This is a genomic window from Nocardioides sp. B-3, assembly GCF_024703895.1.
Lineage (GTDB): Bacteria > Actinomycetota > Actinomycetes > Propionibacteriales > Nocardioidaceae > Nocardioides.
Genome location: NZ_CP087968.1, coordinates 2,464,259 through 2,517,971 on the forward strand (window position 1 = coordinate 2,464,259; position 53,713 = coordinate 2,517,971).

A 53,713-nucleotide genomic window follows, 5' to 3' on the forward strand; every position below is an offset into this window, starting at 1 on the left:
GGCGCAATTGGTCCGCCAGCGTCCGTGGGGGCGCCTGCTCCCGGGTAGACATCCCTTCTACGCTACTCGCCGAGCCCATGCTGCGGCTCATCGTCGACGAGGGTGAGGCTGGGGCATGAAGCCGGTTGATCTGCACCACGGTGCCGCCTCCGAGGTCGGGCACGTGCGCAAGGTCAACGAGGACTCGTTCTCGGTCGCCCCGCCCGTCTTCGTCGTCGCCGACGGCATGGGCGGACACTCCGGTGGCGACGTCGCCAGCCGCATCGTGGTCGAGGAGTTCACCCGTCTCGCCGAGGAGGGCTACGACCCGCTGCGCGGCGCCGAGTTCGTCGCCGAGACGCTGTCTCGGGCGCAGGTCCGGATCCTGCAGTACGGCGAAGCGCAGCGCGACACGCAACCGCGCTGGCATGCCGGCACGACGTGCGTGGCGGCCGTCCTCGTCGAGGACCACGAGGGCACCAAGTGGATGCTGGTCAACCTCGGCGACTCCCGCATCTACCGCTTCAACGACGGCGTGCTCGACCGGGTCAGCGTCGACCACTCGGTGGTCCAGGGGCTGATCGACGCCGGTGAGATCACCGCCGCAGAGGCCGCGACCCACCCCGAGAAGCACGTCATCACCCGCGCTGGGCAGCCCCGAGGGCGTGGCACCCGACTTCTTCCTGCTGCCGCTCTCCGCGGCCGAACGACTCCTGCTCTGCAGCGACGGCATCAGCGGCATGATCGAGGACCGCGAGATCGAGGACATCCTCGAGCGCATCCACGACCCGCGCGACGCCGCCGACGCGCTGGTGCAGGCCGCCCTCGACGCAGGGGGCCGCGACAACGCGACGGCCGTCGTCGTCGATGTGGTGGGATTGGTGCACGACGATTCCTATGACTCCGAGCGCCAGCGCGCGAGTCTCGAAGACAAACTGGGGGCCCGACCGTGACCGAGGACGCCGCACACAAGAGGACCTTCGCCGCCGGCGACTGGTATGCCGTCGTGGGAGAGCACGTCACCGCCCTCGTCCCGGCCGACGCACGCGCTCGGGTCGCCGGGCTCTGGGACCTCGCCGACAGCGGTGGTTCCTTCGAGGCCGTGCTCGACGGCCTGCTCGTTGACGGGCTGAGCACCCTGTCCGGCTTCGCCCTCGTCGGGCACGGCGACCGCACCCGGGTCCCGGTCCGCGGCGACGTCACCGCCTCCTTCCGTACGCCGAACGGTGTCGTCGACATTGCCGACGAGCCTGATGCTCTGTGGGTCGAGCGCACCATCGATGCAGTCACGGGCGGCCGACTCGTCGTCGGCGGCGCAGTCGACGGCTCCGACCTCGCGCTGGTCACCGGCGTGGCCCGGGCATCGGTCGTGCAGTTCGGAGAGACGGCATCGGCCGAGAATGCTCCGGTCGAGACGGCCCCCGACGTGGCGCCGGTCGAGGCGCCCGTCGCCGCCGAGCCGACGCCCGAGCCCGAGCCCGAGCCCGCCGTCAGCGAGCCGATGACCTTCGGTGACCCCGACAGCGACGACCCGACGCCGACCGGCGAGCAGCCTGCGGTGAGCGACGATGCGGCGTACGCACCGGACGACCACGACGGCCAGACATCGATCGGCGCCCCGCTCGACGAGTTCGTGCGCCCCTCCATCGGCATCCCGGGCCGGGAGCTGGCACCGGCCGTCGTCGCGCACCCCGTCGCCAAGCTGATCTTCTCCACCGGGGACGTGGTCGACGTCGACCGCGTCATCTCGGTCGGCCGGGCCCCCGAGGCGCGGCGGTTCGCCTCCAGCGACCAGCCGCACCCGGTGACGGTGTCCAGCCCCAACCACGAGATCTCGTCCACGCACCTCGAGATCCGCCCCGGTGCGGGCGCCGACCACGGCATGGCCGTCGTCACCGACATGGGCTCCACCAACGGCACCGTTCTCGTGCAGCCCGGCCTGCCGCCCGAAGACCTGCAGGCCGGCATCGCGGTCTCGCTGATCCCGGGTGCCATCCTCGATCTCGGTGACGGCGTCACCATCCAGACGACCAACCCGTGAGTGCAGCAGGACCGACCGTGACCGAGCAGGCCGAACCCATCCCTCTGGCAGAGACGTATCCGATCGCCGAGCTCGAGCGACGGTTCTACGCCTTCTTCATCGACCGGCTGATCGGGTGGACGCTGGTCGCGGTCGTCGGCCTCGGGGCCCGGCTCGTCCTCGACGACGTGTGGGCGGCAGTGGCGGTCGGCGCGGGCGTGATGGCGCTCAGCTGGCTGGTCATCGCCGTCGTGGTCGGTGTCAGCGGCAACACGCCCGGCAAGGCCATGGTCGGCCTGCGCGTGGTCCACCACGGCACCGGCACGCCCATCGGCGTCGGCCGTTCGCTGCTGCGATCACTCGTGCTCGCCCCGGCCTCCGCCCCGACGTTCGCGCTGGGGCTCGCGACCACGGCGTGGACCGCCGTCGAGGACCGCGGCCGGCAGCGACGCGGGATGGCACGACCACGTCGCGCACTCCGTCGTCGTCGACGTCCGGCCCATGGATGCCTACGTCGACGAGGTGGATGAGGGCCCCCGCCACGTCGTCAACCTGACCGCCATGCGATTGATCCCGGCGCCGCCGGTCGAGCCCCCGGCCCCGCCGCGCCGGGTCAACCCGGAGCACTCGACGCGGCGCCCGCCCACCCCGCAGCAGGTGCAGCAGATGCAGCCGGTGCAGCCGCCGCCCACGGGCGTCCAGCAGGCACCCCCGATGCCGGTCCAGCAGCCGCCCGCCCCCGTCCAGCGCGTTCGCCAGCCGCCGCCTCCCGCCGTGCCGCCGCCGGTCCAGCCGCCCGCGCAGCCATCCGTGCAGCCATCCGTGCAGCGGCCCCCGAGCTTCCCTCCGCCCGACGACGACGGCCGCACGGCCGTGCGGGTCGTGCCCGGCGCCGTACCCGCCGGTCCGCGCTGGCGGGTCACCTTCGACAACGGCGAGTCGTTCGTGGTCGAGGGCCCGGCCCCCGGTCGGTCGTCGCCCCGAACCCCGCTCCGGCGAGCAGGTGCACCACCTCGTGCCGCTCAGCTCCGCCGACATGTCGGTCTCCAAGACGCACGCCCAGTTCGGCCCGGCCTCCGACGGCGTCCCGGTCGTCATGGACCGCGGCTCGACCAACGGTTCCGTGTTGATCCGTCAGGGCGTCTCGCGCCCGCTGACGGCCGGCAAGCCCGCCACCCCGGTCGACGGCGACACCGTCTCCTTCGGCGACCGGCAGATGTCCGTACGCCGCGAGGCCTGATCCGCCTCGACGCACCGGTCGACCCGGTATCCACTCGTTACCGAATCGGGCGATTCGGACGCCTGCCGCGGCGCGGTAGGTAACCGGTTACCTACCTACCCGGCGAAGACCCCCGGAACCCGGGGAATCGGTAACCACCTGGATACCTGAGATCGAGCGAGGATCAGCGCGTGATCGCGACCGGGACCCGGGTCTCGGAGCCGCGGGCACCGCGCCAGACGAGCCAGCCGTCATCGAGCCGGGTGGGCCCGCCGGGGCCGGTGATGGTGATGCGCACGGTGGCGGTCTCGCCCGGGGCGAGCCGCAGCGCCACCGGCGTCATCCGGACGCGGTGCTGCTGGAAGCCGATCGCGCGGACCGAGAAGTACTCCGCACGCGAGCCGAGGTTGGTCAGTCGACGCGTCGCCGTACCCCCGCCGCGCATCACGATGGACGAGGAATTCAGGTCGTCCCACGACAGGTCGTCGAGGGCGCGGCGATAGCTCGAGGTCGCGACGTCGAGGGCGAGCCCGGCCTTGCGCTGCGAGCTCACCCGGCCGGCGCCCTGCGTGAGTGTGGGGGCTCCGTCCACCGGCCGTGCCGTGGTGGTGAGCACGGACCGGACCACCGGGGCCGACCAGTCGTGCTCGGCGCGGAGCAGCGCGGCCGGGGCCGCTGACGCGGGCGGTGGCCGCCGAGGTGCCGGAGAACAGCGCCCACGAGCCGGGCGTGGCGCCGAGCACGCCTTCACCCGGGGCGACGATGTCGGGCTTGAGCAGCGCGGAGCGCGAGTCACCCGACGCCGACCACCCGGCAGCGCGAGCCGCCGAGCGCTGGGGCGCGACGCCGGACAGACGCACGACGGTACGGCGATGGGTCCGCGCCCAGCGCATGAGGCGTCGCCCGTCGCGCTGGGTCAGCTGGACCGTCGGGACACTGTGGAAGTCGTCGATGACACCGCCGGGCCGGTCGTTGACCAGCACCATGGCGACACCGTCGGCCAGCGCCACGGCCTCGGACTTGTCGGCGCGACCGATGGCGCCGCGCACGCAGAGGACGGCGCGGTCGGCGACCTTGTGGGCGTCGAGCGAGCCGGGGACGCACTCGCGGGCGTCACGACGGCGAGCACCGGAGGCGGCGACGTCGGAGCCGAGCACGAGCCTGACCGGACCGAGGGCGCGGCGCGAGCGACTGGCGCCGGCCGGGCTCGGGCCGCGGACGACCGAGACCCGGCCGCGCAGGATGCTGCCGCGGGTGGCGCCGACCGTCGTGACCCACGGTGAGGTGTGACCGGCAAAGGCGGTGCGCCCGGCGTTGCCGGCGGCGCCGACCACCACGATGTCCGCCTCGGCGGCACCGAGCAGGGCGCGCTCGACCGTGTCGATCGAGGTGGGGCCGGCGACGGCGACGTTGAGGACGTCCACCCGGTCAGCAGTCGCGCGGTCGATCGCGGAGACGAGATCGGCGGTGGCGCAGCCGTCGTCGGCAGGATCGGGGGCGGCCCAGCAGGCCTTGTAGGGCGCGACGCGGGCGCGCGGGGCGACACCGCCGAAGTTGCCCATCGTGCGACCGTTCACGCGCACGGACACGTCGGAGTTGCCGGCCGCGACGGAGGCGACCCGGGTGCCGTGGCCGATGGCGTCGAGCGGGGAGAGGCTCTCCGAGGACCGGATGCGCTCCTCGCCGAAGCCGGCCACCCACCAGCCGGAGCCGACCACCTTGCGGTTGCAGGAGTCGGCGGTCCAGTCGGCTCCGGTCGTGCACTCTCCGGCGTACGTCGAGGTGCGGGCACCGAGGCCGGGGACGTCGGCGAAGAGGGGGGAGTCGGGGGCGAGCCCCGAGTCGACGAACCCGATGACGACGCCCGATCCGGCGCGGCCGCGAGCAGGGACGGTGCGCGACGCCAGCGCTCCGGTGGAGGTGACGCGGCCAGCCATCGGCAGCACCGTGTTGGCCTCGACCGACTCGACCTCGGTGTTGGTCTCGAGCGCCGTCACCTGCTCGGGCGTGAGCTCGGCAGCGAACCCGTTGAGGGCGGTCGTCCAGCGGTACGTCGTCTCGCTGGCGTCGACGGCAGCCGGGACGGCGTCCCGGCGGGCGAGCAGCGCGTGGCCGCGTCCTCGCTCGAGCCGGAGGTGCCTGCGCCGGTCAATGTCACGAGCTGCAGGCTCGGCACGTCCGCGTCGACGGCGTGGCTGGGCGCGGCGACCGGGGAGCCACCGAGGGTGAGTGCCGCGACGAGGCCCGGCAGCAGCACGCGGGCTGCTCGGCTCCGATGCGCTCGTCACGGTCGGTGTCACGTCGTTCCCCGGGGTCTGTCGAAGAGGCGTTGTCGCAGGTCAGAACGCGCCATTGTGGCGCGGAACCCTCCATGGTGTCAGCCAGATGGTGGGGAATCAAAGCCGCATGCCTACGCTGGCCACATGTCCGTCTCGCCTCCGTCGCTCGTGGTGGGCTTCGACCCGGACATGACCCTGATCAACACGGTGCCCGGCTTCGCGGCCACGCTCGAGGTGCTCGGGGCAGAGCTCGGCGTCGAGTTCCCCATCGCGGAGCTGACCCAGAGCCTCGGCCCGCCCCTCGACCTGATCCCGGCCCCGCACCTCGCCCCGGACGCGATCGGTCCCGCGGGCGACCGCTTCCCGCGAGCTCTACGTCGACCACTCGATCCTCCCGGTGCCCGTGCTGCCCGGTGCGCACGAGGCGCTGGCTGCCGTCCGTCGCCACGGCGGCCGGACCGTGGTCGTCACCGGCAAGTTCGCCCCCAACGCCCAGCGTCACCTCGACCACCCGGCCCTCGACGTCGACCACCTCGAGGGATGGGTGTGGGGTGTCGGCAAGGCCGACGCACTCCGCCGTGAAGGGGCCTCGGTGTACGTCGGCGACCACGTCCACGACGTGGAGGGCGCCCTCGCGGCCGGCGTCATCAGCGTCTCCGTGCTCACCGGCGGCAGCACCCGCGACGAGCTGCTCGCGGCCGGCACCCACGTCGTGCTCGACAGCCTCGCCGACTTCCCGGCCCGGCTCGACGAGCACGTCCTCGACCTGCGCCTCGCCGCCCTCGAGGAGCGCCTGCGCGAGCTCGGCTCCCTGCTGGTCGCCTTCAGTGGGGGAGCGGACAGTGCGCTGCTGCTCGCCGCCGCCGTACGCACCCTCGGGGCCGACCACGTCGTCGCCGGCACCGGCTACTCCGACTCATTGCCGGCCGTCGAGCGCGACCCGGCCCGCGACTTCGCCGAGTCGCTCGGCGTCGAGGTGCTCACCCCGCGCACCCACGAGATGGACCGCGAGGGCTACCGCGAGAACACCGGCCAGCGCTGCTACTTCTGCAAGGCCGAGCTGATCGAGACCCTCGGCCCCGCTCGCGGCCGAGCGCGGCATCGCCCACGTCGCCACCGGCACCAACGCCGACGACGCGGTCGCCGGCTTCCGCCCCGGCATCCGCGCGGCCTCCGAGCGGGGGGCGGTGACCCCGCTCCTCGACGCCGGCCTCACCAAGGACGACGTCCGTAGAGCCTCCCGCCGCTGGGGTCTGCCGACATGGGACAAGCCCGCGGCGGCGTGCCTCTCCTCCCGCGTCGCCTACGGCGTCGAGGTGACACCGCACCGGCTCGCGCGGGTGGAGCGCGCCGAGGCCGGAGTCCGATCTGCCCTCGCCGCTGCCGGGCTCACGGCCCCCAACCTGCGCGTGCGCGACCCGGGGGAGCGGGCCTCGATCGAGGTCGATGCCGTGCTCCTCGCCGGCCCCCTCGCCGATGACGTCGTACGGCGAACGGTGCTCGCCGCCGTACACGAAGCCGGCTTCACCGAGGCCGACCTCGACCCCCGTGGCTTCCGGTCGGGCTCGCTCAACGAGGCCCCGGCGAAGGACTGACCCGAATCGGTTGGCGGGCGATTGTCGCCTCCGCCTAGGCTTTGCACCGCGATCGCGAACGCCGGTCGTGTCATGTCGCTTGTAGAAGAAGAGGTCCAGCCGTGCCCAGTGGCAAGGTGAAGTGGTTCGACGCCGACAAGGGATTCGGGTTCCTGTCCCAGGGACGGCGGCCCGGACGTCTACCTGCACGCCGAGGCGCTGCCCGACGGCATGACCACGATCAAGAACGGCACCCGGGTCGAGTTCGGCATCGCCCGGGGTCGGCGCGGCGACCGGGCGCTCCAGGTCCGCATCATCGACGAGCCGGTGTCGGTCGCGCGCAACAAGCGCAACTCGCAGCGCAAGGACCCCGAGCTGATGGTCACGATCGTCGAGGACACCATCCGGCTGCTCGACAGCGTCGGCGAGACCTACCGCCACGGCCGGGCGCCCGAGGCCAAGACTGCCAAGCCGACCGCCAAGCTGCTGCGCGCTCGCCGACGAGCTCGAGCTCTGAGGCTCACGCTCCGCCGGGTGACTTCCCCATCCGGCTCGGGCGGCTGACGAACACGAAGATCGCCCACGCGGCGAGCACGCCACAGGCGATGCCGAGCCCGAGGCGTGGCATCAGCGGCATCGCGATCCCGACGAAGCCGCCGATCACCCACGCCAGCTGGAGGGTGGTGTCGGAGCGCGCGAAGGCGCTCGCCCGGATGCGTTCGGGCACGTCGCGCTGGATCGTCGAGTCGAGCGACAGCTTCGCCAGCGACTGGGCGAGCCCGGCGGTGAGGCCGATCGCGATCAGCGGCACCAGTCCGTAGAACAGCGCCGCCACCAGCACGACGACGGCGTCGGCGACCAGTGCGAGCACCACGGTCATCGCCGGGTCGATCCGCTTGAGCAGCGACCCGAGGGTGATGCCCAGCGTGTTGCCGAGGCCGGCCGCGCCGATCACGAGCCCGAGCAGGACCTCCGGCTTCCAGTCGCCGATCGGGTTGTCGCGCAGCAGGAACGCCATGAACATCGTCAGGAAGCCCGAGAGCCAGCGCGGTCCGCAGTTGGCGCGCAGCGCGAAGCGACCGCCGCCGGGATCCGGGTCTTCGGGCGCTTGCCCGGGGTCTCCGGCTGGCGGTCCCGCGCGGCCGGCATCAGCACCAGCGTGCCCTCGCCGACGCTGGAGTCGACGCGCGTGGGCAGCCGGATCGCCCAGACCGTCGCGAGCACGAACACCACGAACCCGTAGCGCAGCGACCACTCCGGCCCCGCCGTGGACGCGAGGATCGCCAGCGGCGCCGACAGTGCGGCGCCGATGATGCCGGCCATCGACACGCGGGCGTTGGCCTTCACCAGCGTCAGGCTGGGCGGGACGAGCCGGGGTACGGCGGCGGCCCGCGTCACGCCGTACGCCTTGGACGCCACCGGGCAACCGAGAGCGGCGGGGAACAACCAGCGCGAGTCCGTCGCGACGGCCGTGGCCGGGACCCAGCACAGGAACGCGCGGATGGCCATCGTGGAGCCGATCGCCCAGCGGCGACCATGGCTGAAGCGGTCGAGGAACGGGCCGATCAGCGGCGCGACGATCGCGAAGGGCAGCATCGTGAGCGCCGGGAACAGCGCGACCCGGCCGCGTGCCTCGCCGGTCGGGACTCGGAAGAAGAGCGTGCCCGCGAGCGAGATCGCGACGGCCGCGTCGCCGGCGGCGTTGAAGGCGTGCAGCCCGATCAGCTGGGAGAGGCCGGACTCGCCGGCGCCCTCGGCGCGGGCCGCGCGGCGAGCCTGCCGGGCGGTGTACTTCCCGGCGCGCGTGGTGACCCGGGTGGCGCCCGCGACCCCGCGCCCGACCCCCGACCGGCGGCGCGCACACCCCGGCCGGCGCCGGCGATCCGGCTCGATGCCGTGGCGGCGGTCGGCGGCGGCTCGTGCTCGGAGGTCATGGGGCAATCCTGCCGTGTGGGTGGGTCCCGACCGTGCAGCAGCGTCCGGAAGTCAGGGGCGAACTGACAGACCACCGTCGGGTTTGCGATGATGCGCCGGTGATCACCCTCGACGAGACCTCGCCCGACGCCATCCCGGCCGCGGCCGTCGAGGACGCGCGAGCCGTCCTTCTCGACCTCGCCGACCCCTCCGACGTCGGTGAGCACCTCGACGTGCACCGCGAGGACGACCTCGTCGTCACCCACACCTTCGCCTGCACGCGACCCGGCTACATCGGCTGGCACTGGTCGGTGACGCTGACCCGCGACGCCGATTCCAGCAAGCCGACGGTCAACGAGACCGTGCTGTTGCCCGGCGCCGACGCGATCGTCGCGCCGTCATGGGTGCCCTACAAGGAGCGCCTGCAGCCCGGCGACCTGTCCCCGGGCGACCTGCTGCCCGTCGAGGACGAGGACGTGCGCCCGGTCCCCACCTACTCCTTCGGCGACGACCCGCTCGATGCCGACGCCAAGGCGCAGGTGCGCCGTCGCCAAGGACCTCGGCCCGGGCCGCGTGCGCACCCTGTCGCCCGAGGGCACCGACATGGCCGCCGAGCGGTGGTATGCCGGTGACGGCGGCCCCGAGGCGCCGATCGCCAAGAGCGCACCCGACACCTGCTGGTCCTGCGGCTTCCCGGTCCGGCTCGCCGGCCCGCTGTCGGACACGTTCGGTGTCTGCGCCAACGGCAACGCCAACGACGACGGCAAGGTCGTCACCGTCAACCACGGCTGCGGCGCCCACTCCGAGGTCAAGCTCGCCCGCAAGCAGCAGCCGATCCCGGTGCCCGACCACGTCTTCGACACCCTGACCGACGACGAGTTCGTCTCGCTCTAGGCGGCGCTCAGCACCCACACGGCGTAGTCGTCGTTGGGCGCGTGCAGCTCGTAGCTGCCGAACCGCCAGTCGACGCTGAGGCCAGCGACGGTCACATCGGCGACGAACTCGTCCGCCGGATAGACACGGCTGCCGTTCTTGGTGCCGGTCAGGTGGAAGCCGACCGGGATCCGGCCGCCCGGCGCGAGCAACGAGCGCAGGTGCGCCAGCACGGCGCGCTCGGTGTCCTCGGCGACGTAGACCATCACGTTGCCCACCACGACGATGAGGTCGAACGGCTCGAGCTGCGGGATCGCGAGCGCCTCGTGGGGCAGCACCGGCACGTCGCCGTACGTCGACTGCGACTGCTCGCGCAGTGCGGGGTCCGGCTCCGTGGCGACCACGTCGTGACCACGGGCAGTCAGGGCCGCGCTGATCCGGCCCATGCCGGACCCGACGTCGAGGATCCGCGCGTGCCGGCCGACGAGGGCATCGGCCGGGCGGGCCTCGCCCGCGACGTCAGCGCCCTCGGCGAGCAGGGCGGCGAAGTGCTGGCCGTAGCCGCGGTTGCCCTCGCCGGCGAGCTCCCAGCGGGTGGGAGGGAGGGTCATCCGTCGGCCAGCTCGGCGCGCGCCTTGCGGCGCCGGCGGCAGTACTCGAGGCCGAACAGGCCGATCCCGAAGCCGGCCATGCAGGTCCACAGCCACCACGTGCGGCCGCTGTCCTCGAGCGCGCCGTAGAACGGCAGCAGCGCGATGAAGGCGACCAGCCAGATGGCCGTGCCGACCTCGGCGGTGCGCACGCCGTCGACATCGAGCGGCTCGACACCGGGCAACGATGTAGGTGCGGTTGCCGATCTCGTGCTGCGTCGTCTCGTCGTCCCTCAGCTCCACGTCCCCCACGCTACTCCCGGGTTCTGCCAGACTCGCGACCGTGACGGACAAGACGACCACCCGGACCCCTACGCCCGCCGGCGGCATCGACGGCTTCTTCCGCATCAGTGAGCGGGGCTCGACTGTCCCGCGCGAGATCCGCGGTGGCGTCGTGACGTTCCTGACGATGGCCTACATCATCGTGCTCAACCCGATCATCCTGCTCGCGGGCAAGGACATGAACGGCGACTCGATCGGCACGTTCCCACAGGTCGCGGCTGCCACCGCGCTGGCCGCGGGCGTGCTGACGATCCTGATGGGGGTCGTGGCCAACTACCCGCTCGCGCTCGCGACCGGGCTCGGCCTCAACGCCTTCGTCACGTTCTCGGTCGCGAGCCAGATGACCCGGTCGGACGCGATGGGCCCGGTCGTGATCGAGGGCCTGATCATCCCGGCGCTGGTGCTCACCGGCTTCCGTGAAGCGGTCTTCCACGCCGTACCCGCCCAGCTCAAGATCGCCATCTCGGTCGGCATCGGCCTCTTCATCGCGCTCATCGGCCTCGTCGACGCTGGATTCGTACGCCGCACCGGAGCCGGACCCGTCCCCGTAGAGCTCGGCATCGCCGGTCAGCTCGCCGGCTGGCCGGTCCTCGTCTTCGTGATCGGGCTGGTGCTGGTCATCGCGCTCTACGTCCGCAAGGTCAAGGGCGCGATCCTGATCTCGATCGCCGTCACCACCGTCATCGCGATCATCGTGGAGAAGGTGGCGAAGGTCGGCCCGACGTTCACGGCCGACGGCGTCAACCCCAAGGGCTGGAACCTCAACGTCCCCGCGCTCCCGGACAAGGTCGTCGACGTCCCCGACTTCGGCCTGCTCGGCAACTTCAACCTGCTCGGCTCCCGGGAGAACGCCGGCGTCGTCACCGTCGTGCTGCTCGTCTTCACGCTGCTGCTGGCTGACTTCTTCGACACGATGGGCACGATGACCGCGATCGGTGCCGAGGCCGGCCTGCTCGACGACCGGGGCAACCCGCCGAACACCAAGCGCATCCTGATCGTCGACTCGATCGCCGCGGCGGCGGGTGGCGCGGCGAGCGTCTCCAGCAACACGTCGTACATCGAGAGCGCCGCCGGTGTCGGTGAAGGTGCCCGCACCGGCCCTGGCCTCGGTGGTGACCGGCGTGCTGTTCCTGCTGGCCACCCTGTTCGCGCCGCTCGTCGTGGTCATCCCCAACGAGGCCGCCGTCCCGGCGCTGGTCCCGGTCGGCTTCCTGATGATGCAGCAGGTGCGCGGCATCGACTGGGACGACCTCGAGATCGCCATCCCGGCGTTCCTGACGATCGTGCTGATGCCCTTCACCTACTCCATCTCCGCAGGCATCGGCGCCGGCTTCCCCGGCCTACGTGCTGATCAAGGTCGTGCGCGGCAAGGCCGCCGACATCCACCCGCTCATGTGGGTCGTCGCGGCGATGTTCGTCCTCTACTTCTCGATCAGCCCGATCTCCGCCCGGGTCGGCTGACACTCTCCTCGCAGCGCCGGGTCAGGACCTGACCCGGCGTTGTCTTGCCGGAATAGTTAGCACGACTAATGAGTTACGCTAACGACATGCCCACAGTTGAAGCCGTCTCCCGCACCGACGCCGGTCTTGCCGCCGAGCTCCGGACGTCGGTCATGCGCCTGCGCCGTCGGCTCAGCGTCGAGCGGCACCCCGACAACCAGCTGAGCATCGGCTCGATGGTCGTCCCGGGGCTGTTGCACCGCAACGACGCACAGACCGTGGGGGAGCTCGCCCGTGCGGAGAAGGTCCAGCCGCCGTCGATGACCCGGACGGTGACCTCCCCGGAGGACGGCGGCTTCGTCACCCGGCGCCCACACGAGACCGACGGCCGCCGGGTCGTCGTCGAGATCACTGACTGGGGCGCGCGACGCTGCTGGCCGACCGCAAGCGCCGGGACGCGTGGCTCGCCGTGCAGCTGAGCCACCTGACCACTGACGAGCGCGACGTCCTGCGTCGCGCCGCGCCCATCCTCGATCGCCTGTCGCAGGCCGACTGACACAAGGAGCACGAACACAGATTTGAGTCCCACCTTCCGCTCGCTGCGCAATCCCAACTATCGCCTGTACGCCGCCGGCGGAGTCGTGTCCAACACGGGCACTGGATGCAACGCGTCGCGCAGGACTGGCTCGTGCTCCAGCTCACCGCCAACTCGGGTGCCGCCCTCGGCATCACGACGGGACTGCAGTTCCTGCCGTTCCTGCTCCTCGGGCCCTTCTCCGGGCTGGTCGCCGACCGGATGCCGAAGAGGCTGCTGTTGCAGATCACCAACGTCGGGATGGCGATCCCGGCCCCGGTCCCGGGCCTGCTGGCCGTCACCGGCACCGCCCAGATCTGGCACGTCTACGTCCCGGCCTTCGTGCTCGGCCTCGCCTCGGCCTTCGACGCGCCCGCGCGGCAGTCCTTCGTCTCCGAGATCGTCGATCCCGAGGACCTCACCAACGCGGTCGGCCTCAACTCCGCCAGCTTCAATGCCGCTCGCCTCGTCGGGCCGGGTGCGGCAGGTCTGCTGATCGCCGCGTTCGGCGGGGGAGTCGTGGCGACCGGCTGGGTGATCCTGATCAACGCGGTGTCCTACATCGCGCCGGTCCTGACGCTGCGCAGGATGGACCCGAGCCGGCTGGACTCGCCGGCGCTCACCCACCGCGGCCCGGGGGCGATCAGGGAGGGCTTCGCCTACGTCCGCGCCCGCTCCGACCTCTTGCTGATCCTCGCGATCGTCTTCAGCGCGGGCACCTTCGGCCTCAACTTCCAGATGACCAGCGCCCTGATGGCCACCGAGGTCTTCCACAAGGGCCCGACGCAGTACGGCCTCCTCGGCACCTTCCCGGCGGTCGGCTCACTGAGCGGCGCCCTGCTGGCTGCCGGGCGCGAGCGGGTGCGCCAACGACTGGTGATCGTGGCCGGGCTGGTCTTCGGCGGTGTCGTCACCCTGTCCGGCCTGATGCCGTCCTACCTCACCTTCGCCCTGCTGACCCCGTTGATCGGGCTCTCCGCGCTGACGCTGATCACCAGTGCCAACGCCTACATGCAGCTGCACACGGAGCCGGGCGTACGCGGTCGGGTGATGGCGCTCTACATGATGATCTTCATGGGCGGCACGCCCGTGGGGGCGCCGATGATCGGCTGGATCGGAGAGGCGTTCGGCGCCCGCTGGACGCTCATCCCGGGCGGGCTCCTGACCATCGCCGGGATCTCGTTGGCGAGCCTGCTGTTCGCCGGGTCGAAGGGCGTGACCCTCGCTCAGCTGCACCCGCAGCAGGTCCCACAGGAATCGGCTGCCTGAGCCCGGTGCCGGAGCGTCTTGCGGCGTTTTGACCGGCCGTGGACCCCCCGGTAGATTGACTCCTCGTGTTTGGCCTGCCCTCAGGCCTGCCCTGATCGGCCCAGACACGCATCACCTTCGCCGGCTCAACACCGGCGCAGCCGGGCACCTTCCGCCTCAGGGCGGCTGTTCCCGACACGACCCGCCTCGGCAGAGCGCCGTTGCGAGAGATCAAACCAAGAAAGGGAACCACTCGGTGCCCACCATTCAGCAGTTGGTCCGCAAGGGCCGTCAGGACAAGGTGTCGAAGTCCAAGACGCCTGCCCTCAAGGGATCCCCGCAGCGCCGTGGCGTCTGCACCCGCGTCTACACGACCACCCCGAAGAAGCCCAACTCCGCCCTCCGCAAGGTCGCCCGCGTGCGTCTGAGCTCCGGCGTCGAGGTCACGGCCTACATCCCGGGCGTCGGTCACAACCTGCAGGAGCACTCGATCGTGCTCGTGCGCGGCGGCCGTGTGAAGGACCTTCCCGGTGTCCGCTACAAGATCATCCGCGGCACGCTCGACACCCGTGGTGTCAAGAACCGCAAGCAGGCCCGCAGCCGCTACGGCGCGAAGAAGGAGAAGTAATGCCTCGCAAGGGTCCCGCGCCGAAGCGCCCCCTCGTCGTCGACCCGGTCTACGGTTCGCAGGTCGTCACCCAGCTCGTGAGCAAGGTCCTCCAGGGACGGCAAGAAGGCTGTTGCCCAGCGCATCGTCTACACCGCCCTCGAAGGCTGTCGCGAGAAGACCGGCTCCGACCCGGTCGTCACCCTCAAGCGCGCGTCGACAACGTCAAGCCCGCCATCGAGGTCAAGTCCCGCCGCGTCGGCGGCGCGACCTACCAGGTCCCCGTCGAGGTCAAGACCAACCGTCAGACCACGCTGGCCCTGCGCTGGCTCGTCGGCTACGCCGCCGACCGTCGTGAGAAGACGATGGCCGAGCGCCTCATGAACGAGATCCTCGACGCCTCCAACGGTCTCGGTGCCGCTGTGAAGAAGCGCGAGGACACGCACAAGATGGCCGAGTCCAACAAGGCCTTCGCCCACTACCGCTGGTGATCTCGATGGAGTACGCCGATGCGTCGGCGTACTCCATCACCCACCGCACCCATCTACTTTCGAGGGACTGAGACACAGACGTGGCTGTCGAAATCACCACCGACCTGAACAAGGTCCGCAACATCGGCATCATGGCGCACATCGACGCCGGCAAGACCACCACCACCGAGCGCATCCTGTTCTACACCGGCATCAGCTACAAGATCGGTGAGGTCCACGACGGCGCAGCCACGATGGACTGGATGGAGCAGGAGCAGGAGCGTGGCATCACGATCACCTCTGCTGCGACGACGTGCTGGTGGAAGGACCACCAGATCAACATCATCGACACCCCCGGTCACGTGGACTTCACCGCCGAGGTCGAGCGCTCGCTGCGCGTCCTCGACGGCGCCGTGGCCGTGTTCGACGGTGTCGCCGGTGTCGAGCCGCAGACGATGACGGTGTGGCGCCGGGCCAACAAGTACTCCGTCCCCCGCATGTGCTTCGTCAACAAGCTCGACCGCACCGGTGCCGACTTCTTCCGCTGCGTCGACATGATGGTCGAGCGCCTCAACTCCACCCCGCTCGTGCTCCAGCTGCCGATCGGCGCTGAGTCCGAGTTCCTCGGTGTGATCGACCTCGTCGGCATGCGTGCCCTGACTCGGCGTGGCGAGACCACGATGGGTGAGGACTACGACGTCGAGGAGATCCCGGCCGAGCTGGCCGAGCAGGCCGCGGAGTACCGCGAGAAGCTGCTCGAGACGCTGGCCGAGGCCGACGACGACATCATGGAGAAGTTCCTCGAGGAGGGTGAGTTCACCGTCGAGGAGCTGGAGGCCGCGATCCGTCGCGCCACCCTCGCCGACAAGCTCAACCCGGTCCTGTGCGGCACCGCGTTCAAGAACAAGGGCGTCCAGCCCCTGCTCGACGCCGTCGTGAAGTTCCTGCCCTCGCCGCTCGACATCGACGGCATCCGGGGTCACTCGGTCAAGGACGAGAACGAGGTCATCGTTCGCCAGCCGTCCGACAGCGAGCCGTTCTCCGGCCTCGCCTACAAGATCGCGACCGACCCGCACCTCGGCAAGCTGATCTACGTCCGCGTCTACTCCGGCAAGCTCGAAGCCGGCTCGACCGTGGTCAACTCGGTCAACGGCCGCAAGGAGCGAATCGGCAAGGTCTACCAGATGCACGCCAACAAGCGTGAGGAGATCGCGTCGGTCGGCGCCGGCCAGATCGTGGCCGTCATGGGCCTCAAGGACACCAAGACCGGCCACACCCTGTGTGACCCGCAGAACCAGGTCGTCCTCGAGTCGATGACGTTCCCGGCCCCGGTGATCGAGGTCGCCATCGAGCCGAAGACGAAGTCCGACCAGGGAGAAGCTCGGCACCGCGATCCAGCGACTGTCCGACGAGGACCCCACCTTCACGGTCAAGGCCGACGAAGAGACCGGTCAGACCATCATCGCCGGCATGGGCGAGCTCCACCTGGAGATCCTCGTCGACCGGATGAAGCGCGAGTTCCGCGTCGAGGCCACCGTCGGCAAGCCGCAGGTCGCCTACCGCGAGACCATCCGCAACAAGGTCGAGAAGCACTCCTACACCCACAAGAAGCAGACCGGTGGTTCGGGTCAGTTCGCCAAGGTCGTCATCGACCTCGAGCCGAACATCGACCCGGAGACCGGCACCGGTGCGGGCTACGAGTTCGTCAACGCCGTCAGCGGCGGTCGCATCCCGAAGGAGTACATCCCCTCGGTCGACGCCGGTGGCCGGGACGCCATGGAGTTCGGCGTGCTCGCCGGCTACCCGATGGTGGACGTGAAGTTCACGCTCACCGACGGTGCCTACCACGACGTCGACTCCTCGGAGCTCGCGTTCAAGATCGCCGGCAACCAGGCCTTCAAGGAGGCCGCTCGTCGCGCCAAGCCGGTCCTGCTCGAGCCGATGTTCGCGGTCGAGGTGACCACGCCGGAGAGCTTCCTCGGCACGGTCATCGGTGACATCAACTCGCGCCGCGGCCAGATCCAGCCCGGGAGGAGCGTCACGGCGACATGGTCGTCAACGCCCTTGTGCCGCTCTCCGAGATGTTCAGGGTACGTTGGCGACCTGAGGTCGAAGACCTCCGGTCAGGCGTCGTACTCGATGGAGTTCGACTCCTACGCCGAGGTTCCCACGAACATCGCCGAAGAGATCGTCAAGAAGGTCCGCGGCGAGTAGTCGCCCGGGCCGTCGACAGGCAGCCCAGCACGACCCGTTTCACCACCCACGAATTCAGTACAAACCCAACCGGGAGGAGCCCCAGTGGCTAAGGCGAAGTTCGAGCGGACCAAGCCGCACGTCAACATCGGCACCATCGGTCACATCGACCATGGCAAGACGACGTTGACCGCAGCAATCACCAAGGTGCTGCACGACGCGTACCCGACCCTCAACGAGGCGTCGGCGTTCGACCAGATCGACAAGGCGCCCGAAGAGCGTCAGCGCGGTATCACCATCTCGATCGCGCACGTCGAGTACCAGACCGAGTCGCGCCACTACGCGCACGTCGACTGCCCCGGTCACGCTGACTACATCAAGAACATGATCACCGGTGCGGCCCAGATGGACGGCGCGATCCTCGTGGTTGCCGCCACCGACGGTCCCATGCCGCAGACGCGTGAGCACGTGCTGCTCGCCCGCCGGTCGGCGTGCCGGCCCCGGTCGTGGCGCTCAACAAGTGCGACATGGTCGACGACGAGGAGCTCATCGAGCTCGTCGAGATGGAGGTGCGCGAGCTCCTCTCCGAGTACGAGTTCGACGGCGACAACATCCCCGTCGTGCGCGTTGCTGCTCACCCCGCCCTGATGGGTGACGAGAAGTGGGGCCAGTCGGTCCTCGAGCTCATGGCCGCGGTGGACGAGTCCATCCCGACCCCGGCCCGAGAGACGGACAAGCCCTTCCTCATGCCCGTCGAGGACGTCTTCACGATCACCGGTCGTGGCACCGTCATCACCGGTCGCATCGAGCGCGGCATCGTCAAGGTCAACGAGGAGGTCGAGATCATCGGCATCCGAGACGTCGCCCAGAAGAGCACCGTCACCGGTGTCGAGATGTTCCGCAAGCTCCTCGACGAGGGCCAGGCTGGCGAGAACGTCGGTCTCCTGCTCCGTGGCACCAAGCGCGAGGACATCGAGCGCGGCATGGTCGTCATCAAGCCGGGCACCACCACGCCTCACACCAACTTCGAGGCCAACGTCTACATCCTCAGCAAGGACGAGGGCGGCCGTCACACGCCGTTCTTCAACAACTACCGTCCCCAGTTCTACTTCCGTACGACTGACGTGACCGGTGTTGTGACCCTGCCCGAGGGCACCGAGATGGTCATGCCGGGTGACAACACCGAGATGTCGGTCGAGCTCATCCAGCCCATCGCGATGGACGAGGGTCTGCGCTTCGCCATCCGCGAGGGTGGCCGCACGGTCGGCGCCGGCCGCGTCACCAAGATCACCAAGTGATCTAACGCTTCACACCACGAGGCCCCACTCCTTCGGGAGTGGGGCCTCGTGCCATTTTTCCTTGCCGCACACCCGTGCTCCGTCGCGTCCTTGGGCCACAGTGCTGGATCGTCCCCCTCCTGCTGCCTAGGATCCAGCACTGTCAGGCAAGCACCCGCGCCAAGTGCTCCTCGAGCCGCGCAAGCTGGGCGTGATCGTCGAACATGGGCGGTCGGCCCGGAGGCGGCAGGAAGCCCACGATGTCCATGACCTCCCAGTAGGGCTCGGGCTCGACCCCCGTCACCCGCGTGTACGCCGATGCGGAACCGCTGCGCTGCGAAGGTGCCGTGCCGCAGAGCGAGGTTGGAGGAGCAGTGAGCCACGTCCAGCCGGGGCCGGCCCGGTGGACGTCTCGACCCAGTCGACGATCCCGGTGATCTCGTCGCCGGACCAGAGCAGGTTGTGCGGCCCGAAGTCACGGTGCAGGAAGGTCGGCTCGAACCCCGGCGCGTCGGACGCGAGGAGGTCGAAGGCGGCGCGCCACACGTCCGGGCGCGCGGCCCATCGCGGAACGACCCACTTCGCCGGCCACGCCCGGGATTGGTAGGGACGCGCTGCGGGCGTGGCTTCGACCTCGTGGATCGCCGCCAGCAGTTCAGCGATCGAGGTCAGGGTGGTGTCATCACACCGGAACTCGTCGGGGGCGCCCGGCACCAGCGACATCAGATGGGTCGGGTGGCCGGTGGAAGCCCCCCGGCATCGAGCGCGATGCTCCGCGGTGCCGGGATCGCTGTCGAGGCGAGGGTGACCCGGGTGTCCGACTCTCGCGCCGCCAAGGACTGGCCATGCGTGCGCCAAGGCTCCTCGGTGATCAGTCTCAGCACGGAGGAACGACCTGAGCGACCGTGCAGCGCCAGCATTGCCGACGTCCGGCCGCCTTGGAGCGGGACCACCTCCGTGACGTCGTGGTCGAGGTGGGTTCGGGCCCAGTCGATCGCGGCGGCGTACACGCAGCGAAGTCTCACACGAGGGCTGAGAGAATGCGCGGGTGAACGACGCCCGCCCCCCGCGCCCGCACCACAAGCTGACCGACGACGGTCGCCGGATGCAGGAGGTGCTGACCTACTCGCGACGCGGGAGCCGCTTCACGCCGCAGCAGGCCGAGGGCTGGGCAGCGCACCGGGCCGACTGGGTGATCCCGGACGGCGCGGTCGACAAGCCCGACTTCGACCTGATGAGCTGGTGGGGTCGCGAGGCGCCGCTGATCGTGGAGATCGGCTCCGGCATCGGCGAAGCCACGGCAGCGCTCGCAGCGAGCAGGCCCGAGGCCAACATCCTCGGGTTCGAGGTCTGGGTCCCGGGCATCGCCGACTCGCTGTGGCGGGTTGCCGAGGCGGGAGCCGACAACGTGCGGTTCCTCGGTGTCGATGCGGTGTGGTCGCTGGAGCACCCGGTCGCGCCGGACAGCCCGGCCGAGCTGTGGACGTTCTTCCCCGACCCGTGGCACAAGAAGAAGCACAACAAGCGCCGCCTCGTCACGCCGACAAACGCGGCGATGATGGCGCGCCGGCTCAAGCCCGGCGGGGTCTGGCGGCTGGCGACCGACTGGGCCGACTACGCCCAGCAGATGATCGAGGTCCTCGACGCCGAGCCGCTGCTGGACGGCGGTCGCGTCGAGCGCTGGGCCGATCGCCCGGTCACCCGCTTCGAGCGCAAGGGCCTCGAGAAGCACCGCGACATCACCGACCCGGCCTACACCCGGCGATGACGGCCACCGAGCAGCAGACACCCGCCACAAGTCGCCGCATCCACCCCGCGTGGTGGGTCGCGGCCGTCACCATGGCGGCTCTGATGGCGGCGGCCGGCTTCCGCTCGTCGACCGGCGCGCTACTGGTCCCGCTCGAGAAGGACTTCGGCTGGTCGCGCTCCACGACGAGCGGCGCGGTCAGCCTCAACCTGATCATCTACGGCCTCACCGCCCCCTTCGCCGCCGCCCTGATGGAGCGCTTCGGCATCCGCCGCGTGGTGGCAGCGTCCCTGACCCCGGTCGCCGCGGGCAGCGGCTTGACGCTGGTGATGACCAGCCCGTGGCAGCTGTGGTTGTTGTGGGGCTTCGCGATCGGCATCGGCACCGGGTCGCTCGCACTGGTCTTCGGCGCGGTCGTCGCCAATCGCTGGTTCGTGAAGAACCGCGGCGTCGTGATCGGGGTCTTCTCGGCGGCCAGCTCGACCGGCCAGCTGATCTTCCTGCCCGCCATCGCCAACCTCGCCGAGGGTCCCGGCTGGCGCTGGGCCGCCGCGGTCACGACCGTGTTCGCGGCGCTGCTCGTGCCCTTCGTCTGGTGGTTGCTGCGCGACCACCCGAGCGACATCGGCACGACGGCGTACGGCGCGAGCGAACCGCTGCCTCGTCCGGCACCGCCGACCCGCAGTGCCGCCCGGGTCGCCATCGGCGCGTTGCGGGAGAACACCCGCAGCCGCACGTTCTGGATCCTCTTCGGCACGTTCTGGATCTGCGGCTGGTCGACCAACGGCCTGATCGGCACGCACTTCATCCCGGCCGCGCACGACCACGGGATGCCCGCGTCGACCAGCGCCGGCCTGCTCGCGCTCATCGGGATCTTCGACATCATCGGCACCGTCGCCAGCGGCTGGCTCACCGACCGGGTGGACAGCCGCTACCTGCTCTGCGGCTACTACTTCTTCCGCGGGCTCTCGCTGCTCGGCGTGCCCTACCTCCTCGGCCCGCACGTGCACCCGAGCCTGTTCCTCTTCATCCTCTTCTACGGCCTCGACTGGGTGGCCACCGTCCCGCCGACGGTCGCGCTCTGTCGCCAGCACTTCGGGATCGAGAAGGCGAGCGTCGTCTTCGGCTGGGTGTTCGCCGCCCACATGGTCGGCGCCGGCGTCGCGGCGAGCTTCGCCGGCTGGATCCGCGAGTGGCGTGGTGACTACTTCGGGGCGTGGCTGACCGCCGGCGCGCTGTGCCTGCTGGGCGCCGTGGCCTGTCTGATGATCCCGAAGCGCCCGGTCACCGAGGTCGGGTGAACCTCAACCCGGCATCCTCGAGCAGCGCCTCGACGCGCAAGCGCTCGGCCTCGCGGTCGGTGCCGAGCGGCAGCTCGGACAAGGTGTCCGGCAGGCCGAGGGCCGGGCATGCCCGGGCCAGCGCGTCGTCGTACGCCGCAAGCGTGGCCACGCGACGGACGTGGCTCGTGCCGGGTGGGGACGAGAGGGTCGCCTCGCGCAGGCGCGTCAGGTCGGCGGCGATCTGCTCGATCGGGGGGCCCGCGGGCTCGGTCGGCGGCGGCAGGTGCCGGCGGACGAAGATCCCGGCGGCCGAGCCGTAGAACACCACCCACAGCACGAGGGCGAGCATGGCGGTGATCGCCACGACGCCGAGCACCCCGGTCAGCATGGGCTCAGCGCTTGCCGACGAGGCGGGCGCGCATCGCGGCCTCACGCGCGAGCCGGGCACCGTCTCGTTCGCGGCGGGCAGCGATCACCGCTGCCGGAAGTCGTGCGGTGTGGTGCCGGGGGGCGGCGGTGGTGCGACGTGGGCCGCAACGTCGGCCGCGAGGTTGGACCCGAGCTCGTGGCGCACCGCCGGGTCGAGCGTGGCGGCGCGACCGAGGAACTGGCGCACCGCGAGGGCCGGGCCCGTCGGCAGCGCGGCCATGTCGGCGTTGCGGCGCCCACGCCGCGAGGTGCGGGGGAGGAGCGCGGGCGGGGGGAGCTGGAGCCGGACGCGTTCGCGGACGACGTAGGTGCCGGCGGCGTGGTCGCCGAGGCGCTTGCCCTTCGAGGAGAGCAGCGCGGAGAAGAAAGCAGGGGCGCCGGTGAAGGCGTAGATCTCCACGAAGCCGATCAGCGATCGCACGAACGCGTGCTGGAACGAGATCGGGCCGGCGTCGTCGCGCACCGTGCGGAGGCCACAGGCGAGCTTGCCGAGCGAGCGGCCGCGGCTGAGGGTCTCGATCGTGGTCGGGATGACGAGGAAGACGGTGATCATGGTGCCGACCGGGGCGACGTGTGCGAGCGCGCCGTCGGTCTGCAGGACCGCGATGCCGAAGAGCAGGATGATCACGATCAGCAACCCCACCGTGACGATGATGTCGATCAGGCCGCTGGCGATGCGCGAGCCGAGGCTGGCCGGCGGCAGGTCGAGCGCCACTGCCTCGCCGGTGACGTGGTCGTCGGCGGTCAGGCTGGCGAAGGCGGGGCCGGAGGAGGACATCGTCGCCAGCATAGGCTGGCCGCGTGGACCTCGACGCTTACGTGCTGGCGCAGCGCAGCCAGTGGGTGCGCCTCGAGGAGCTCACCTCGCAGCGACGGCTCGACGGGGCGGAGACCGATGAGCTGGTCGATCTCTACCAGCGCGTGGCGACCCATCTGTCGGTGGTGCGGACCTCCGCCCCGGACGCCGCGCTGATCGCCTACCTGTCGTCGATCCCGGCCCGTGCCCGGCTGCGCACCGTCGGCACCCGCGCCACCACGTGGCGCGGCGTGGGCGCCTTCTTCACCGACCGGTTCCCGGCCGCGCTCTACCGGTTGCGCTGGTGGTGGCTGGGCACCCCCGGCGGCCAACGTCGTGGTCACCGTCGTGATGATCTGGTGGCTGCTCCAGCACCCGGCGGTGGAGCAGAGCCTGATGTCCCCCGGAGGAGATCGACCAGCTCGTCCGGCACGACTTCGAGAACTACTACAGCGAATACGCGGCGTCGCACTTCGCCGCCCGTGTGTGGATCAACAACGCCCGGGTCGCGGCCCTCTGCCTCGCACTCGGCGTGCTCGGTGCGCCGGTCATCTACCTGCTGTTCAACAACGTCGCCAACCTCGCGATCATCGCCTCGATCATGATCCGCCACGACCACGCCGGCCACTTCTGGGGACTGATCAGCCCGCACGGGCTGCTCGAGCTGACCGCCGTGTTCGTCGCCGGGGGAGTGGGACTGAGGCTGTTCTGGTCGTGGATCGCCCCGGGGTGACCTGACCCGTGGGCAGTCGATGGCGCGCGAGGGCCGGACCGCCGGGACCGTGGCGCTCGGGTTGGTCGTGGTGCTGTTCATCAGCGGCATCATCGAGGCCTTCGTGACCCCGTCGGGCCTGCCGACCGAAGCGCGGGTCGGGATCGGCGTCGTCGCCGAGCTCGCGTTCTTCGCCTACGTCTTCGTGGTCGGCCGCAGCGCGGTCGCGCGCGGCCACACCGGCGACATCGACGCGGCACTGCTCGAGGACCGGGTCGCCACGCAGGCTTGACCTCAAGTGAACTTGACGTTGTTGGCTCGTCCCATGAGAGCAATCACGCATGACACGTTCGGCGGCCCGGAGGTCCTGAGACTCGAGGAGTACGCCGATCCGCAACCCGGCCCCGGCCAGTGCGCATCCGCGTCGCGGCCAGCGGCGTCCACCTGCTCGACACCAGCATCCGCAGCGGCACCGGATTCGGCATGGGGCCGGCGCCTGAGCTGCCGATGATCCCCGGGCGGGAGGTGGCCGGCGTGGTCGAGGCGGTGGGATCGGGCGCCGAGGAATGGCTGCACCGTGACGTCGTGGTCCACCTCGGCCCGGCCGGTCGGGGGTGGATATGCCAGCAAGGTCCCGGCAGACGCTGAGCGGCTCCACGAGCTGCCGCTCGGCCCGGACCCCGGCGTCGCGGTCGCGGCGATCGGCACCGGACGCACCGCGGTCGGCCTGCTCGACCAGATCCGTCTCGGTCGGGAGGACAGGGTCATCGTCACGTCGGCGGCTGGCGGGCTGGGAGTCCTGCTCCTCCGGGAGCTGCGAGCGGTCGGAGCCACGAGCGTCGGCCTCGCCGGAGGGTCCGCCAAGGTCCGGGCCGCGCGCGAAGCGGGGCCACGCACGCGCTCGACTACCTCGATCCTGCCCGGCCCGAAGCGGTGCGAGACGCCCCCGGGCTCGGCGACGGTGCTGCTCGACGGCGTCGGAGGCGAGGTCGCGGAGACTGCGGCGAGGCTGCTCGTGCCCGGGGGCCGGGTGCTGTCCTTCGGCTGGTCCTCCGGACGCCGGGCCACTGGCCGGGACCACGTCGTGGTCGACGTGCCACTGGGGCCGAAGCTCCTCTCCCGGCCGGGCGGGCCGCGCTCCCTCGAGGAGGACGCGCTGGCCGCCGCCGCGGACGGGACCCGTGTCCCGGTCGTGGGCTCGCGCTACCCGTTGGAAGACGCTGCCCTCGCGCACCGCGACCTCGAGCAGCGACGAACCGTCGGCAAGGTAGTGCTCGAGCCCTGACCCCTACAACAGACCCCGCGCCTTCAGCGTGAGGTAGTGGTCCGCCAGCGCCGGCGGGAGACGTTCGGCGTCGGCATCCACCACGTCGACGCCCAGCGCCGTCAGGATCTCGCTGGCACGGCGGCGCTGCTGCAGGACGTGCGCGGCCGCGGCCGCGGAGTAGACGTCGGAGAGGGAGTCGCGCTGCTCGCGCAACGCCCCCAGCGCGGGATCCTGCACGGACGCGACGACGACGCGGTGGTGCTTGAGCAGCGCGGGCAGTACCGGCAGCAGGCTCTCGATCACCGACGCGGGTTCCGAGCGGAGTGAGCAGGACGACGAGGGCGCGCTGGCGCCCGAGGTGGTTGACGGCACCCGCCAGACCCGCCCAGTCGGCCTCGGCGATGACGGGCTCGAGGTCGGCCATCGTGTCCTGCAACGTGGCCACGATGTCGCGCGCACCGGCCGCGCGGACCCGGGCGCGGACGGTGCGGTCGCCGGCCGGGAAGTCGATCCGGTCGCCCGCCCGTGCCGCCGGGGCGGCCAGCAGGAGCGCGGCATCCATCGCGGAGTCGAGCCGGGGCACGTCGCCGATCCGGGCGGCCGAGACCCGCGACGTGTCGAGCACGATCACGACGCGGCGGTCGCGCTCGGGTTGCCAGTGCGCACCACGACGTTGCGGTTGCGGGCACTGGCTCGCCAGTCGATGGAGCGTACGTCGTCGCCGCGGACGTATTCGCGCAGCGAGTCGAACTCCGTGCCGGCGCCGCGGATGCGCACCGCGGAACGGCCGTCGAGCTCACGCAGCCCGGCCAGCCGCGACGGCAGGTGCTTGCGCGACTCGAACGGTGGCAGCGACCGGACGGTGCCCGGCACCTCGATCGTGGACTGACGTGCGGCCAGTCCGAGAGGACCGGGGATGCGCACGGTCACACCGACCGCGCGGAGGTCGCCGCGCCGGCGCGGGCACAGGCCGGTGCTCAACGTGGTCACCTCCCCGGCCGAGAGCCGGACGTGGTGACGGTTGCCGCTCGCGCCCGCGGTGGGCTGCCGGGCGTCGCGGACCAGCGCCCGGACGGTTCGCTTGCCGGGGTTGAGGATCGTGACGCGCGAGAGTGCGGCGTACCCGAGCCGGACGGACCCGACCTCGGCCCGCCGGACCTCCGGGGTGGACGGACGGACGGCCAGCCACCAGTCGAGGACTGTCACCAGCGCGACCAGCAGCAGCCAGCCCCACACCGTGCCCATGGCAGGGCGCAGCACGACGGGCACCAGCCCGAGGGCGAGCAGCAGCGGGACGCGTCCGGTGATGGTCATCGTCAGCGGGGGACCGGGACCGAGTTGAGGGCGGAGCTCAGGACGGCCGACACGTCGACGCCCTCGAGCTCGGCCTCGGGACGCAGCCCGAGGCGGTGGACGAGGGTGGCGTGCGCCAACGCCTTGACGTCGTCGGGCGTCACGAAGTCGCGCCCGGTCAGCCGGGCCCGGGCGCGCGAGGTGCGCATCAGCGCCGTGGCGCCGCGGGGGAGACCCCGAGCGAGAGCGACGGCGAGTCGCGGGTGGCTCGCGCGATGTCGACGATGTAGCCGGTCACCTCCGGCGACACCTGCACGGTGCGTACGGCGGCCTGCCCCGCCTCGATGTCCGCTGGACCGGCGACGGCGCGCACCCCGGCGGCGGCGACGTCACGCGGGTCGAAGCCGGCGGCGTGCCGGGTGAGGATCTCGAGCTCGGCGTCCCGCTCCGGGATCGGCAGCACGATCTTGAGCAGGAAGCGGTCGAGCTGCGCCTCGGGCAGCGGGTAGGTGCCTTCGTACTCGACCGGGTTCTGGGTGGCCGCGACCGGGAACGGGCGCGGCAGCGGTCGCGAGACCCCGTCGACCGAGACCTGCCCCTCCTCCATCGCCTCCAGCAACGCCGACTGCGTCTTCGGCGGCGTCCGGTTGATCTCGTCGGCGAGCAGGAGGTGGGTGAAGAGCGGCCCCCTCCCGGAAGGCCAGCTCGCCGGCCCGGCCGTCGATCACCATCGAGCCGGTGATGTCGCCGGGCATCAGGTCGGGGGTGAACTGCACGCGCCGGGTCTCGACGTCGAGCGAGCCGGCGAGAGTGCGCACGAGCAGCGTCTTGGCGACGCCGGGCACGCCCTCCATCAGCACGTGCCCGCCGCACAGCAGCGCGACGAGCAGGCCGGACACGGCGGCGTCCTGCCCGACGACTGCCTTGGCGACCTCCGCGCGGACGGCGGCGAGCCGTTCGCGGGCGGCCTCGTGCGCTGCTGAGCTGTCGGGCGGGCTCACTGAGTTCGAGCTGGTCATGTGCGGCGTACCTCTCTGTCGAGCTCGGCCAACGCGGCGGCCGGGCGGATGAGTTCGTGGTCGGTGGCGGGCGCGGTGGCCCGTTCGCCGATCAGGGTGTCGATGTCGGAAGACGGTCGATCCAGTCGTACGGCGACGTCGCGGACCAGCGCCGCGACGTCGGTCGGCGGCAGCCGGAGGTGGGTGGCCGGTCGTCGCGGGTCGACCGACGCAGTGCGTCTGCGGCATGCCCGCGGGCCGACGCGGAGCGGTAGAGCCGGCCCCGGGCCTCGGTGGTCTCCAGCGAGCGCACGGTCACGGGCAGGGGCTCGACCGCGAGCGCACCGAGCCGACGACCGCGCCACCAGATCACCGCAACCATCGCCGGGCCCATCAGCCACAGCGCCGGTGTCAGCCGGGGCGGCAGCAGGGACCGCAACCCGACACCGTCGTCGCCGACCGAGTCCTCGAGGCTCGGGACGTACCAGACCACGCGCGGGTGCTGGCCGAGCAGCCGCAGCGCCACCGCTGCGTTGTCGGCGCGCAGCACCCGGTCGTTCTCGACGATGCCGGCGGCGCCGAGCAGCGCCAGCCCGTCGCCGGCGGCGGCCAGCGCCCAGCCGGTGTCGCTCGGGAAGCACCCGGCGGTGGTGGCATAGGACGCCGACGCGTCGACCTCGATGCTCAGGTCGGACAGGTCGCCCAGCCCGGTGTCGGTGCAGTCGCCGTCCTGCCGGCCCTGCGGTGTGGCGCTACTGGCGGTGGCGTCGATACCGAGGGCCTCGGTGGCACCGGGGGCGGCCCCGACCACCACGGTCGTGCTGTGCCCGGTCGCCGCGAGCAGCCGGTCGGCCGTGCTCTGTCCGAGGTTCTCCGGGGGAGGTCACGACGACCGTGGTGTCGGCGTCGAGCGACCGGTCCTCCAGTGCCGCGGCCGAGCGGACGACGTCGACCTCGACCCCTTGGTCCTCGAGCACTCGGGCGAGGGCACGGGCGCCACGCGCCCCGGGATTCTCCGGATCGTGGTCGGCTCCCGTGCGCGGGCCACCGCTCAGCAGCACGGCCACGACCAGCGCCGCGAGGGTGCCCAGCCCGATCACCAGCGTCGAACGGTTGCGCCGCAGCCAGCCGCTCATTTGACGCCCACGAGCTCGTCGTCGAGTGCCAGCACGAACGCCGCCCGGTCCTGCGTCGCCTCGCGTTCGCCGTACAGGACGAGGTCGAAGAGGCGCGCACCCTCGGACATTCCCGCCGCCTGTGAGGGGTACGCCGACGACAGCGACTGCGCCACCTCGTGGGCCGTGGTCCCGGGCGCCGCGGCCGGGCGGCCGTGCTCGACCTGCCGGGCGACGAGGGCGCGGAAGCCGTCGACGAGCGCATCGGAGTGGCGCCCCTCGGCGTATGCCCCTTCGGCCCGGTCCCGCCACTCGCTGGCGCTGATCGACGCGTCGGGGAGCAGCGACTCCGTGGCCGAGCGCCGTTGCGGCGCGGAACGGGCTCGGGTGGCCAGCCAGATCAGCGCGAGGACGAGCAACAGTCCGACCGCCATCGCCGCAAAGGCGGACAGTGGTGGAGCGCTCGAGGCGACGGCGAGCACGTCGATGATCCGCCGCTCCAGCCCGGGCGACCGGGCGCTGCAGCAGGTCGTCCCGGTGGTAGGCGGAGTCGAGCAGCTCGCGACGCAACAGGTCGCGTCCCTCGCCGGGCGACGGCACGAGGGGCGGATCGACCAGCAGAGCCCAGCTCACGAGCGGGTGAGCCCTGCCCGCTGCATCAGGACGACGTCGAAGGCCTCTCCGGCGCATCCGCAGGTCGATGTACTGCAGGGTCGCGACGGACGTGGTGAACGGCGCCACGAAGGCGGCCGTGATCACCGAGGCGATGGCCTGACCGAGGACGAGGAAGTAGACGCCCGTCTCGCCGGACACACCGCCGAGGAGCACGCCCCCGGCTGACCGGGCTGATCGGCATGGAGAGCATGGAGCCGGCGACCTGTGCGATGACGTAGGTGAGCAGGGCGATGCCGAACGTCCGCCAGAAGGCCGACCGGGTGAGGTGGAAGCCGCGGCCGACTGCCCCGAGCACCCCGATCGGCTCGAGCATCAGCGCCGGCACCGGCAGGTAGTAGACCCGCACCCAGAACCAGAGGACGAACGCGATGAAGGCCGGCACCGTGACCACGCCGTAGACGACCGGGACCTGCCAGCCCGAGGCGGTGACGGCCACCACCACCCGTGTCAGGGCGTAGAGCGCGATCAGCATCGTGGTGGCCGGGCCGAGCAGCAGGGTGAGGCCGATCAGCCGCCAGCGCTTGCCGTGGGTCGCCGCCCGTGCCCGGCCCAGCGTGAGCTTGTGACCGGTCGCGGCAGCGGCGACCACGTGCGCGATCATGCCGCCGACGAGGATCAGCCCGATGCCCCGGAGCATCGCGCCCAGCATCAGGGAGCCGAACACCCCGATGAGGCCGGCGACGTCCTCACCGCTGACGGATCCACTCGGGTCGCCGTCGCTCAGGACGAGGTCGTTGGTCATCGACAGGTCCAGCACGGCGCCCGGGACGGCCGTGGCCAGCAGCGGGATCGCCATCGCGACGGCCGCCACGAGCACGGCTGACCCGACGGTCGCGCGCGGGTTGAAGCGGATGATCTTGAAGGCCGCGTCGTACATGTCGCCCGGGCCGAGTGGTCGCAGCGGGATCGCGCCGGGCTTGTGCGCCGCGGCGTACGGCGCCGGCCGGGGGACGTAGGACCGAGCGGGCGGCGGCTGGGTCGGCGGCCCGGGCGGGGGCGCGCTCCAACCCGGCGGTGGCGGTTGCTGCTCCGACATGGCGTCCCCCCGGGTGCTGACGAGGTGGCAATCCTGTCAGGTCGCCCCCCGGCGTCCTACGCTGTCACCCGTGAGGGCGAGGGGTGTACGCCGCGGGGCCGGGCCGTTGCTCGCCCTTCTCCTGCTCGCAGTGAGCGGCTGCTCGGGTTCGGGCGCCGAGCCCGTCGAGTCGGAGCCGGCGGCGGGGGACGAGTGCAGCGCCTACTTCCCGGCCGGCGCCGAGGTGCGCAACCGCACCCTGCGGGGCGCCTCCGACGGCGAGATCCGGGCCGTCGAGTTCACGAGCGCGGACGCCCACACGGCGCTCGTGCTGCTGCCGGAGCGCGGGGGAGGCGTGTGCGGCTGGGGGACCTTCGCCCACGCCGCGAGCGCTGAGGGCTTCGCCTCGATCGTGGTCGCACCGTGTGGGTACGGCGACTCGACGTGCACCTCCGAGGGCGACGCCGACCCGGTCAACGAGGTCGCGCCGGCGATCGACGCGGCCCGTGAGGACCTCGGCGTCGACCGGGTCGTGCTGGTCGGTGCCTCCATGGGCGGGTCGCTCACCGTCCCGGCCGCGGCGGGCGGCGCCGACGTCGACACCCGGATCGACGTGTCGGGGCCGCCGGCGTGGGAGGAGACGACGCTCAGGTCGGTCTCCTCGTCCCTGCCCGCGGGGGACTGGTGGTCCGGGCGAGGTCGGACGGCGCGGCGGCGTACGCGAGGTCACGGTCGCTGGCGAAGCGTTCCGGCGCCCGCTTCCTCGACGGCGGAAGCGGTCACGGATACGAGCTGCTGACCCGTCTTGACGGGCGGATCACCCGCGTCCGGACGCGCCGTCCCGGCCCACGCGGCGGGCTGATCCTGCCCCCGCTCATTCCGATTTGGCGCGTGCGGGGATGTCTGCCAAGATAGTCCGGTTGCTCCGGCGAGTCGCTTTCACGCGGCTGGCGGAGTGTGGCAGCACTTGACTTCTGAATCGCGTCTCCGAAGATCGATTGAGCAGTTGCGTGCACCGCACCTCACCAGTTGGCGAGTAGGAGACTCGATCAGCCCGACGAACCCGTCGGGTGTCCCCCACACAACACATCGAGATCCGGGTCAAGTTTCGCGGAAAGTGCGCGACACGCCCGACCGCGGGGGTCGGTGGTGGGGGCGGATGCACGGGCGGTGCGGACTCACCCGAGGACGTGTCGTGAACCAGACCAGAACGCGGTACGACCCCAGTGGGGCGTACGAGATCGATAAGGACGAAGGACCTATGGCGGGACAGAAGATCCGCATCAGGCTCAAGGCCTATGACCACGAGGTGATCGACACCTCGGCGCGCAAGATCGTGGACACCGTCACCCGCACGGGTGCGAAGGTCGCCGGCCCCGTGCCGCTGCCGACCGAGAAGAACGTGTTCTGCGTCATCCGCTCGCCCCACAAGTACAAGGACTCGCGCGAGCACTTCGAGATGCGCACCCACAAGCGCCTCATCGACATCATCGACCCCACGCCGAAGACCGTCGACTCGCTCATGCGCCTCGACCTGCCTGCCGGTGTCGACATCGAGATCAAGCTCTGAGGTTGTTGAGATGACTTTCGAACGCAATGTGAAGGGCCTGCTGGGCACCAAGCTCGGCATGACCCAGTTCTGGGACGAGAACAACCCGGTCGTCCCCGTCACCGTGATCGCGGCCTCGACCAACGTCGTGACCCAGATCCGCCAGCCCGAGATCGATGGCTACAACGCCATCCCGGGTCGGCTTCGGCGAGATCGAGGCACGCAAGGTCAACCAGCCCGACGCCGGACACTTCGCCAAGGCTGGAGTGACCCCGCGTCGCCACCTCGTCGAGATCCGCACCGCCGACGCCTCGTCCTACACCATCGGTCAGGAGCTCAGCCCCGAGCTGTTCGCCGCCGGTGACGAGATCGACGTGACCGGCACCAGCAAGGGCAAGGGCTTCGCGGGTGTCATGAAGCGCCACGGCTTCCACGGGGTCGGCGCCTCGCACGGTGCCCACCGCAACCACCGCAAGCCGGGCTCCATCGGTGCCTGCGCCACGCCCGGTCGTGTCTTCAAGGGCACGCGCATGGCTGGTCGCATGGGTAGCGACACGGTCACCACCCAAAACATCACGGTGCACGCCGTTGACGTCGAGAAGGGCCTGATCATGCTCAAGGGCGCCGTTCCCGGCCCCAAGGGTGGTCTCGTGGTCCTGCGCTCGGCCGCCAAGAAGACGCAGGAGGCCTGAGCATGGCTACCAAGACTGTCAAGGTTGACTTCCCCGCCGAGATCTTCGACGTCGACGTCAACGTCCCGCTGATCCACCGAGTCGTCGTCGCGCAGCAGGCTGCTGCTCGTCAGGGCACCCACTCCACCAAGCGTCGCGGTGAAGTCCGCGGTGGTGGACGCAAGCCCTACAAGCAGAAGGGCACCGGCCGCGCCCGTCAGGGCTCGACCCGCGCTCCGCAGTTCGCCGGCGGTGGCATCGTGCACGGCCCCAAGCCGCGCGACTACAGCGAGCGGACCCCCAAGAAGATGAAGGCTGCCGCCCTGCGCGGTGCCCTCTCCGACCGGGCCCGCAACGAGCGCATCCACGTCGTCGACGGCCTGATCGCCGGCGACAAGCCCTCCACCAAGACGGCCCCGGCCGCGCTGACCGCTCTGAGCGAGCGCGTCCGCTTCCCCGGTGGTCCTCGAGCGCAGCGACTCCGTCACGTGGCTCTCGCTGCGCAACGCGCCGCAGGTGCACATCGTGGCGGTTGACCAGCTCAACACCTACGACGTGCTCGCCAGCGACGACGTCGTCTTCACCACGGGCGCCTACGAGGCCTTCGTGAGTGGTGCGGCTGCCAAGGCCAGTGCCCGCAAGTTCGTCGTCGTCGACGCACCTGCTGACGCCAAGACCGAGGTCAAGGCGTTCGCGGACGTTCCCGAGACCTCCGCCGACGAGGCCCCGGCCCTGCCGGCGGGTGCCAAGGCGCCGCTCAAGAGCGGCAACGCTCCCAAGGGCTACGAGATCAAGGGCAACGCCGACTCGGGTCTCTACCACGAGCCCGACGGCCAGTGGTACGACGCCACGGTGGCCGAGTTCTGGTTCAAGAGTGCCGAGGACGCAGAGGCCGCTGGCTTCAAGCGTGCCGGTGGCGCTGCCAAGGAGGACGACAAGTGAGCACCCTGCACAAGGACCACCGCGACATCCTGATCGCACCGGTCGTCTCCGAGAAGAGCTACAGCCTCCTCGACGCCAACAAGTACACGTTCATCGTGCGTCCGAGCGCCAACAAGACCGAGATCAAGATTGCGGTCGAGAAGATCTTCAACGTCAAGGTGACCTCGGTCAACACGATCAACCGCCGGGGCAAGACGCGTCGCACCAAGACCGGCCTCGGCAAGCGCGCCAACACCAAGCGCGCAATCGTCAGCCTCGCTGAGGGTCACCGCATCGACATCTTCGGCGGTCCGGTCTCCTGACCGGGTTGTACGAATAGGAACTGATATGGCTATCCGCAAGTACAAGCCGACCACCCCGGGCCGTCGTGGCTCCTCGGTGGCCGACTTCGTCGAGATCACTCGGACCACGCCCGAGAAGTCGCTGACGCGTCCGCTGCCCAAGAACGGCGGCCGCAACAACCGGGGGCGCATCACCACCCGGCACAAGGGTGGCGGCCACAAGCGCGCCTACCGCATCATCGACTTCCGTCGCTACGACAAGGACGGCGTGCCGGCCAAGGTCGCTCACATCGAGTACGACCCCAACCGCACGGCGCGCATCGCGCTGCTGCACTACGTCGACGGCGAGAAGCGCTACATCGTGGCCCCCAAGGGTCTCGAGCAGGGCACGCCCGTCGAGTCCGGCCCCAACGCCGACATCAAGCCCGGTAACAACCTGCCGCTGCGCAACATCCCGGTCGGTACCACCATCCACTGCGTGGAGCTTCGTCCGGGCGGCGGCGCCAAGATCGCCCGCTCGGCCGGCAACTCCGCCCAGCTGGTGGCCCGCGAGGGCAGCCGCGCCACGCTGCGTCTGCCTTCGGGCGAGATGCGCTTCGTCGACGTGCGCTGCCGCGCCACGATCGGCGAGGTCGGCAACGCCGAGCAGTCCAACATCAACTGGGGCAAGGCTGGCCGCATGCGCTGGAAGGGCGTTCGCCCGACCGTGCGCGGTGTCGTCATGAACCCGGTCGACCACCCGCACGGTGGTGGTGAGGGCAAGACGTCCGGTGGTCGCCACCCGGTGTCGCCCCCGGGGCCAGAAGGAAGGCCGCACGCGCAAGCGCAAGGCCTCCGACTCCCAGATCATCCGTCGTCGCAAGTCCGGCAAGGGTAGGAAGTAACAGCTATGCCTCGCAGCCTGAAGAAGGGCCCCTTCATCGACGACCACCTTCAGAAGAAGGTGGACGCCGAGAACGACAAGGGCACCCACAACGTCATCAAGACTCCGGTCACGCCGGTCGATGATCGTGCCCGACATGATCGGTCACACCATCGCGGTGCACGACGGTCGCAAGCACGTTCCCGTGTTCGTCACCGACTCGATGGTCGGTCACAAGCTCGGTGAGTTCGCACCGACGCGGACCTACAAGGGTCACGTCAAGGAAGACCGGAAGGGAAAGCGCCGATGAGCGTCACCGAGCGCCAGCGCACGAGCGCCCGCCGCGAGACCCTGCTGGGCGACCAGCCCGGGGCCTTCGCGAGCGCCCGCTACGTCCGTATCACCCCCATGAAGGCCCGCCGTGTCGTCGACATGGTCCGCGGTCTTCCCGTCGACGACGCTCTGTCGCTCCTGCAGTTCGCGCCGCAGGCCGCCTCGGAGACCGTCTACAAGGTGCTGGAGAGCGCCATCGCCAATGCCGAGACCACCGAGGGCCTGCCGAAGGCTGACCTCGTCGTCTCCGTCGCGATGGTCGACGAGGGCCCGACGATGAAGCGTTGGCGTCCGCGTGCGCAGGGTCGTGCGACCCGCATCAACAAGCGCACCAGCCACATCACGCTCGTCGTGCAGCCGGCCGACGTCGCCGCCGCGAAGAAGAACGGAAGGAATGCCTGATGGGTCAGAAGATCAACCCGAACGGGTTCCGCCCGGGCATCTCGACGGACCACAAGAGCCGTTGGTACGCCGACAAGCTCTACAAGTCCTACGTCGGTGAGGACGTCGCGATCCGTCGCCTGCTCTCCAAGGGCATGGAACGGGCCGGCATCTCCAAGGTCGAGATCGAGCGCACCCGCGACCGCGTGCGAGTGGACATCCACACCGCGGTCCGGGCATCGTCATCGGTCGCCGTGGCGCCGAGGCCGACCGCATCCGCGGCGAGCTCGAGAAGCTCACCGGCAAGCAGGTGCAGCTGAACATCCTCGAGGTCAAGAACCCCGAGATCGACGCCCAGCTCGTCGCCCGGGGAGTTGCCGAGCAGCTCTCCGGTCGCGTGCAGTTCCGTCGTGCGATGAAGAAGGCCATGCAGACCTCGATGCGCTCCGGTGCCAAGGGCATCCGGATCCAGTGCTCGGGTCGTCTCAACGGCGCCGAGATGTCGCGCACCGAGTTCTACCGCGAGGGTCGCGTTCCGCTGCACACGCTGCGTGCCGACATCGACTACGGCTTCTACGAGGCCAAGACGACCTTCGGCCGCATCGGCGTGAAGGTCTGGATCTACAAGGGTGAGGTTGCCGGCACGCGTGCCGAGCGCCGAGCGCAGGCTGCTGCTCGCGCCGGTGCTCCGGGTCGCGGTGGCGCAGGCGGCGCTGGTGGTCGTCCCACCCGCGGCGGCGAGCGTCCGAGCCGTGGCACCCGCACCGACCGTCCCGCTCGCTCCGACGCCCCCGCCGAGGCCGCTGCTCCCGCCGCGACCGACGCTCCGGCTGTTGAGGCTGCGGCCACGACCGGACAGGAGGGCTGAAGCAATGTTGATGCCCCGTCGCGTCAAGCACCGCAAGCAGCACCACCCCAAGCGGACCGGTGCGGCCAAGGGCGGCACGAAGCTCGCCTTCGGTGACTTCGGCATCCAGGGCGATCGAGGGTCACTACGTGACCAACCGACAGATCGAGTCGGCCCGTATCGCCATGACCCGCCACATCAAGCGAGGCGGAAAGGTCTGGATCAACATCTACCCGGACCGCCCGCTGACCAAGAAGCCCGCCGAGACCCGCATGGGTTCCGGTAAGGGTTCGCCCGAGTGGTGGGTGGCCAACGTCAAGCCCGGCCGCGTCATGTTCGAACTTTCCGGTGTGGACGAGGAGACCGCTCGCGAGGCCATGCGCCGCGCGATGCACAAGCTCCCCATGAAGTGCCGGTTCATTTCCCGCGAGGCAGGTGAATTCTGATGAGCAACAAGCTGAATGCCTTCGAGCTCGACGAGCTCAACGCTGTCGACCTCGAGTCGAAGCTCCGCGAGGCCAAGGAGGAGCTGTTCAACCTCCGCTTCCGGGCGGCCACCGGCCAGCTGGAGAGCCACGGTCGTCTCCGGACGGTCAAGAAGGACATTGCCCGGATCTACACCGTGGTGCGTGAGCGCGAGCTCGGAATCCGCAGCACCCCGGGAAGCACCAACACTGAAGAGGCCAGCGCATGAGCGAGACCACTGAGACCACCCAGGACCGGGCGCGCAACCAGCGCAAGGTCCGCGAGGGCTCGGTCGTGAGCGACAAGATGGACAAGACCATCGTCGTCACGGTCGAGGACCGCGTGAAGCACGCGCTCTACGGCAAGGTCATGCGTCGGACCTCGCGCCTCAAGGCGCACGACGAGGAGAACCAGTGCGGCATCGGCGACCGGGTCCTGATCATGGAGACCCGTCCGCTGTCGGCCACCAAGCGCTGGCGCCTCGTCGAGGTCCTCGAGAAGGCCAAGTGACCTGAGGCTTCACCGCCTCTGAGCTTCACCTCACCACACATCCGTTCGGCCGGGCTCGCGATCCTCTGAGATCGGTGAGAACCAGCTCGACAACCGGGAGAAATAATGATCCAGCAGGAGTCGCGACTCAAGGTCGCCGACAACACCGGTGCAAAGGAGATCCTCTGCATCCGTGTTCTCGGTGGCTCGGGCCGTCGCTACGCCGGCATCGGTGACGTCATCGTCGCCACTGTCAAGGATGCGATCCCCGGTGGCAACGTCAAGAAGGGCGACGTCGTCAAGGCCGTCATCGTGCGCACCGTCAAGGAGCGCCGTCGTGCCGATGGTTCCTACATCAAGTTCGACGAGAACGCCGCCGTGATCCTCAAGGCCGATGGCGAGCCGCGAGGCACCCGCATCTTCGGCCCCGTGGGCCGCGAGCTGCGCGAGAAGAAGTTCATGAAGATCATCTCGCTCGCCCCCGAGGTGTTGTGAGAGATGGGTAAAGGCATGAATATCAAGAAGGGCGACACCGTCAAGGTGATCGCGGGCAAGGACAAGGGCGCCGAAGGCAAGGTCATCTCGGTGCTCCGTGAGGATCAGCGCGTGATCGTCGAGGGTGTCAACCGCGTCAAGCGGCACACCAAGGCGGTCCAGGGGTGGCAACACCGGCGGCATCATCACGGCCGAGGCCCCCATCCACGTCAGCAACGTCATGCTCGTCGAGGGTGACGGCGTCACCCGCGTCGGTTTCCGTCGCGACGAGGTGACCAAGCGTCGCGCCGACGGCTCGACGTACCCCGCAGAGCGCAGCGTTCGCGTGTCGCGCAAGACCGGTAAGGAGATCTGAGATGGCTGAGACCACCACCGAGATCCCGCGCCTCAAGGCTCGCTACCGCGCGGAGATCATTCCGGCGCTGCAGACCGAGTTCGACATCAAGAACATCATGCAGGTCCCCGGCCTGACCAAGATCGTCGTGAACATGGGTGTGGGCGAAGCTGCTCGCGACTCCAAGCTCATCGAAGGCGCGATCAAGGACCTGACCGCGATCACCGGCCAGAAGCCGTCGGTGACCAAGGCTCGCAAGTCGATCGCCCAGTTCAAGCTGCGCGAGGGTATGCCGATCGGCGCCCACGTCACGCTGCGTGGCGACCGCATGTGGGAGTTCCTCGACCGCCTGCTGTCCCTCGCCCTGCCGCGCATCCGCGACTTCCGCGGGCTCAGTGCCCAGCAGTTCGACGGTCGTGGCAACTACACGTTCGGTCTGACCGAGCAGGTCATGTTCCACGAGATCGACCAGGACAAGATCGACCGCTCGCGCGGTATGGACATCACGGTCGTCACCACCGCCACCAACGACGACGAGGGTCGCGCCCTGCTCAAGCAGCTCGGCTTCCCGTTCAAGGAGAACTGACATGGCGAAGACTTCGCTCAAGGTCAAGGCCGCCCGCAAGCCCAAGTTCGCGGTTCGTGGCTACACCCGTTGCCAGCGCTGCGGCCGCCCCAAGGCGGTCTACCGCAAGTTCGGCCTGTGCCGGATCTGCCTGCGCGAGATGGCACACCGTGGCGAGCTGCCCGGCGTGACCAAGTCCTCCCGGTAAGCCACCAGACTTTCACCTCACAACCGCTGAAGGTCCGCCCAGCGCGGAAACCACAGAAGAGAGAGAACATCCAGCTATGACCATGACTGACCCGATCGCAGACATGCTGACGCGTCTGCGCAACGCCAACCAGGGCGTACCACGACGAGGTGTCGATGCCCTTCAGCAAGATGAAGGAAGGCCTCGCCGAGATCCTCAAGCAGGAGGGCTACATCACGTCGTTCGACGTGAAGGAGCCGACTGAGGGTGAGGTCGGCAAGACGCTGATCGTCACGCTCAAGTACGGCCGCAACCGCGAGCGCTCCATCGCCGGGGTCCGCCGCATCAGCAAGCCCGGTCTCCGGGTCTACGCCAAGGCCACGGGTCTCCCGAAGGTCCTCGGCGGGCTGGGTGTCGCGATCATCTCGACGAGCCGGGGCCTCCTGACCGACCGCCGGGCCAACCAGAAGGGCGTGGGCGGAGAAGTCCTCGCCTACGTCTGGTAATCCGGACTACTAGACCAGAAGGAGAAACAAGCATGTCGCGTATTGGCAGGCTCCCCATCCCGGTCCCGTCCGGTGTCGATGTTGCCATCGACCGGGCGACGGTCACCGTCAAGGGCCCCAAGGGCACGCTCAGCCACACCGTGGCCACGCCCATCGTGGTGGAGAAGGGTGAGGACGGCGTCCTCTCCGTCAACCGCCCGAACGACGAGCGCGAAAGCCGCTCGCTGCACGGTCTGACCCGCACCCTGATCAACAACATGGTTGTCGGCGTCACCGAGGGCTACGAGAAGAAGCTCGAGATCGTGGGCGTGGGTTACCGCGTGCTGCCCAAGGGCCCCACGCAGCTCGAGTTCCAGCTCGGCTACTCCCACCCGATCGTGTTCGACGCACCTGAGGGCATCACGTTCACGACCGAGGGCCCGACCAAGCTCGGCGTCGTCGGTATCGACAAGCAGCTCGTGGGTGAGGTCGCGGCCAAGATCCGCAAGCTGCGCAAGCCTGAGCCCTACAAGGGCAAGGGCGTGCGTTACTCCGGCGAGCACATCCGCCGCAAGGTCGGAAAGGCCGGTAAGTGACATGGCTATCTCACTGAGCAACAACAAGCACACCGCTGGTCGCGTCAAGTCGCGTCTGCGTCGTCAGGTCCGAGGCCGCAAGCGCGTCTCCGGCACTGCCGAGCGTCCGCGCTCGGTCGTCACCAAGTCGGCCAAGCACCTCTCTGTCCGGGTCGTTGACGACCTGCAGGGTGCGACGCTGGCCTACGCCTCCACCATGGAGGCCGACGTCCGCGCCGCCGCAGGTGACAAGACTGCCAAGGCAGTCAAGGTCGGTGAGCTCGTTGCCGAGCGCGCCAAGGCCGCTGGCATCGACGCAGTCGTCTTCGACCGCGCCGGCAACAAGTACCACGGCCGCATCGCGGCCCTTGCAGACGCCGCCCGTGAGGGCGGACTGTCGTTCTGATCGCCAACGCGGTAAGAGAGAGATCTTAGATATGGAGCACATCTCATGAGCGGAGCCCAGCGCGGACAGCGCAGCGGTGGCTCGGGCGACCGTCGTCAGCGTGACGACCGTCGCGGTGGCGGCGCTGAAAAGTCTGTCTACATCGAGGCGCGTCGTAGCCATCAACCGAGTTGCCAAGGTCGTGAAGGGTGGTCGTCGCTTCAGCTTCACCGCCCTCGTGATCGTGGGCGACGGCGACGGTCTCGTCGGCGTCGGCTACGGCAAGGCGAAGGAAGTTCCCGCGGCGATCGCCAAGGGTGTCGAGGAAGCCAAGAAGTCCTTCTTCAAGGTTCCCCGCATCCGGGGCACCATCCCGCACCCGGTCCAGGGGCGAGAAGGCGGCAGGCGTCGTCCTGCTCCGCCCGGCGTCCCCCGGTACCGGTGTCATCGCCGGTGGTCCCGTGCGCGCGGTTCTCGAGTGCGCCGGCATCCACGACGTCCTGAGCAAGTCGCTCGGTTCCTCCAACCAGATCAACATCGTCCACGCCACCGTGGCCGCGCTGAAGATGCTGGAAGAGCCCGAGCAGGTCGCCGCTCGTCGCGGCCTGACCGTCGAGCAGGTCACCCCGGCCGCGATCCTCAAGGCTCGCGAGGCCGGCAAGGTCGAGGCCGCTGCTGCGGCCGCTGCGGGGGTGTCGTCCTGATGGCCCAGCTCAAGGTCACGCAGAACAAGGGCCTCATCGGTCTCAAGCAGAACCAGCGCGACACTCTGCGCTCGCTGGGCCTGAAGCGGATCAACGATGTGGTCGTCAAGGAGGACCGCCCGGAGATCCGGGGCATGGTCCAGACCGTCCGTCACCCGGTGACGGTCGAGGAGGTCGACTGACATGGCTGCTCTCAAGCTGCACCACCTGCGCCCCGCACCGGGCGCCAAGACCGCCAAGACCCGCGTGGGTCGCGGTGAGGGCTCCAAGGGCAAGACCGCGGGCCGCGGTACCAAGGGCACCAAGGCTCGCTACCGGGTTCCGGTCGCCTTCGAAGGTGGCCAGATGCCGATCCACATGCGTCTGCCCAAGCTGAAGGGGTTCAAGAACCCGTTCAAGGTGGAGTTCCGGGTCGTCAACCTCGACAAGCTGGGCGAGCTCTTCCCGCAGGGTGGAGCCGTCTCGGTCGAGGACCCGGTCGCCAACGGCGCGGTCCGCAAGGGCCAGCCGGTCAAGGTGCTCGGCCGGGGGGCGACATCAACGTCGCCGTCCGGGTCAGCGCCAACGTGTTCTCGGGCTCCGCCAAGGAGAAGATCGAGGCCGCTGGCGGCACCGCCACGGTGGTCTGAGGACCATCACCGAACATCGCTAGATCGCTGCCCGGCCGAACAGTGGGAACTGTGCGGCCGGGCTTGCGCGTTCACCGGGGCAACTGGACAGTCACGTCACTGTTAGGCTTCCCCGGGCCCTCTCGGAGGTAGTCCCACTAGTTTCACCGAGGGTTTCATCGGCCGGGTCAGGACGCCTCCTGCGCCGGCAACGCATCAGAAAGAGGATCCTGTGCTCAGCGCGTTCGCCAACGCTTTCCGCACGCCGGACCTGCGGCGCAAGCTGCTGTTCGTCCTGCTGATTGTCATGATCTTCCGGCTCGGCTCCCGGGTGCCGACGCCCGGTGTCCACGTTGCCAACGTCGATGCGTGCCTCAACGACGTGGAGTCCAACGGGCTCTACCAGCTCGTCAACCTGTTCTCCGGTGGTGCGCTGCTCCAGCTGACGATCTTCGCGCTGGGGATCATGCCCTACATCACCGCCAGCATCATTCTGCAGCTGCTCGTCGTGGTGATCCCGCGGCTCGAAGCGCTGAAGAAGGAGGGCCGGGCGGGCCAGACCAAGATCACGCAGTACACGCGCTACCTCACGCTTGGCCTCGCGCTGCTCCGGGCCACCGGGATCGTGGCGCTGGCGCGCTCCGGCAACCTGCTCCGGGGGCTGTGACCGCGACCTGCTGCACAGCGACAGCACCGCGACCTTCCTGACGATGGTCATCACCATGACCGCCGGCACCGCCGTCATCATGTGGCTCGGCGAGCTCATCACCGACCGCGGCATCGGCAACGGCATGTCGATCATGATCTTCTGCCGGGTCGTCGCGACGTTCCCGTCCTCGTTGTGGGGCGTCCAGACGTCGCAAGGCTGGGCCGTCTTCGCGATCGTGATGGTGATCGGCCTGATCCCGGTCGCGGCCGTCATCTTCATCGAGCAGGCGCAGCGACGCATCCCCGTGCAGTACGCCCGACGCATGGTCGGTCGCAAGATGTTCGGTGGCTCGTCGACGTACATCCCGCTCAAGGTCAACCAGGCCGGCATCATCCCGGTCATCTTCGCCAGCTCGCTGCTCTACCTCCCGGCGATGGCTGTGCAGTTCAACCAGACCAGCACGTCACCCGTGCTGCAGTTCATCAACAAGTATCTGGTCAGTGGCGACAACCCCCTCTACATGGCGGTCTACTTCCTGCTGATCATCTTCTTCACGTACTTCTACGTCTCGATCACCTTCAACCCCGAAGAGGTCGCTGACAACATGAAGAAGTACGGCGGCTTCATCCCCGGGATCCGGGCGGGCAAGCCGACCGAGGACTACCTCGCATATGTCTTGTCCCGCATCACGTTCCCCGGAGCGATGTACCTCGGCCTCATCTCGCTGGTGCCGCTGATCGCGTTTGCCATGATCAACGCCGACCAGAACTTCCCCTTCGGCGGCACCTCGATCCTGATCATGGTCGGCGTCGCGCTGGACACCGTGAAGCAGATCGAGAGCCAGCTCCAGCAGCGCAACTACGAAGGGTTCCTGCGTTAAATGAGACTCATCATCATGGGCCCGCCCGGCGCGGGCAAGGGCACCCGTGCGAAGTTCATCGCCGAGCACTTCGCCATCCCGGCCATCTCGACCGGAGACATCTTCCGGGCCAACGTCACCCGGGGCACCGAGCTGGGCATCGAGGCCAAGCGCTACATGGACGCCGGCGAATACGTCCCCGACGAGGTCACCAACAAGATGGTGCGCAACCGCATCGACGAGCCCGACGCTGACCCCGGCTTCCTGCTCGACGGCTACCCGCGCACCCTCGCGCAGGTCGAAGAGCTCGACGGGATGATCAAGCACACCGGTCACGCCCTCGACGCCGTGGTCGTGCTCACGGTCAACCGGGACGAGGTCGTCGAGCGGCTGCTCCAGCGGGCCGAGACCGAGGGTCGCGCCGACGACACCGCGGACGTGATCCGCCGGCGCCGGGGAGATCTACGCCGAGGAGACCGCGCCGCTGATCGAGGTCTACCGCCAGCGCAACCTGATCATCGAGGTCGACGGCCTCGGTGAGATCGACGACGTCACCCAGCGCATCTTCGACGCGCTGGATGTCGTGCCGCAGAGCTGACTGAACCAGTGGTGTTCGCCAACCGGGGCCTCGGAGATCAAGACCCGCGCCCAGATCGACAAGATGCGGGTCGCCGGGCTCCCGGTGGGGAGACCCTCGAGCTGTTGCGCGCGGCCGCCCGCCCGGGTGTGACCACCGGCGAGCTCGACGCGATCGCCGAGGCCAACATCCGCGACCACGGCGGCATCCCGTCGTTCAAGGGATACAGCCACCCGCCCTTCCCGGCCACGATCTGTGCGTCGGTCAATGACGAGGTCGTGCACGGCATCCCCGGCCAGCGTGTGCTGGCCGACGGCGACATCATCTCCATCGACTGCGGTGCGATCGTCGACGGCTGGCACGGCGACGCCGCGATCACGGTAGCGATCGGTGAGGTCGCTGCCGAGGTCACCGAGCTCATGCGGGTCACCGAGGCAGCCTTGTGGGCGGGTCTGGCCGCGGCCCGGCTCGGAGGGCGTGTCACCGACATCTCGCACGCCGTCGAGCGTCACGTCCGCAGCCGGGGGAGCTACGGCATCCTCGAGGACTACACCGGACACGGCATCGGAACCGAGATGCACATGGCGCCCAACGTCCCCAACTTCGGTCGCCCGGGCAAGGGCCCGACGCTCGTGGAGGGCCTCGCCCTTGCGGTCGAGCCGATGGTGACCCTCGGGTCGAAGGAGACCGACCTCCTCGAGGACGACTGGACCGTAGCCACGATCGACGGGTCGATGGCCGCCCACTTCCGAGCACACCTTCACGCTCACGCCCGAGGGCACCCGGGTGCTGACGGCCGTCGACGGTGGGGCCGCACGCCTCGCCGAGCTCGGAGTCCCGTTCGGCGGTCGCTGAAGCGGTCGGCGCGTGGGCGAGTTCGCGTCGCCGTACACACGCGTGAAAGACTGACGACACAGGAGGGGAGTATTCCCCGTGATGGTGTCGTCAGTACAGGCGCGGGCGCGAGCCCACACCCGGTGCCATCGGTTCGCGTGCGCAGGAGTCGCGAGCGGAAGAGACCTCCGGAGTCCTACGTACGCGCGGTGAATGCCGTGTGCAGTCCCGATCCACTCCGGAGGAGAATCCACACGTGAATGCAATTCTCGGCGACTCGGTCGCCTCACCCGCAGTCTGGGCGATCACGATCGTCGTGACCGTGGGGGTGCTGCTGGTCGACCTGCTCGTCATCGCCCGGCGCCCGCACGAGCCCACCATGGGCGAGGTATCACGCCACCCGGCGCTCTTCGTGGGCATGGCGATCGTCTTCGGCGTGGCACTGCTCGTCTTCGCCCACCCGCACGAGCTCTCGCCCAACCCCGGGGCGGAGTTCTTCGCCGGCTGGCTGACGGAGTACAGCCTCTCGGTCGACAACCTGTTCATCTTCATCATCATCATGAACAGCTTTGCCGTGCCCCGGCAGTTCCAGCAGACGGCGCTGATGATCGGCATCGTGCTGGCCCTGATCATGCGGGCGATCTTCATCATCGTGGGCGCCGCCGCAGTCAACGAGTTCAGCTGGGTCTTCTACCTCTTCGGCCTCTTCCTCGTGTACACCGCCGTCAAGCTGGCCAAGGAGGGCGGTGAGGACGAGGACGAGTACGAGGAGAACCGCCCGGTGAAGTTCGCGGAGAACCACCTGCCGGCCACCAAGGAATGGAACGGGACCAAACTCTTCAGCCCGGAGAACGGCAAGCGCGTCATCACCCCGATGTTCCCGGTGGTGCTGACCCTCGGCACGACCGACCTGCTGTTCGCGCTCGACTCGATCCCGGCGATCTACGGCCTCACCCAGGACCCCTACCTCGTCTTCACCGCCAACATCTTCGCGCTGATGGGCCTGCGCCAGCTCTACTTCCTGATCGGCGGCCTGCTCCAGCGCCTGATCTACCTGTCCTACGGGCTCGCGTTCCTGCTCGCCTTCATCGGCGTCAAGCTGATCCTGCACGCGATGCACGAGAACGAGCTGCCCTTCATCAACGGCGGCCACGGCATCCACTGGGCGCCCGAGATCCCGATCTGGTTGTCGCTCGTGGTCATCATCGGCACCCCGGCCGTCACCGCGGTCGCGTCCCCGGGTGGTCTCCGGTCGGATGACCGCGGCCGAGCAGGACGCCGCAACGGGTCCTCGCCGTGACTGGGACAACGACTGAATCAGCAGCCGAGGCTGCTCAGCACTCCGGGCGGCGCAGTGTCGCCTCGTCGGCGCTGGTGATCGGAAGGTCCCACGCCACTGCCACCCGGAGATACTTCCGCGCATAGGTGCAGTGGTAGCGCCGGCGAGGCGGCAGCCACTCCGAGGGGCTCGACGCCTCCTTGGCGTCGTTGGCGGCGGCCGAGACGGCGAGCAGCCCGCGCCGGACGTCGTTCGCGAAGGCTGTACGGCGACGCTGCGGCCACGCCCGGGCGCCGCCGTGCCACGCCTCGGCCAGCGGGTAGATGTGGTCGATCGAGATGTAGTAACCGTCGTCCTGCCACGTCAGCCGACGACCGGTGTAGGGGTCTGTGAGCCGGGCGTCGTAGATGCGGCACTTCGATCCCCACCGCATCTCGATGTCGCGCATCTGCTGGAGCAGCACGTCTTCGCGGGTGGTGCACCCGTTGTGGGCGAACGGGCCGTCGTGGTCGTCGGTCCACGGCTCGCCGGAGACGCAGGCCCCCGGATCGCAGTCGCGGTCGTAGCCGGGGTGGTAGGGCTCAGTGGCCACGACCTCGACGGCCGACAGCAGCCGATCGACCCGGGAGTCGTCCGCGGCCTGCGCGGGGGTGGGCAGCGGCGTACAGGCCATGGCGAGTGCCGCGACGATGAGGCGACCCCTTGCCGCAAGCGGCTGCGGGGTTCGCGAGGAGCGCCCGCCGCGACTACGTCGCGGGAGACGCCCCCTTGCCGCAAGCGGCTGCGGGGTTCGCGAGGAGCGCCCGCCGCGACTACGTCGCGTCCGCCGCTCCTCGCTCAGGGCACGCACTCGTTGGCCGTGGGCGACTCGTCGGAACCGCGCACCCGGCGCACCTCGAGGCACACCTGCTCGTCGCTGGTGATCCCGGCGGAGAGCCCGGTCGTGCGTTCGAAGGTCTCGGCGCCGACCTCCTGCCAGATCCACTCGTCGCCGGCGTCCACGGACTCCGGGCTGTCCCACCGGAACACCACCGCGCCGCCCTTGCGCTGTCCGCTGAGGCTCGGCGGACGCGTGAGGGTGTCGGCGATGAGCGGCGATGGCGTGTCGGAGGTGGTGGGGGTGACGGGCGGGGGCTCGTCGCGGCCACCGCCTCCGCTGAGGATCAGGCCGCCCACCGGGGCGATCGTGGCCACCACACCGATGACGGCCCACACGATGCCCGAGACCCGGCGGTCGTCGGGCTCGGTCTCGGGCGTGGTCTGCGCCGTCGCGATCCGGCGCGGACCCGAGGCGGAGATCACCGTGACGGCCTTCATCACAGTCCGGTCCTCCTCCGGCTCCGGTTCGGCGGCCGCCACCGAGGAGTCGTGACGATCGCCCTCCACCGCCACGCCGGTCCGCGGCCAGTTGGCGGCGGCCTCGATCTGTTGCAGGCTGCGCGCGAGCTCGAGGGCACTCTGCGGACGGTGGGCGGGGTTCTTGGCCGGGCACTGCTGGAGCAGCCGGTCGAGTGCCGGCGGCACGTCCGAGCGCTGGGTGGCCGGTGCGGCGGCGTGCAGGATGCGAGCGCTGAGCGCCCGGGTCGAGTTGTCACCGGAGGGAATCGAGAACGGGGAACGACCGACGAGCAGGTGCCAGATCGTGGCGCCCGGGGAGTAGACGTCGGAGACCACGGACCCGTTGGAGCGCCCGTCGAGCAGCTCGGGCGGCGACCGGGGGTAGGAGATGCGCACGTCGCTCTCGCCCGCCACGTCGGCGATGTGCCCGGCGATGCCGAAGTCGGTGAGCGCCGGCTCGTGGTAGGTCGTGACCAGCACGTTGCTGGGCTTGATGTCGCGGTGCAGGATGCCCGAGCGGTGCGCGGTCTCGATGGCGCTGGCCAGCTTGATACCGGTGCTGACGGCGTCCACGACCGCCATCGGGTTGGACCGCACGCGCACGCCGAGGTCGGGCGGCGGGCAGTAGCGCATCACGAGGTAGGGCCGGCCGCCGTCGGCGGTGACGCCGGCGGTGATCACCGAGACGATGTAGGGGTGGTCGGCCAGCGTGGCCATCGCGTTGGCCTCGGCCGTGAAGAGCTGCTTCTCGCGGTCGTTGAGGGGGACGTCGGGGCGCACCACCTTGACGGCGACGCGCTGGCGGGGCCACTGCTGCTCGTAGAGGAAGACATCGGCGAAACCGCCACTGCCCAGGTGCTCGACGAACGTGAAGCCACCGATGACTGGTGCACTCATCGGGGAACTCACCGTGGCACCACCGGGCCGACCTCGAAGCGGACCTCGTAGACCTCGGCCGAGTCGAGACGGCAACCGGGCTCGAGGACATAGGCCTCGCCGGCGCGCATTCGTTCGGGATCGCGTCCGGGCATGGTGAGCATCGTGCCACCCCGCGAATCGAGGTCGCGCGCCGGGACGTTCCAGCCGTCGAGCTCGATGTGCAGGTGCATGCGCGACACGAACGTGTGGTCGGCGGGCAGGTGCACGAGGTGCGGCCAGTCGGTGCTGTCCTCGAGTGGTGCCGGCTTGCGTCCCAGCACGACACCGCGATCGAGCGGCACGACCTCCCCGGTGGGCAGGCGGAGTCCGCCCAGCGTGGGCCGCGGCACACGGTGCGGCTCCCGGGGAGCCACTGGCTGGCGACAGACCCGGCACGACCTGCTGTCGGCCGGCGTCAGGTGTCCGCTGGGACAGTTGATCGCGAGCACGAGGTCGGAGGTCTCGTGGCGCAGGTGCGCGGCGAGCTCCGGTCGGTGCACGGTGGACCCGTCGTGGTCGTCGACCGGCTCGTCGACAGGTCCCTCGGCGCCCGGCGGCTGGATGGTGGTGTGCGTGCCCTCGGAGATCCGCTCGATGAACGCGGGGTCGGGCTCGGTCGTGTCGGTGAGGGAGCCGGTGTCGTGGTCGCGGTCGGGCGCGGACCGGCGACGCTGTCGCGGGGGAGGACCATCGGGCCCGCTCGCGGCAAGGATCGAGTCCGGGATGCCGTCGATGAGCAGGCCGCCGGCCGGCGGAGGTGGTGTGGCGTGGACTCGGGGCGGCGCCGTGCGGTGGGCGAGTGGCTTCAGCGTCGCGCGCGAAGCGGCCACGACGCCCCCGGCGAGGCGGCGCAGTCGCGGCATCGCGTCCGGGTCCGAGCCACCCTCGAGCGAGAGGACCCGATCGGCGCCGGACACGCGGACGTGTCCGCTGCCCCGCGAGATGGACGTTGATCCGCCGTTGGCGAGGTCGACGATCGCCAAGCCGGGGGCGCGCCCCCGAAGGCCTTCTCCACGATCGCCAGCACCTGCTCGGTGATCGGCGTGTCGCTCGCGCGCGCGCCCGAGATCACGTCCCAGATCTCGTCCGGGACGTCGTCGTCTCCCGGGTCGGTCACGAGCACCCAGTGATCCCCCGCGCCGAGAAGGACGCCATCCCCTGCGGCGTACCCGGTCTCCACGACCACGCTTGCCTCCTCACCCCGTTGAGTGGCCACTGCTGTCATACCTTGCCCCATGCCCGGTCATGCGACCTGTCAACCATGGTCGCTGATGAGACGCCACTCTGTCTCAACTTGTCCTCAAGCGCACACCTACATACGCTCACCGTGCGGCTTTTCGGGTTAGTCGCACAGCTTCGTAGGGGGACGCTGGTGGCACGCGCTGGATTCATACGTCGGCACAAGGCTGCCGTGGCGTCCAACACTGCCCCGGTGCTGGCCGCAGGTGCGGTCATCGGCTATGCCGTGGCGGCCGACGGCTACCGGGCCCACGAGGCCCAGCTGAACGACGGAGGCATCTGGGTCGTCCACGGCGATCGCGGCATCAACGGCCGGATCAACAAGCCGATCAACCAGCTCGACACGATCGTCTACGGCGAGAACGGCGGCGACCGAGACCTCGACATCGTGCAGGACGGCGCGGCCGTCGCCGCGATCGATCGCAAGGCAGGCACGGCCCAGGTCATCGATCCGCTGACCTCGAAGTTCGACGCCACGGGCAAGATCTCGATCCCCACCGACGGCGACCTGCAGATGGCGGGCGGCACGTTCGCGTCCATCGATCCCGAGACAGGCGACCTGTGGGCAGTGCGACTCGACCCGCAGCGGGGCAAGCCGCTCATCTCGCCGCTGGACGTCCGGGCCAAGGCCGTGACGACCGTCGGTGACGGAGCGGCCCTGACGGTGACGCAGTCGGGGACCGTGATCGCCACGTCCGCCGAGGAGGGCACGGTCACCTACCTCGTCCCCGACGGAGACCTGTTCGAGAAGCCCCGCGAGGAGGACCTGCCCGACGAGGCGGGTTCGCCCACGAGTCTCACCGCGGTCGGCGAGACCGTCGTCACCCTCGACGGCGCCAGTGGCGAGCTGGCCGTGCTCGACGGCGCCACCACGACGGTGCCCGAGGGCAGCGTGCTCCAGCAGGCTGGCCCGGACGCCACCTCCGTGCTGGTCACCACGCCCGACAGCCTGCGCAGCGTCGATCTCGAGTCCGGCGACACCAGTGTCGTGGGCGAGGGGAGCGGCAGGGCGATCGAGTCCGTCCGGCTCGGTGCCTGTTCGTATGCCGCCCGGTCGGGCGGCCTCGGCGAGCTGATCGTGCAGTGTGGTGCCGACGGCGCGCAGCACTCGACGCTCGGCGGCAAGGCGAGCAACCTCTCCTTCCGGGTCAACCGCGGACAGATCGTCCTCAACGACGACAGCAGCGGGACCGTGTGGGACCCGGACGACCGGGCACCCGAGGAGATCGACAACTGGAACGCCTTCACCAAGAGCAAGAACGTGAAGGACGAGGACAAGAAGAACCGGGGAGCAGAGCTCGGGCGAGCGCACTCCGCCCGAGGCGAAGGCCGACAACTACGGCGCTCGCGCGGGGCGAGTGACGGTCCTGCACCCCCGGACAACGACTCGGCCCCCGAAGGGCGGCTGCTGAGCATCGTCAACGTGGAGCAGCCCACGGGAGACGCCACGGCGGAGATCAGTCCCGACGGCCAGACCATCGTGCTCCGGCTGCCGGACAAGGCCCGCAACACCTCGTTCGACTACTACATCGACGACGGCCGGAGCAACTTCAGTGCCCATGCGACGGTCAGCGTCGCCGTACGCGGAAATGGCGAGAACGAGCGGCCCGCACTGCGCAACGGCTTCGAACCCCGCAGGTGGCGAACGCCCGCCAACGGGGCGGTCACGGTCCCGGTGCTCTCCGACTGGCGCGACGACTCCGACGGCGACAGCCTCGTCCTCGATTCCGCGGTGGTGCTCGGCGCCGGCGAATCGGGCGCCGTTGCCCGCACGACCTCCGACGGGAGGATCCGCTTCACGGGCTCGCGCCGGGGCGGCGACACGTACCGGGTGGAGTACACCGTCAGCGACGGTCGCTCGGAGCCGGTGAAGGAGACGATCACCTTCGACGTGCAGGAGGAGCGCGACCGCGAGACCTACCCGGCGACCGCCGAGCCCGACGTCGTCCGCGGCGAAGAGGGCCAGCCGATCAAGATCCGGCCCCTGCTCAACGACCTGCCCGGCTCGGACCCCGGCGACCCGAATGCCGAGCTGCTGCTCGGTGGCAAGATCCCTGCGCAGACCGGCGCGACGATCAAGACGGACCTTGAGAGCGGCGTCATCACGTTCACCGCCGACAAGCCGGACACCTACTTCATCGAGTACGACGCGGCGTTCGGCAAGGCCGGGCTCGACTCGGAGACGATCCGCATCGACGTACGCCCTCGTCCCAAGTCGCCCGGTGACCCGATCGCGATGCCGGACAACCTGACGGTCTTCGGCCGGGGCGCCGGGATCGTCGACGTCCTTGCCAACGACCCGGATCCCGCGGGGTGGCCTGCTCGTGGTCCAACGTGCTGTCGCCGACAACCGCAACCCCGGTCGACGTCGCGATCATCGACGGTCGCTGGTTGCGGATCTCCGCGAGCCGGGGCGACCTGTCGCCCAATCCGCAGCTCGTGCACTACACGATCAGCAACGGCTCCACCTCGGGCATCGAGGGGGAGGTCTCGGTCAGCCAGCGACCGGCGCCGTCCGACAACTCGCCGGTGACCACGCCCGACCGGGTGCACGTGCGCAGTGGTTCATCGGTCACCGCGCCCGTGCTCGACAACGACATCTCCCCGTCGGGCGACCGGCTCTCGCTGGTCGCCGACGCGGCGCAGGAGGTCCCCGGTCAGCTCGAGATCGACCGGTTGGTCGGTGTCAAGGGAGACATCGGCACCGCCTTCGTGTCCGGTCGCAACATCCGCTACATCGCTCCGGACCTCAAGGAGCAGGACTCGTTCGACGTTCGCTACATCGCGCGCCCCACGACCGGGGAGACGTCGATCGGGCGACTGACGGTGGTCGTCACCCCGACCAAGGCCCCCAACACTGCTCCCGATCCGCCGACGCTCGAGGGCCGCGTGGTCTCGGGCGGCGTCATCAAGGTCAGGCTGCCCGGTAGCGGCATCGACGCTGAAGGCGATCCGGTCACGGTGTCGGGCATCACGTCCGCACCGACACGGGGCCGCATCAGCTCCTTCGGGGGCAACTTCCTCGAGTACCGGGGCCTATCCGCGCATGACGGGCACCGACGAGTTCGAGTACTCCGTCGTCGACAGCCACGGGGCCGTCGCGACCGGACTTGTGCGCGTGGCCGTCGTGCCGCCCGGTGAGCCCCAGCCTCCGCTCGCGGTGGCCGACCAGCTCACGGTCGAGCCCGGCCGGACCGCCGTCTTCGACCCGATCGCCAACGACTACGTCGCGCCCGGCGACGAGGTCAAGCTCCGGCTGGTCGACGAGCCCGAAGGTGTCGAGATCGACCGGGACACCAACCTCGGTCTCCGTGCCTGCGTCGACGACCACCAAGGGCACGGCGGTGATCGTCGTCTACGAGATCTCCAACGGCATCTCCACCTCGAGGGCCACGTTGCGCGTCGACACCGCGGATGACTTCAAGAACCCGCCGGTCGTCTTCGACTCCTTCGGCCGGGCCGACGACAGTGATCGCGTCGCGGTCGACGTCCTCGGGGGCGCCTACGACCCCGACGGCACCGTTGCCGACCTCAAGGTGGCGGAGGTCTACGCCGCCGAGGGCGCGGCCACCGTCAACGGCTCCACGATCAAGGTGACTCGCGGGGCCGACCCGATCGTGGTCCCCTTCCGGGTCGAGGACGCTGACGGCGCGGCGGCAACCGCGTCGTTGTACGTACCGCCGACCGGGACCGGGATCCCCTACGTGAAGCCGGGCGCGGAGATCATGATCGACGAGGGGGCTCGGCCAAGGGCGAGCTCAAGGACTACGTCGTCAATCCGTCCGGAGGAACGTTGCGGCTGACCGGGCGCCAGTCCGTGTCGGCCTCGCCGACGGATCTGGAGACGCAGCGTACGGGCGACGACTCGTTCGAGGTGTCCGCCCGACCCGGCTACCGCGGCCCGGGAGCCCTTCTGCTGGAAGTCACGACGGCGACCAACGAGGCAGGCAACGAGGACCCGCAGGACCCGACTGACGGTTACACCGCCCTGCTGTCGATCCCGGTCCGGGTCGGGGACGACACCCCCGTGCTGGAGTGCCCGCAGACCACCATTCCGATGCCCGCAGGCAAGACCTTCGAGCTCGACGTCGCGTCCTTCTGCAACGTCTGGACACTCGATCCGGCTGACGCCGCCACGCTGGACTACGAGGGCACTGGACCAGCGAGCTCGACGGGCTCACCGTCTCAGGCAACGGCACTCCGGTGCTTCGCGTCGCCGCCGATGAGGACGCGAGCAGAGGTGGCGAGGCCACGCTGTCCATCACCGCCGAGGGCAGCGAGCCGGCCGACGTGCGCTTCCGCCCGGAAAGCGCGTCCCCGCCGACCATGCTGGCGATCCGCGGTGAGGAGCTCGAGGCGGGGAAGTCCCGCGACCTAGACCCGGCTCGCTACCTCGTGTCCGATCTTGCCGCCCCCTCACCGAGGGTCCTCTCGGCCGACCTGATCAGTGGCTCGGGTGTGACGGCCAACCCGGATGGTCAGTCCGGGGTCACGCTCCGGGCGGGTCCAGATGCCAAGGGCACCGTCGTCTTCCGCGTCGTCATGAGCGACATCGACGACTCGTCCGCCGGCCCCGCGCGCCGCGCTGAGGGACGGCTCGAGGTCGAGGTCGCCGGACTGCCGGGTGAACCCAGTGAGCCCTACGACTACACCAACGTGGAGAAGGGCGCCATCCGCCTCGGGTGGTTCGCGCCCAAGGACGACGGTGGCTCGCCGATCACCGGTTACGTGCTCAGGGAGGAGCGGTCGGGTGACACACGCAAGTGCCGCACCACCAGCTGCGACTTCACGGGCCTGAAGGAGAGCAAGGACTACAACTTCCGCGTCGCGGCCGTGAACAAGGTCGGGCAGGGACCGTGGAGCGACCTGTCGAGGACGGCGTACGCCGACACGCGACCTGCCCGGGTCTCCAACGTCCGGATGATCAGCCGCG

The 53,713-nt window shown here is 69.9% G+C and carries 62 protein-coding genes and 20 pseudogenes (2 of these 82 cut by a window edge); 56 read left to right on the forward strand and 26 right to left on the reverse strand.

Annotated features, from left to right (window positions below; genetic code table 11):
* Window positions 1-52, reverse strand: the 5' end (the start) of a protein-coding gene (locus tag LP418_RS16375) for a hypothetical protein (protein WP_257952874.1). 560 nt of this gene lie to the left of the window's left edge; only the first 52 of its 612 coding nucleotides appear in the window; its start codon is at window positions 50-52; the stop codon falls past the left edge of the window.
* 63 nt (window positions 53-115) lie between these two features.
* Between LP418_RS16375 and LP418_RS16380 the strand changes: the two genes are divergently transcribed.
* From LP418_RS16380 to LP418_RS16395, 4 genes are all read left to right on the forward strand, one after another.
* Complete coding sequence (locus LP418_RS16380; RefSeq protein WP_257952875.1) at window positions 116-880, forward strand: PP2C family protein-serine/threonine phosphatase; 765 nt, start codon at window positions 116-118, stop codon at window positions 878-880.
* Window positions 881-928: 48 nt separating this feature from the next.
* Window positions 929-2,020, forward strand: coding sequence for an FHA domain-containing protein (locus LP418_RS16385; RefSeq protein ID WP_257952876.1), 1,092 nt, complete (start codon window positions 929-931; stop codon window positions 2,018-2,020).
* Window positions 2,017-2,529 (forward strand): RDD family protein, encoded by a 513-nt coding sequence (locus LP418_RS16390; RefSeq protein ID WP_257952877.1) that lies wholly within the window; start codon window positions 2,017-2,019, stop codon window positions 2,527-2,529. The genes LP418_RS16385 and LP418_RS16390 overlap by 4 nt, the downstream gene beginning before the upstream one ends.
* Before the next feature lie 485 nt (window positions 2,530-3,014).
* On the forward strand, window positions 3,015-3,239 hold the full coding sequence (locus LP418_RS16395) for an FHA domain-containing protein (protein WP_257952878.1): 225 nt from the start codon (window positions 3,015-3,017) through the stop codon (window positions 3,237-3,239).
* 163 nt (window positions 3,240-3,402) lie between these two features.
* Here the strand turns inward: LP418_RS16395 and LP418_RS33665 are convergent, their stop codons facing one another.
* Both LP418_RS33665 and LP418_RS16400 read right to left on the reverse strand, forming a co-directional pair.
* Complete coding sequence (locus LP418_RS33665; protein ID WP_442939929.1) at window positions 3,403-3,663, reverse strand: hypothetical protein; 261 nt, start codon at window positions 3,661-3,663, stop codon at window positions 3,403-3,405.
* 238 nt (window positions 3,664-3,901) lie between these two features.
* Window positions 3,902-5,518 (reverse strand): annotated as a pseudogene (locus LP418_RS16400) (S8 family serine peptidase); the annotation flags it as partial.
* A gap of 382 nt (window positions 5,519-5,900) precedes the next feature.
* On the opposite strand from LP418_RS16400, the gene LP418_RS16405 reads away from it, so the two are divergent.
* From LP418_RS16405 to LP418_RS16415, 3 genes are all read left to right on the forward strand, one after another.
* Window positions 5,901-6,731, forward strand: a complete 831-nt coding sequence (locus LP418_RS16405) for an HAD hydrolase-like protein (protein ID WP_257957069.1) — start codon at window positions 5,901-5,903, stop codon at window positions 6,729-6,731.
* Window positions 6,685-7,092, forward strand: coding sequence for a hypothetical protein (locus LP418_RS16410; RefSeq protein WP_257952880.1), 408 nt, complete (start codon window positions 6,685-6,687; stop codon window positions 7,090-7,092). Before LP418_RS16405 ends, LP418_RS16410 begins: the two co-directional genes overlap by 47 nt.
* A gap of 210 nt (window positions 7,093-7,302) precedes the next feature.
* Complete coding sequence (locus LP418_RS16415; RefSeq protein WP_442939930.1) at window positions 7,303-7,635, forward strand: hypothetical protein; 333 nt, start codon at window positions 7,303-7,305, stop codon at window positions 7,633-7,635.
* On the opposite strand, the gene LP418_RS16420 is transcribed toward LP418_RS16415, so the two are convergent.
* Entirely contained in the window at window positions 7,592-8,089 is a 498-nt protein-coding gene (locus tag LP418_RS16420; protein ID WP_257952881.1) for a hypothetical protein, read from the reverse strand. The genes LP418_RS16415 and LP418_RS16420 overlap by 44 nt on opposite strands.
* Window positions 8,090-8,097: 8 nt before the next feature.
* A complete protein-coding gene (locus LP418_RS16425; protein WP_257952882.1) occupies window positions 8,098-9,012 on the reverse strand; it encodes a hypothetical protein in 915 nt (304 codons plus the stop codon).
* Between the two features lie 92 nt (window positions 9,013-9,104).
* On the opposite strand from LP418_RS16425, the gene LP418_RS16430 reads away from it, so the two are divergent.
* Together LP418_RS16430 and LP418_RS16435 are read left to right on the forward strand one after the other, a co-directional pair.
* Complete coding sequence (locus tag LP418_RS16430; protein ID WP_257952883.1) at window positions 9,105-9,617, forward strand: DUF3027 domain-containing protein; 513 nt, start codon at window positions 9,105-9,107, stop codon at window positions 9,615-9,617.
* The gene (locus tag LP418_RS16435; protein WP_257952884.1) at window positions 9,505-9,879 is read left to right on the forward strand and encodes a DUF3027 domain-containing protein; all 375 of its coding nucleotides are present in this window, start codon (window positions 9,505-9,507) and stop codon (window positions 9,877-9,879) included. The genes LP418_RS16430 and LP418_RS16435 overlap by 113 nt, the downstream gene beginning before the upstream one ends.
* Here LP418_RS16435 and LP418_RS16440 read toward each other — a convergent pair.
* Both LP418_RS16440 and LP418_RS16445 read right to left on the reverse strand, forming a co-directional pair.
* A complete protein-coding gene (locus LP418_RS16440) occupies window positions 9,876-10,469 on the reverse strand; it encodes a class I SAM-dependent methyltransferase (protein WP_257952885.1) in 594 nt (197 codons plus the stop codon). The two genes, LP418_RS16435 and LP418_RS16440, sit on opposite strands and share 4 nt — an antisense overlap.
* Window positions 10,466-10,660, reverse strand: coding sequence for a DUF2530 domain-containing protein (locus LP418_RS16445; RefSeq protein WP_257952886.1), 195 nt, complete (start codon window positions 10,658-10,660; stop codon window positions 10,466-10,468). The genes LP418_RS16440 and LP418_RS16445 overlap by 4 nt, the downstream gene beginning before the upstream one ends.
* A 131-nt stretch (window positions 10,661-10,791) precedes the next feature.
* On the opposite strand from LP418_RS16445, the pseudogene LP418_RS16450 reads away from it, so the two are divergent.
* The 9 genes and pseudogenes from LP418_RS16450 (at window position 10,792) to tuf (ending at window position 18,620) form a co-directional block, all read left to right on the forward strand.
* Window positions 10,792-12,251: pseudogene (locus tag LP418_RS16450) on the forward strand (NCS2 family permease).
* An 86-nt stretch (window positions 12,252-12,337) separates the two neighbouring features.
* Window positions 12,338-12,709 carry a MarR family transcriptional regulator gene (locus LP418_RS16455; protein ID WP_257952887.1) on the forward strand — a complete coding sequence of 124 codons (372 nt, stop codon included), beginning with the start codon at window positions 12,338-12,340 and terminating at the stop codon, window positions 12,707-12,709.
* 209 nt (window positions 12,710-12,918) lie between these two features.
* On the forward strand, window positions 12,919-14,073 hold the full coding sequence (locus tag LP418_RS16460; protein WP_257952888.1) for an MFS transporter: 1,155 nt from the start codon (window positions 12,919-12,921) through the stop codon (window positions 14,071-14,073).
* Window positions 14,074-14,308: 235 nt separating this feature from the next.
* Window positions 14,309-14,680 carry a 30S ribosomal protein S12 gene (rpsL, locus tag LP418_RS16465; protein ID WP_257952889.1) on the forward strand — a complete coding sequence of 124 codons (372 nt, stop codon included), beginning with the start codon at window positions 14,309-14,311 and terminating at the stop codon, window positions 14,678-14,680.
* Window positions 14,680-15,150: a 30S ribosomal protein S7 gene (rpsG, locus tag LP418_RS16470; RefSeq protein ID WP_257952890.1), complete on the forward strand. Its 471-nt coding sequence runs from the start codon at window positions 14,680-14,682 to the stop codon at window positions 15,148-15,150. The genes rpsL and rpsG overlap by 1 nt, the downstream gene beginning before the upstream one ends.
* A 131-nt stretch (window positions 15,151-15,281) precedes the next feature.
* Window positions 15,282-16,355 (forward strand): annotated as a pseudogene (locus tag LP418_RS16475) (elongation factor G); the annotation flags it as partial.
* A gap of 175 nt (window positions 16,356-16,530) precedes the next feature.
* Window positions 16,531-16,992: pseudogene (fusA, locus tag LP418_RS16480) on the forward strand (elongation factor G); the annotation flags it as partial.
* 93 nt (window positions 16,993-17,085) lie between these two features.
* Window positions 17,086-17,343: a hypothetical protein gene (locus LP418_RS16485; protein WP_257952891.1), complete on the forward strand. Its 258-nt coding sequence runs from the start codon at window positions 17,086-17,088 to the stop codon at window positions 17,341-17,343.
* 84 nt (window positions 17,344-17,427) lie between these two features.
* Window positions 17,428-18,620, forward strand: a pseudogene (tuf, locus tag LP418_RS16490) (elongation factor Tu).
* 142 nt (window positions 18,621-18,762) lie between these two features.
* Here tuf and LP418_RS16495 read toward each other — a convergent pair.
* From LP418_RS16495 to LP418_RS16505, 3 genes are read right to left on the reverse strand one after another with little or no spacing between them, the layout of a single operon-like run.
* A complete protein-coding gene (locus LP418_RS16495) occupies window positions 18,763-18,903 on the reverse strand; it encodes a hypothetical protein (RefSeq protein WP_257952892.1) in 141 nt (46 codons plus the stop codon).
* Complete coding sequence (locus tag LP418_RS16500) at window positions 18,900-19,322, reverse strand: aminoglycoside phosphotransferase family protein (RefSeq protein ID WP_257952893.1); 423 nt, start codon at window positions 19,320-19,322, stop codon at window positions 18,900-18,902. Before LP418_RS16500 ends, LP418_RS16495 begins: the two co-directional genes overlap by 4 nt.
* Window positions 19,322-19,609, reverse strand: coding sequence for a hypothetical protein (locus LP418_RS16505; protein WP_257952894.1), 288 nt, complete (start codon window positions 19,607-19,609; stop codon window positions 19,322-19,324). The genes LP418_RS16500 and LP418_RS16505 overlap by 1 nt, the downstream gene beginning before the upstream one ends.
* Before the next feature lie 38 nt (window positions 19,610-19,647).
* On the opposite strand from LP418_RS16505, the gene trmB reads away from it, so the two are divergent.
* On the forward strand, window positions 19,648-20,367 hold the full coding sequence (gene trmB, locus LP418_RS16510) for a tRNA (guanosine(46)-N7)-methyltransferase TrmB (RefSeq protein WP_257952895.1): 720 nt from the start codon (window positions 19,648-19,650) through the stop codon (window positions 20,365-20,367).
* Window positions 20,364-21,647: an MFS transporter gene (locus LP418_RS16515; protein ID WP_257952896.1), complete on the forward strand. Its 1,284-nt coding sequence runs from the start codon at window positions 20,364-20,366 to the stop codon at window positions 21,645-21,647. The genes trmB and LP418_RS16515 overlap by 4 nt, the downstream gene beginning before the upstream one ends.
* On the opposite strand, the gene LP418_RS16520 is transcribed toward LP418_RS16515, so the two are convergent.
* Window positions 21,631-22,017, reverse strand: coding sequence for a hypothetical protein (locus tag LP418_RS16520; RefSeq protein WP_257952897.1), 387 nt, complete (start codon window positions 22,015-22,017; stop codon window positions 21,631-21,633). The two genes, LP418_RS16515 and LP418_RS16520, sit on opposite strands and share 17 nt — an antisense overlap.
* 84 nt (window positions 22,018-22,101) lie before the next feature.
* Complete coding sequence (locus tag LP418_RS16525; RefSeq protein ID WP_257952898.1) at window positions 22,102-22,836, reverse strand: RDD family protein; 735 nt, start codon at window positions 22,834-22,836, stop codon at window positions 22,102-22,104.
* A gap of 23 nt (window positions 22,837-22,859) precedes the next feature.
* Here LP418_RS16525 and LP418_RS16530 point away from each other — a divergent pair, with 23 nt between their 5' ends.
* The 5 genes from LP418_RS16530 to LP418_RS16550 all read left to right on the forward strand — a co-directional run bounded on the left by LP418_RS16530 (window position 22,860) and on the right by LP418_RS16550 (window position 24,851).
* Window positions 22,860-23,459 (forward strand): hypothetical protein, encoded by a 600-nt coding sequence (locus LP418_RS16530; RefSeq protein ID WP_257952899.1) that lies wholly within the window; start codon window positions 22,860-22,862, stop codon window positions 23,457-23,459.
* Window positions 23,345-23,587 carry a stage II sporulation protein M gene (locus LP418_RS16535; protein WP_257957070.1) on the forward strand — a complete coding sequence of 81 codons (243 nt, stop codon included), beginning with the start codon at window positions 23,345-23,347 and terminating at the stop codon, window positions 23,585-23,587. The genes LP418_RS16530 and LP418_RS16535 overlap by 115 nt, the downstream gene beginning before the upstream one ends.
* Window position 23,588: 1 nt before the next feature.
* Window positions 23,589-23,858 carry a stage II sporulation protein M gene (locus LP418_RS16540; RefSeq protein WP_336276088.1) on the forward strand — a complete coding sequence of 90 codons (270 nt, stop codon included), beginning with the start codon at window positions 23,589-23,591 and terminating at the stop codon, window positions 23,856-23,858.
* Between the two features lie 119 nt (window positions 23,859-23,977).
* Window positions 23,978-24,214: an alcohol dehydrogenase catalytic domain-containing protein gene (locus LP418_RS16545; RefSeq protein WP_257952901.1), complete on the forward strand. Its 237-nt coding sequence runs from the start codon at window positions 23,978-23,980 to the stop codon at window positions 24,212-24,214.
* Entirely contained in the window at window positions 24,144-24,851 is a 708-nt protein-coding gene (locus tag LP418_RS16550) for a zinc-binding dehydrogenase (protein ID WP_257952902.1), read from the forward strand. Before LP418_RS16545 ends, LP418_RS16550 begins: the two co-directional genes overlap by 71 nt.
* Before the next feature lie 3 nt (window positions 24,852-24,854).
* Here the strand turns inward: LP418_RS16550 and LP418_RS16555 are convergent, their stop codons facing one another.
* From LP418_RS16555 to LP418_RS16585, 10 genes and pseudogenes are all read right to left on the reverse strand, one after another.
* Window positions 24,855-25,205, reverse strand: a complete 351-nt coding sequence (locus LP418_RS16555) for a hypothetical protein (RefSeq protein ID WP_257952903.1) — start codon at window positions 25,203-25,205, stop codon at window positions 24,855-24,857.
* A 255-nt stretch (window positions 25,206-25,460) separates the two neighbouring features.
* Entirely contained in the window at window positions 25,461-26,147 is a 687-nt protein-coding gene (locus LP418_RS16560; protein WP_257952904.1) for a DUF58 domain-containing protein, read from the reverse strand.
* Between the two features lie 2 nt (window positions 26,148-26,149).
* Window positions 26,150-26,335 carry a hypothetical protein gene (locus tag LP418_RS29910; RefSeq protein ID WP_272496271.1) on the reverse strand — a complete coding sequence of 62 codons (186 nt, stop codon included), beginning with the start codon at window positions 26,333-26,335 and terminating at the stop codon, window positions 26,150-26,152.
* The gene (locus LP418_RS29915; RefSeq protein ID WP_272496272.1) at window positions 26,335-26,589 is read right to left on the reverse strand and encodes a hypothetical protein; all 255 of its coding nucleotides are present in this window, start codon (window positions 26,587-26,589) and stop codon (window positions 26,335-26,337) included. The genes LP418_RS29910 and LP418_RS29915 overlap by 1 nt, the downstream gene beginning before the upstream one ends.
* 66 nt (window positions 26,590-26,655) lie before the next feature.
* Window positions 26,656-26,745 (reverse strand): annotated as a pseudogene (locus LP418_RS29920) (AAA family ATPase); the annotation flags it as partial.
* 73 nt (window positions 26,746-26,818) lie between these two features.
* A pseudogene (locus LP418_RS29925) lies at window positions 26,819-27,145 on the reverse strand (AAA family ATPase); the annotation flags it as partial.
* A gap of 91 nt (window positions 27,146-27,236) precedes the next feature.
* Entirely contained in the window at window positions 27,237-27,938 is a 702-nt protein-coding gene (locus LP418_RS16570) for a hypothetical protein (protein WP_257952905.1), read from the reverse strand.
* Window positions 27,877-28,260, reverse strand: a complete 384-nt coding sequence (locus tag LP418_RS16575) for a DUF4350 domain-containing protein (protein WP_257952906.1) — start codon at window positions 28,258-28,260, stop codon at window positions 27,877-27,879. Before LP418_RS16575 ends, LP418_RS16570 begins: the two co-directional genes overlap by 62 nt.
* Window positions 28,257-28,721: a DUF4129 domain-containing protein gene (locus tag LP418_RS16580; RefSeq protein WP_257952907.1), complete on the reverse strand. Its 465-nt coding sequence runs from the start codon at window positions 28,719-28,721 to the stop codon at window positions 28,257-28,259. The genes LP418_RS16575 and LP418_RS16580 overlap by 4 nt, the downstream gene beginning before the upstream one ends.
* Before the next feature lie 176 nt (window positions 28,722-28,897).
* Window positions 28,898-29,950, reverse strand: a complete 1,053-nt coding sequence (locus LP418_RS16585; protein WP_257952908.1) for a hypothetical protein — start codon at window positions 29,948-29,950, stop codon at window positions 28,898-28,900.
* 70 nt (window positions 29,951-30,020) lie between these two features.
* Between LP418_RS16585 and LP418_RS16590 the strand changes: the two genes are divergently transcribed.
* The 26 genes and pseudogenes from LP418_RS16590 (at window position 30,021) to LP418_RS16715 (ending at window position 45,306) form a co-directional block, all read left to right on the forward strand.
* On the forward strand, window positions 30,021-30,728 hold the full coding sequence (locus LP418_RS16590) for an alpha/beta hydrolase (protein ID WP_257952909.1): 708 nt from the start codon (window positions 30,021-30,023) through the stop codon (window positions 30,726-30,728).
* Window positions 30,729-31,190: 462 nt separating this feature from the next.
* Window positions 31,191-31,499, forward strand: coding sequence for a 30S ribosomal protein S10 (rpsJ, locus tag LP418_RS16595; protein ID WP_007078637.1), 309 nt, complete (start codon window positions 31,191-31,193; stop codon window positions 31,497-31,499).
* 10 nt (window positions 31,500-31,509) lie between these two features.
* A pseudogene (rplC, locus tag LP418_RS16600) lies at window positions 31,510-32,170 on the forward strand (50S ribosomal protein L3).
* 2 nt (window positions 32,171-32,172) lie between these two features.
* Window positions 32,173-33,091 (forward strand): annotated as a pseudogene (gene rplD, locus LP418_RS33670) (50S ribosomal protein L4, sunset domain variant).
* On the forward strand, window positions 33,088-33,393 hold the full coding sequence (gene rplW, locus LP418_RS16610; RefSeq protein WP_257952910.1) for a 50S ribosomal protein L23: 306 nt from the start codon (window positions 33,088-33,090) through the stop codon (window positions 33,391-33,393). The pseudogene rplD and the gene rplW overlap by 4 nt, the downstream one beginning before the upstream one ends.
* 25 nt (window positions 33,394-33,418) lie before the next feature.
* A pseudogene (gene rplB / locus LP418_RS16615) lies at window positions 33,419-34,256 on the forward strand (50S ribosomal protein L2).
* A gap of 5 nt (window positions 34,257-34,261) precedes the next feature.
* Window positions 34,262-34,544 (forward strand): annotated as a pseudogene (gene rpsS / locus LP418_RS16620) (30S ribosomal protein S19).
* Window positions 34,541-34,969 (forward strand): 50S ribosomal protein L22, encoded by a 429-nt coding sequence (rplV, locus tag LP418_RS16625; protein ID WP_257952911.1) that lies wholly within the window; start codon window positions 34,541-34,543, stop codon window positions 34,967-34,969. Before rpsS ends, rplV begins: the two are co-directional and overlap by 4 nt.
* Window positions 34,969-35,816, forward strand: a pseudogene (gene rpsC, locus LP418_RS16630) (30S ribosomal protein S3). The gene rplV and the pseudogene rpsC overlap by 1 nt, the downstream one beginning before the upstream one ends.
* 4 nt (window positions 35,817-35,820) lie before the next feature.
* Window positions 35,821-36,241: pseudogene (gene rplP / locus LP418_RS16635) on the forward strand (50S ribosomal protein L16).
* Window positions 36,241-36,489, forward strand: coding sequence for a 50S ribosomal protein L29 (gene rpmC, locus LP418_RS16640; protein WP_272496273.1), 249 nt, complete (start codon window positions 36,241-36,243; stop codon window positions 36,487-36,489). Before rplP ends, rpmC begins: the two are co-directional and overlap by 1 nt.
* Entirely contained in the window at window positions 36,486-36,770 is a 285-nt protein-coding gene (rpsQ, locus tag LP418_RS16645; RefSeq protein WP_257952912.1) for a 30S ribosomal protein S17, read from the forward strand. The genes rpmC and rpsQ overlap by 4 nt, the downstream gene beginning before the upstream one ends.
* 105 nt (window positions 36,771-36,875) lie before the next feature.
* Window positions 36,876-37,244, forward strand: a complete 369-nt coding sequence (gene rplN, locus LP418_RS16650; RefSeq protein WP_257952913.1) for a 50S ribosomal protein L14 — start codon at window positions 36,876-36,878, stop codon at window positions 37,242-37,244.
* A 3-nt stretch (window positions 37,245-37,247) separates the two neighbouring features.
* Window positions 37,248-37,599: pseudogene (gene rplX / locus LP418_RS16655) on the forward strand (50S ribosomal protein L24).
* A 1-nt stretch (window position 37,600) separates the two neighbouring features.
* Window positions 37,601-38,164, forward strand: a complete 564-nt coding sequence (gene rplE, locus LP418_RS16660) for a 50S ribosomal protein L5 (protein WP_272496274.1) — start codon at window positions 37,601-37,603, stop codon at window positions 38,162-38,164.
* 1 nt (window position 38,165) lies between these two features.
* A complete protein-coding gene (locus LP418_RS16665) occupies window positions 38,166-38,351 on the forward strand; it encodes a type Z 30S ribosomal protein S14 (protein ID WP_257952914.1) in 186 nt (61 codons plus the stop codon).
* Window positions 38,352-38,427: 76 nt separating this feature from the next.
* Window positions 38,428-38,836: pseudogene (rpsH, locus tag LP418_RS16670) on the forward strand (30S ribosomal protein S8).
* 32 nt (window positions 38,837-38,868) lie between these two features.
* Window positions 38,869-39,411, forward strand: coding sequence for a 50S ribosomal protein L6 (rplF, locus tag LP418_RS16675; protein ID WP_257952915.1), 543 nt, complete (start codon window positions 38,869-38,871; stop codon window positions 39,409-39,411).
* A gap of 1 nt (window position 39,412) precedes the next feature.
* Window positions 39,413-39,796 (forward strand): 50S ribosomal protein L18, encoded by a 384-nt coding sequence (gene rplR, locus LP418_RS16680; protein ID WP_257952916.1) that lies wholly within the window; start codon window positions 39,413-39,415, stop codon window positions 39,794-39,796.
* Between the two features lie 45 nt (window positions 39,797-39,841).
* Window positions 39,842-40,479: pseudogene (gene rpsE / locus LP418_RS16685) on the forward strand (30S ribosomal protein S5).
* Window positions 40,479-40,661: a 50S ribosomal protein L30 gene (gene rpmD, locus LP418_RS16690; protein WP_257952917.1), complete on the forward strand. Its 183-nt coding sequence runs from the start codon at window positions 40,479-40,481 to the stop codon at window positions 40,659-40,661. The pseudogene rpsE and the gene rpmD overlap by 1 nt, the downstream one beginning before the upstream one ends.
* 1 nt (window position 40,662) lies before the next feature.
* A pseudogene (rplO, locus tag LP418_RS16695) lies at window positions 40,663-41,108 on the forward strand (50S ribosomal protein L15).
* Between the two features lie 211 nt (window positions 41,109-41,319).
* Window positions 41,320-42,616, forward strand: a pseudogene (gene secY, locus LP418_RS16700) (preprotein translocase subunit SecY).
* A pseudogene (locus LP418_RS16705) lies at window positions 42,617-43,193 on the forward strand (adenylate kinase).
* A gap of 63 nt (window positions 43,194-43,256) precedes the next feature.
* Window positions 43,257-44,027 (forward strand): annotated as a pseudogene (gene map, locus LP418_RS16710) (type I methionyl aminopeptidase).
* Between the two features lie 235 nt (window positions 44,028-44,262).
* Window positions 44,263-45,306 (forward strand): TerC/Alx family metal homeostasis membrane protein, encoded by a 1,044-nt coding sequence (locus LP418_RS16715; RefSeq protein ID WP_257952918.1) that lies wholly within the window; start codon window positions 44,263-44,265, stop codon window positions 45,304-45,306.
* A gap of 34 nt (window positions 45,307-45,340) precedes the next feature.
* Here the strand turns inward: LP418_RS16715 and LP418_RS16720 are convergent, their stop codons facing one another.
* The 4 genes from LP418_RS16720 to LP418_RS16735 all read right to left on the reverse strand — a co-directional run bounded on the left by LP418_RS16720 (window position 45,341) and on the right by LP418_RS16735 (window position 48,727).
* On the reverse strand, window positions 45,341-45,958 hold the full coding sequence (locus LP418_RS16720; protein WP_257952919.1) for an HNH endonuclease family protein: 618 nt from the start codon (window positions 45,956-45,958) through the stop codon (window positions 45,341-45,343).
* Between the two features lie 164 nt (window positions 45,959-46,122).
* Complete coding sequence (locus LP418_RS16725) at window positions 46,123-47,520, reverse strand: serine/threonine-protein kinase (protein ID WP_257952920.1); 1,398 nt, start codon at window positions 47,518-47,520, stop codon at window positions 46,123-46,125.
* Between the two features lie 8 nt (window positions 47,521-47,528).
* Window positions 47,529-48,404, reverse strand: a complete 876-nt coding sequence (locus LP418_RS16730; protein ID WP_257952921.1) for an FHA domain-containing protein — start codon at window positions 48,402-48,404, stop codon at window positions 47,529-47,531.
* The gene (locus LP418_RS16735; RefSeq protein WP_257952922.1) at window positions 48,347-48,727 is read right to left on the reverse strand and encodes a hypothetical protein; all 381 of its coding nucleotides are present in this window, start codon (window positions 48,725-48,727) and stop codon (window positions 48,347-48,349) included. The genes LP418_RS16730 and LP418_RS16735 overlap by 58 nt, the downstream gene beginning before the upstream one ends.
* 225 nt (window positions 48,728-48,952) lie before the next feature.
* Here LP418_RS16735 and LP418_RS16740 point away from each other — a divergent pair, with 225 nt between their 5' ends.
* The 5 genes from LP418_RS16740 to LP418_RS16760 all read left to right on the forward strand — a co-directional run.
* Complete coding sequence (locus tag LP418_RS16740; protein ID WP_257952923.1) at window positions 48,953-51,313, forward strand: Ig-like domain-containing protein; 2,361 nt, start codon at window positions 48,953-48,955, stop codon at window positions 51,311-51,313.
* Window positions 51,310-51,921, forward strand: coding sequence for a hypothetical protein (locus tag LP418_RS16745; RefSeq protein WP_257952924.1), 612 nt, complete (start codon window positions 51,310-51,312; stop codon window positions 51,919-51,921). The genes LP418_RS16740 and LP418_RS16745 overlap by 4 nt, the downstream gene beginning before the upstream one ends.
* Window positions 51,899-52,198, forward strand: coding sequence for a hypothetical protein (locus LP418_RS16750; protein WP_257952925.1), 300 nt, complete (start codon window positions 51,899-51,901; stop codon window positions 52,196-52,198). Before LP418_RS16745 ends, LP418_RS16750 begins: the two co-directional genes overlap by 23 nt.
* Entirely contained in the window at window positions 52,125-52,583 is a 459-nt protein-coding gene (locus LP418_RS16755; protein ID WP_257952926.1) for a hypothetical protein, read from the forward strand. The genes LP418_RS16750 and LP418_RS16755 overlap by 74 nt, the downstream gene beginning before the upstream one ends.
* 400 nt (window positions 52,584-52,983) lie before the next feature.
* Window positions 52,984-53,713, forward strand: the 5' portion of a protein-coding gene (locus LP418_RS16760; RefSeq protein WP_257952927.1) for a fibronectin type III domain-containing protein. 845 nt of this gene lie beyond the right edge of the window; 730 of the gene's 1,575 nt are visible here — the first part of the coding sequence; its start codon is at window positions 52,984-52,986; the stop codon falls past the right edge of the window.

Excerpts from the sequence above, each read along its gene's own strand:
- LP418_RS16455 (WP_257952887.1), top strand. The coding sequence starts at position 12,338 with ATGCCCACAGTTGAAGCCGTCTCCCGCACCGACGCCGGTCTTGCCGCC.
- rplE (WP_272496274.1), top strand. The coding sequence starts at position 37,601 with ATGGCTGAGACCACCACCGAGATCCCGCGCCTCAAGGCTCGCTACCGC.
- rplN (WP_257952913.1), top strand. The coding sequence starts at position 36,876 with ATGATCCAGCAGGAGTCGCGACTCAAGGTCGCCGACAACACCGGTGCA.
- rplR (WP_257952916.1), top strand. The coding sequence starts at position 39,413 with ATGGCTATCTCACTGAGCAACAACAAGCACACCGCTGGTCGCGTCAAG.
- LP418_RS16435 (WP_257952884.1), top strand. The coding sequence starts at position 9,505 with ATGCCGACGCCAAGGCGCAGGTGCGCCGTCGCCAAGGACCTCGGCCCG.
- LP418_RS16725 (WP_257952920.1), bottom strand. The coding sequence starts at position 47,520 with ATGAGTGCACCAGTCATCGGTGGCTTCACGTTCGTCGAGCACCTGGGC.
- LP418_RS16525 (WP_257952898.1), bottom strand. The coding sequence starts at position 22,836 with ATGTCCTCCTCCGGCCCCGCCTTCGCCAGCCTGACCGCCGACGACCAC.
- rpsQ (WP_257952912.1), top strand. The coding sequence starts at position 36,486 with ATGAGCGAGACCACTGAGACCACCCAGGACCGGGCGCGCAACCAGCGC.
- LP418_RS16440 (WP_257952885.1), bottom strand. The coding sequence starts at position 10,469 with ATGACCCTCCCTCCCACCCGCTGGGAGCTCGCCGGCGAGGGCAACCGC.
- rpmD (WP_257952917.1), top strand. The coding sequence starts at position 40,479 with ATGGCCCAGCTCAAGGTCACGCAGAACAAGGGCCTCATCGGTCTCAAG.
- LP418_RS16575 (WP_257952906.1), bottom strand. The coding sequence starts at position 28,260 with ATGAGCGGCTGGCTGCGGCGCAACCGTTCGACGCTGGTGATCGGGCTG.
- rpsJ (WP_007078637.1), top strand. The coding sequence starts at position 31,191 with ATGGCGGGACAGAAGATCCGCATCAGGCTCAAGGCCTATGACCACGAG.
- LP418_RS16730 (WP_257952921.1), bottom strand. The coding sequence starts at position 48,404 with ATGCCGCGACTGCGCCGCCTCGCCGGGGGCGTCGTGGCCGCTTCGCGC.
- LP418_RS16500 (WP_257952893.1), bottom strand. The coding sequence starts at position 19,322 with ATGTCGCTGGTGCCGGGCGCCCCCGACGAGTTCCGGTGTGATGACACC.
- LP418_RS16665 (WP_257952914.1), top strand. The coding sequence starts at position 38,166 with ATGGCGAAGACTTCGCTCAAGGTCAAGGCCGCCCGCAAGCCCAAGTTC.
- LP418_RS16560 (WP_257952904.1), bottom strand. The coding sequence starts at position 26,147 with ATGACCATCACCGGACGCGTCCCGCTGCTGCTCGCCCTCGGGCTGGTG.
- rpsG (WP_257952890.1), top strand. The coding sequence starts at position 14,680 with ATGCCTCGCAAGGGTCCCGCGCCGAAGCGCCCCCTCGTCGTCGACCCG.
- LP418_RS16415 (WP_442939930.1), top strand. The coding sequence starts at position 7,303 with ATGACCACGATCAAGAACGGCACCCGGGTCGAGTTCGGCATCGCCCGG.
- LP418_RS16585 (WP_257952908.1), bottom strand. The coding sequence starts at position 29,950 with ATGTCGGAGCAGCAACCGCCACCGCCGGGTTGGAGCGCGCCCCCGCCC.
- rplF (WP_257952915.1), top strand. The coding sequence starts at position 38,869 with ATGTCGCGTATTGGCAGGCTCCCCATCCCGGTCCCGTCCGGTGTCGAT.
- LP418_RS16420 (WP_257952881.1), bottom strand. The coding sequence starts at position 8,089 with ATGGCGTTCCTGCTGCGCGACAACCCGATCGGCGACTGGAAGCCGGAG.
- LP418_RS16380 (WP_257952875.1), top strand. The coding sequence starts at position 116 with ATGAAGCCGGTTGATCTGCACCACGGTGCCGCCTCCGAGGTCGGGCAC.
- LP418_RS16515 (WP_257952896.1), top strand. The coding sequence starts at position 20,364 with ATGACGGCCACCGAGCAGCAGACACCCGCCACAAGTCGCCGCATCCAC.
- LP418_RS16520 (WP_257952897.1), bottom strand. The coding sequence starts at position 22,017 with ATGCTGACCGGGGTGCTCGGCGTCGTGGCGATCACCGCCATGCTCGCC.
- rpmC (WP_272496273.1), top strand. The coding sequence starts at position 36,241 with ATGAGCAACAAGCTGAATGCCTTCGAGCTCGACGAGCTCAACGCTGTC.
- LP418_RS33665 (WP_442939929.1), bottom strand. The coding sequence starts at position 3,663 with ATGCGCGGCGGGGGTACGGCGACGCGTCGACTGACCAACCTCGGCTCG.
- LP418_RS16720 (WP_257952919.1), bottom strand. The coding sequence starts at position 45,958 with ATGGCCTGTACGCCGCTGCCCACCCCCGCGCAGGCCGCGGACGACTCC.
- rplV (WP_257952911.1), top strand. The coding sequence starts at position 34,541 with ATGAGCGTCACCGAGCGCCAGCGCACGAGCGCCCGCCGCGAGACCCTG.
- LP418_RS29910 (WP_272496271.1), bottom strand. The coding sequence starts at position 26,335 with ATGCGCACCTCGCGCGCCCGGGCCCGGCTGACCGGGCGCGACTTCGTG.